The sequence below is a fragment of the Kocuria sp. CH-021 genome (assembly GCF_049716185.1).
In the GTDB taxonomy this organism is placed as follows: domain Bacteria; phylum Actinomycetota; class Actinomycetes; order Actinomycetales; family Micrococcaceae; genus Kocuria; species Kocuria cellulosilytica.
This window is the reverse complement of the sequence record NZ_JBNAFK010000007.1, coordinates 1-57,671: the sequence shown is the minus strand read 5'-3', so window position 1 is coordinate 57,671 and position 57,671 is coordinate 1. Positions and strand designations below refer to the sequence as shown.

At 74.7% G+C, this 57,671-nt stretch carries 44 protein-coding genes (1 of these 44 running past the window's edge); 24 read left to right on the top strand and 20 right to left on the bottom strand.

The window, feature by feature from the left end; translation table 11 throughout:
- Both ACPYN7_RS06965 and ACPYN7_RS06960 read left to right on the top strand, forming a co-directional pair.
- On the top strand, positions 1–294 hold the 3' portion of the coding sequence (locus ACPYN7_RS06965; RefSeq protein ID WP_424347149.1) for a TetR/AcrR family transcriptional regulator. The gene continues 480 nt to the left of window position 1, outside the view; 294 of the gene's 774 nt are visible here — the last part of the coding sequence; the start codon falls outside the window, past its left edge; its stop codon occupies positions 292–294.
- Between the two features lie 89 nt (positions 295–383).
- The gene (locus ACPYN7_RS06960; protein ID WP_424347148.1) at positions 384–2,765 is read left to right on the top strand and encodes an acyl-CoA dehydrogenase; all 2,382 of its coding nucleotides are present in this window, start codon (positions 384–386) and stop codon (positions 2,763–2,765) included.
- Positions 2,766–2,876: 111 nt separating this feature from the next.
- On the opposite strand, the gene ACPYN7_RS06955 is transcribed toward ACPYN7_RS06960, so the two are convergent.
- The 7 genes from ACPYN7_RS06955 to ACPYN7_RS06925 form a co-directional block, all read right to left on the bottom strand.
- On the bottom strand, positions 2,877–3,374 hold the full coding sequence (locus ACPYN7_RS06955) for an SRPBCC family protein (protein ID WP_058873444.1): 498 nt from the start codon (positions 3,372–3,374) through the stop codon (positions 2,877–2,879).
- Positions 3,375–3,388: 14 nt separating this feature from the next.
- Positions 3,389–3,751: an ArsR/SmtB family transcription factor gene (locus tag ACPYN7_RS06950; RefSeq protein ID WP_368827812.1), complete on the bottom strand. Its 363-nt coding sequence runs from the start codon at positions 3,749–3,751 to the stop codon at positions 3,389–3,391.
- A gap of 88 nt (positions 3,752–3,839) precedes the next feature.
- On the bottom strand, positions 3,840–4,814 hold the full coding sequence (locus ACPYN7_RS06945) for a hypothetical protein (RefSeq protein WP_424347147.1): 975 nt from the start codon (positions 4,812–4,814) through the stop codon (positions 3,840–3,842).
- 98 nt (positions 4,815–4,912) lie between these two features.
- Entirely contained in the window at positions 4,913–5,803 is an 891-nt protein-coding gene (locus ACPYN7_RS06940) for a PP2C family protein-serine/threonine phosphatase (protein WP_424347146.1), read from the bottom strand.
- The gene (locus ACPYN7_RS06935) at positions 5,800–6,957 is read right to left on the bottom strand and encodes an adenylate/guanylate cyclase domain-containing protein (RefSeq protein ID WP_058873440.1); all 1,158 of its coding nucleotides are present in this window, start codon (positions 6,955–6,957) and stop codon (positions 5,800–5,802) included. The genes ACPYN7_RS06940 and ACPYN7_RS06935 overlap by 4 nt, the downstream gene beginning before the upstream one ends.
- 3 nt (positions 6,958–6,960) lie before the next feature.
- Positions 6,961–7,617 carry a hypothetical protein gene (locus ACPYN7_RS06930; protein ID WP_058873439.1) on the bottom strand — a complete coding sequence of 219 codons (657 nt, stop codon included), beginning with the start codon at positions 7,615–7,617 and terminating at the stop codon, positions 6,961–6,963.
- Positions 7,618–7,619: 2 nt separating this feature from the next.
- Complete coding sequence (locus tag ACPYN7_RS06925) at positions 7,620–8,504, bottom strand: biotin--[acetyl-CoA-carboxylase] ligase (RefSeq protein ID WP_058873438.1); 885 nt, start codon at positions 8,502–8,504, stop codon at positions 7,620–7,622.
- 175 nt (positions 8,505–8,679) lie between these two features.
- Between ACPYN7_RS06925 and ACPYN7_RS06920 the strand changes: the two genes are divergently transcribed.
- From ACPYN7_RS06920 to ACPYN7_RS06910, 3 genes are all read left to right on the top strand, one after another.
- Complete coding sequence (locus ACPYN7_RS06920; protein WP_058873437.1) at positions 8,680–8,982, top strand: YciI family protein; 303 nt, start codon at positions 8,680–8,682, stop codon at positions 8,980–8,982.
- A gap of 158 nt (positions 8,983–9,140) precedes the next feature.
- Positions 9,141–10,724, top strand: coding sequence for an acyl-CoA carboxylase subunit beta (locus tag ACPYN7_RS06915; protein WP_058873436.1), 1,584 nt, complete (start codon positions 9,141–9,143; stop codon positions 10,722–10,724).
- Positions 10,721–10,951, top strand: a complete 231-nt coding sequence (locus ACPYN7_RS06910) for an acyl-CoA carboxylase subunit epsilon (RefSeq protein WP_058873435.1) — start codon at positions 10,721–10,723, stop codon at positions 10,949–10,951. The genes ACPYN7_RS06915 and ACPYN7_RS06910 overlap by 4 nt, the downstream gene beginning before the upstream one ends.
- 136 nt (positions 10,952–11,087) lie before the next feature.
- On the opposite strand, the gene ACPYN7_RS06905 is transcribed toward ACPYN7_RS06910, so the two are convergent.
- Positions 11,088–12,341, bottom strand: coding sequence for a CynX/NimT family MFS transporter (locus ACPYN7_RS06905; RefSeq protein ID WP_424347145.1), 1,254 nt, complete (start codon positions 12,339–12,341; stop codon positions 11,088–11,090).
- Positions 12,342–12,382: 41 nt separating this feature from the next.
- Here ACPYN7_RS06905 and ACPYN7_RS06900 point away from each other — a divergent pair, with 41 nt between their 5' ends.
- The 10 genes from ACPYN7_RS06900 (at position 12,383) to ACPYN7_RS06855 (ending at position 25,647) form a co-directional block, all read left to right on the top strand.
- Complete coding sequence (locus ACPYN7_RS06900; protein ID WP_424347144.1) at positions 12,383–14,125, top strand: DUF885 domain-containing protein; 1,743 nt, start codon at positions 12,383–12,385, stop codon at positions 14,123–14,125.
- Between the two features lie 73 nt (positions 14,126–14,198).
- Entirely contained in the window at positions 14,199–15,677 is a 1,479-nt protein-coding gene (locus ACPYN7_RS06895; RefSeq protein ID WP_424347143.1) for a dicarboxylate/amino acid:cation symporter, read from the top strand.
- Positions 15,678–15,844: 167 nt separating this feature from the next.
- Positions 15,845–17,053 (top strand): GAF domain-containing protein, encoded by a 1,209-nt coding sequence (locus tag ACPYN7_RS06890; RefSeq protein WP_058873434.1) that lies wholly within the window; start codon positions 15,845–15,847, stop codon positions 17,051–17,053.
- Between the two features lie 132 nt (positions 17,054–17,185).
- Complete coding sequence (gene exaC, locus ACPYN7_RS06885; RefSeq protein ID WP_368799296.1) at positions 17,186–18,733, top strand: acetaldehyde dehydrogenase ExaC; 1,548 nt, start codon at positions 17,186–17,188, stop codon at positions 18,731–18,733.
- Between the two features lie 74 nt (positions 18,734–18,807).
- On the top strand, positions 18,808–19,878 hold the full coding sequence (gene adhP / locus ACPYN7_RS06880) for an alcohol dehydrogenase AdhP (protein ID WP_424347142.1): 1,071 nt from the start codon (positions 18,808–18,810) through the stop codon (positions 19,876–19,878).
- Positions 19,879–19,975: 97 nt separating this feature from the next.
- Positions 19,976–20,611, top strand: coding sequence for a Maf family protein (locus tag ACPYN7_RS06875; RefSeq protein WP_424347141.1), 636 nt, complete (start codon positions 19,976–19,978; stop codon positions 20,609–20,611).
- Between the two features lie 160 nt (positions 20,612–20,771).
- Positions 20,772–22,565, top strand: a complete 1,794-nt coding sequence (locus ACPYN7_RS06870; RefSeq protein ID WP_424347140.1) for an acetyl/propionyl/methylcrotonyl-CoA carboxylase subunit alpha — start codon at positions 20,772–20,774, stop codon at positions 22,563–22,565.
- A 20-nt stretch (positions 22,566–22,585) separates the two neighbouring features.
- Complete coding sequence (locus ACPYN7_RS06865) at positions 22,586–23,419, top strand: thioesterase II family protein (RefSeq protein WP_424347139.1); 834 nt, start codon at positions 22,586–22,588, stop codon at positions 23,417–23,419.
- A gap of 24 nt (positions 23,420–23,443) precedes the next feature.
- A complete protein-coding gene (locus ACPYN7_RS06860) occupies positions 23,444–24,154 on the top strand; it encodes a 4'-phosphopantetheinyl transferase family protein (protein ID WP_424347138.1) in 711 nt (236 codons plus the stop codon).
- An 80-nt stretch (positions 24,155–24,234) separates the two neighbouring features.
- Positions 24,235–25,647: an MFS transporter gene (locus ACPYN7_RS06855; protein ID WP_424347137.1), complete on the top strand. Its 1,413-nt coding sequence runs from the start codon at positions 24,235–24,237 to the stop codon at positions 25,645–25,647.
- 67 nt (positions 25,648–25,714) lie between these two features.
- Here ACPYN7_RS06855 and ACPYN7_RS06850 read toward each other — a convergent pair whose 3' ends face one another.
- A complete protein-coding gene (locus ACPYN7_RS06850) occupies positions 25,715–27,139 on the bottom strand; it encodes an NAD(P)H-quinone dehydrogenase (protein WP_424347136.1) in 1,425 nt (474 codons plus the stop codon).
- Between the two features lie 87 nt (positions 27,140–27,226).
- Here ACPYN7_RS06850 and ACPYN7_RS06845 point away from each other — a divergent pair, with 87 nt between their 5' ends.
- Together ACPYN7_RS06845 and ACPYN7_RS06840 are read left to right on the top strand one after the other, a co-directional pair.
- Positions 27,227–28,048 (top strand): purine-nucleoside phosphorylase, encoded by an 822-nt coding sequence (locus ACPYN7_RS06845; RefSeq protein ID WP_424347135.1) that lies wholly within the window; start codon positions 27,227–27,229, stop codon positions 28,046–28,048.
- A 62-nt stretch (positions 28,049–28,110) separates the two neighbouring features.
- Positions 28,111–29,862: a phospho-sugar mutase gene (locus ACPYN7_RS06840; RefSeq protein ID WP_424347134.1), complete on the top strand. Its 1,752-nt coding sequence runs from the start codon at positions 28,111–28,113 to the stop codon at positions 29,860–29,862.
- Between the two features lie 73 nt (positions 29,863–29,935).
- Here ACPYN7_RS06840 and ACPYN7_RS06835 read toward each other — a convergent pair whose 3' ends face one another.
- The 3 genes from ACPYN7_RS06835 to nirD form a co-directional block, all read right to left on the bottom strand.
- Positions 29,936–31,231: a heparan-alpha-glucosaminide N-acetyltransferase domain-containing protein gene (locus ACPYN7_RS06835; protein WP_424347133.1), complete on the bottom strand. Its 1,296-nt coding sequence runs from the start codon at positions 31,229–31,231 to the stop codon at positions 29,936–29,938.
- 137 nt (positions 31,232–31,368) lie between these two features.
- On the bottom strand, positions 31,369–32,403 hold the full coding sequence (locus ACPYN7_RS06830) for a hypothetical protein (protein ID WP_424347132.1): 1,035 nt from the start codon (positions 32,401–32,403) through the stop codon (positions 31,369–31,371).
- Between the two features lie 48 nt (positions 32,404–32,451).
- On the bottom strand, positions 32,452–32,850 hold the full coding sequence (nirD, locus tag ACPYN7_RS06825) for a nitrite reductase small subunit NirD (protein ID WP_424347131.1): 399 nt from the start codon (positions 32,848–32,850) through the stop codon (positions 32,452–32,454).
- Between the two features lie 245 nt (positions 32,851–33,095).
- On the opposite strand from nirD, the gene nirB reads away from it, so the two are divergent.
- The 3 genes from nirB (at position 33,096) to ACPYN7_RS06810 (ending at position 38,123) form a co-directional block, all read left to right on the top strand.
- Positions 33,096–35,714 carry a nitrite reductase large subunit NirB gene (nirB, locus tag ACPYN7_RS06820; protein ID WP_424347130.1) on the top strand — a complete coding sequence of 873 codons (2,619 nt, stop codon included), beginning with the start codon at positions 33,096–33,098 and terminating at the stop codon, positions 35,712–35,714.
- A gap of 242 nt (positions 35,715–35,956) precedes the next feature.
- On the top strand, positions 35,957–36,895 hold the full coding sequence (gene gnd, locus ACPYN7_RS06815) for a phosphogluconate dehydrogenase (NAD(+)-dependent, decarboxylating) (RefSeq protein ID WP_424347129.1): 939 nt from the start codon (positions 35,957–35,959) through the stop codon (positions 36,893–36,895).
- 94 nt (positions 36,896–36,989) lie between these two features.
- On the top strand, positions 36,990–38,123 hold the full coding sequence (locus tag ACPYN7_RS06810) for a uroporphyrinogen-III synthase (protein WP_424347128.1): 1,134 nt from the start codon (positions 36,990–36,992) through the stop codon (positions 38,121–38,123).
- On the opposite strand, the gene ACPYN7_RS06805 is transcribed toward ACPYN7_RS06810, so the two are convergent.
- The 7 genes from ACPYN7_RS06805 to ACPYN7_RS06775 all read right to left on the bottom strand — a co-directional run bounded on the left by ACPYN7_RS06805 (position 38,105) and on the right by ACPYN7_RS06775 (position 51,898).
- The gene (locus ACPYN7_RS06805; RefSeq protein ID WP_424347127.1) at positions 38,105–39,328 is read right to left on the bottom strand and encodes a heparan-alpha-glucosaminide N-acetyltransferase domain-containing protein; all 1,224 of its coding nucleotides are present in this window, start codon (positions 39,326–39,328) and stop codon (positions 38,105–38,107) included. The genes ACPYN7_RS06810 and ACPYN7_RS06805 overlap by 19 nt on opposite strands.
- A gap of 250 nt (positions 39,329–39,578) precedes the next feature.
- A complete protein-coding gene (locus ACPYN7_RS06800) occupies positions 39,579–41,180 on the bottom strand; it encodes an FAD-dependent oxidoreductase (protein ID WP_424347126.1) in 1,602 nt (533 codons plus the stop codon).
- Positions 41,177–43,327 (bottom strand): molybdopterin oxidoreductase family protein, encoded by a 2,151-nt coding sequence (locus tag ACPYN7_RS06795; RefSeq protein ID WP_424347125.1) that lies wholly within the window; start codon positions 43,325–43,327, stop codon positions 41,177–41,179. The genes ACPYN7_RS06800 and ACPYN7_RS06795 overlap by 4 nt, the downstream gene beginning before the upstream one ends.
- A gap of 40 nt (positions 43,328–43,367) precedes the next feature.
- The gene (locus tag ACPYN7_RS06790) at positions 43,368–44,765 is read right to left on the bottom strand and encodes an MFS transporter (RefSeq protein ID WP_424347221.1); all 1,398 of its coding nucleotides are present in this window, start codon (positions 44,763–44,765) and stop codon (positions 43,368–43,370) included.
- A gap of 397 nt (positions 44,766–45,162) precedes the next feature.
- On the bottom strand, positions 45,163–46,383 hold the full coding sequence (locus tag ACPYN7_RS06785; protein ID WP_424347124.1) for a heparan-alpha-glucosaminide N-acetyltransferase domain-containing protein: 1,221 nt from the start codon (positions 46,381–46,383) through the stop codon (positions 45,163–45,165).
- Positions 46,373–50,383 carry a Pls/PosA family non-ribosomal peptide synthetase gene (locus tag ACPYN7_RS06780; RefSeq protein WP_424347220.1) on the bottom strand — a complete coding sequence of 1,337 codons (4,011 nt, stop codon included), beginning with the start codon at positions 50,381–50,383 and terminating at the stop codon, positions 46,373–46,375. The genes ACPYN7_RS06785 and ACPYN7_RS06780 overlap by 11 nt, the downstream gene beginning before the upstream one ends.
- Before the next feature lie 474 nt (positions 50,384–50,857).
- Positions 50,858–51,898: a hypothetical protein gene (locus ACPYN7_RS06775; RefSeq protein ID WP_424347123.1), complete on the bottom strand. Its 1,041-nt coding sequence runs from the start codon at positions 51,896–51,898 to the stop codon at positions 50,858–50,860.
- A gap of 200 nt (positions 51,899–52,098) precedes the next feature.
- Between ACPYN7_RS06775 and ACPYN7_RS06770 the strand changes: the two genes are divergently transcribed.
- Positions 52,099–53,553 carry an amino acid permease gene (locus ACPYN7_RS06770; protein WP_424347219.1) on the top strand — a complete coding sequence of 485 codons (1,455 nt, stop codon included), beginning with the start codon at positions 52,099–52,101 and terminating at the stop codon, positions 53,551–53,553.
- A gap of 246 nt (positions 53,554–53,799) precedes the next feature.
- Here ACPYN7_RS06770 and ACPYN7_RS06765 read toward each other — a convergent pair whose 3' ends face one another.
- A complete protein-coding gene (locus ACPYN7_RS06765; RefSeq protein ID WP_424347122.1) occupies positions 53,800–54,522 on the bottom strand; it encodes a sirohydrochlorin chelatase in 723 nt (240 codons plus the stop codon).
- 133 nt (positions 54,523–54,655) lie between these two features.
- Between ACPYN7_RS06765 and cobA the strand changes: the two genes are divergently transcribed.
- From cobA to deoC, 3 genes are all read left to right on the top strand, one after another.
- Complete coding sequence (gene cobA, locus ACPYN7_RS06760; protein ID WP_424347121.1) at positions 54,656–55,678, top strand: uroporphyrinogen-III C-methyltransferase; 1,023 nt, start codon at positions 54,656–54,658, stop codon at positions 55,676–55,678.
- Complete coding sequence (locus ACPYN7_RS06755; protein WP_424347120.1) at positions 55,668–56,516, top strand: uroporphyrinogen-III synthase; 849 nt, start codon at positions 55,668–55,670, stop codon at positions 56,514–56,516. The genes cobA and ACPYN7_RS06755 overlap by 11 nt, the downstream gene beginning before the upstream one ends.
- 434 nt (positions 56,517–56,950) lie before the next feature.
- Complete coding sequence (gene deoC / locus ACPYN7_RS06750) at positions 56,951–57,604, top strand: deoxyribose-phosphate aldolase (RefSeq protein WP_424347119.1); 654 nt, start codon at positions 56,951–56,953, stop codon at positions 57,602–57,604.
- Positions 57,605–57,671: the final 67 nt, after the last annotated feature.

Below are 57,671 nucleotides of genomic sequence, written 5' to 3'. Positions count from 1 at the left end.
CCGGACGGCGGCGAGCGCTGGCTGATCCAGGAGTTCACCGAGTCCGTCAGCGGGCTGCTCGCGGAGGCGCACGTGCGCCACACCCCCGCCGAGCGCCGGCTGGAGGAGCCGGTGCTCAGCTACTGGGCCGCGTCCACGATCGGCATGGTCCGCGGTGCCGGCGAGGCCTGGATGAACACCCCGGACGGCACCCGGCGCCCGTCCCGCGCGCGGATGACGGAGCTGATCGTGGGCTGGGCCGTCGACGGCCTGCGCCCGCCCGGCGCGCCCGTGCCGGACCAGCCGTCCACCTGACCACCACCCGGGCCGGCGCGGACCGCGGCCGGCCCCGACCACCCCGTGACCGCACCGGCCACCGCCGGTCACCCACGACAGGAGCGAACATGACCACCACCGTCGACCGACCGACCACCGCCCGGACCACCGGCGGATCCACCGCCGCGGACGACGCCGCGATCCCGGCGCCCGCCGTGGACGTCGCCGCCCTCGGCGAGGTGCTGCTCGGACGCTGGGCCGGGGTCCGGCGCGAGACCCGCCGGATGCTGCTCGACGAGCGGCTGCACCAGCAGCCGGAGCTCGGCCACCACGAGCACCGCGAGCGCGTGCTGGGCCAGCTGCACCTGCTGGTGGAGCACGGCGCGATGAGCCGGGGACTGCCCGGGGAGTACGGCGGGCACGACGACCCGGGCGGCAACGTCTCCGGGTTCGAGGAGCTGCTGCTCGGGGACCCGTCGATGCAGATCAAGGCCGGCGTGCAGTGGGGCCTGTTCGGCTCGGCCGTGCTCAACCTCGGCACCGAGGAGCACCACCGCCGCTGGCTCGCCGACATCCGGGACCTGCGGATCCCGGGCGTGTTCGCGATGACCGAGATCGGCCACGGCTCCGACGTCGCCTCGATCGGCACCACCGCGACCTACGACCCCGCCGCGGAGGAGTTCGAGATCCACACCCCCTTCAAGGCCGCGTGGAAGGACTACCTCGGCAACGCCGCCGTGCACGGGCGCGCGGCGGTGGTCTTCGCCCAGCTCGTCACCCTCGGCGTGAACCACGGGGTGCACGCCTTCTGGGTGGACCTGCGGGACGAGGACGGGAACTTCCTGCCCGGCGTGGGCGGGGAGGACGACGGCCACAAGGGCGGGCTCAACGGCATCGACAACGGGCGCCTGCACTTCACCCGGGTGCGGGTCCCGCGCACGCACCTGCTGGACAAGTACGGGTCCGTGGCCGCGGACGGCGCCTACAGCTCGCCCATCGCGAGCCCGGGCCGCCGCTTCTTCACGATGATCGGCACCCTGGTGCAGGGCCGGGTCTCCCTCGACGGCGCGGCCGTCCTGGCGAACAAGGCCGCCCTGACCATCGCGATCCGCTACGGCAGCGAGCGCCGCCAGTTCAACGCGTCCTCCGACATCCAGGAGGAGGTGCTGATGGACTACCAGCAGCACCAGCGGCGGCTGCTGCCCCGGCTGGCCGAGACCTACGCCATGCACTTCGCCCACCAGGAGCTGCTGCACAAGTACGACGACGTCTTCTCGGGCCGCGAGGACACCGACGAGAACCGGCAGGACCTCGAGACCCTCGCCGCCGCGCTCAAGGCGCTGTCCACCTGGAGCGCCCTCGACACGGTGCAGGAGTGCCGCGAGGCCTGCGGCGGCGCGGGCTTCCTGACGAAGAACCGGCTCACCTCCCTGCGCCACGACCTGGACATCTACGCGACCTTCGAGGGCGACAACACGGTGCTGCTGCAGCTCGTGGCCAAGCGGCTGCTGTCCGACTGGGCGGAGGAGTTCAAGCAGGTCGACATGGGGGTGATGGCCCGCTACGTGGCGGGCCGGGCCACCGAGGCCACGTACCACCGGTCCGGGCTGCGCAAGCTCGGCCAGGCGTTCCGGGACACCGGGGACGTGCGCCGCTCCGTCAACGCCCTGCGCGAGGAGTCCGCGCAGCGCTCGCTGCTCACGGACCGGGTGCAGACCATGGTCGCCGAGGTCGCGGAGAACCTGCGGCCCAGCGCCAAGCTCCCGCGCGCGGAGGCCGCCGCGCTGTTCAACGAGAACCAGCACAAGCTCATCGCGGCGGCCCGCGCCCACGCGGAGCTGCTGCAGTGGGAGGCCTTCACCCGGGGCCTGGAGCAGGTCGAGGACCCGGGGACCCGCAGGGTGCTCACCTGGCTGCGCGACGTGTTCGGGCTGCGGCTCATCGAGAAGAACCTCGCGTGGTACCTCTCCTACGGCCGGCTGTCGATGCGGCGCGGGCGCAGCCTCGACGAGTACATCGACCGGTTGCTCGCCCGCCTGCGCCCGCACGCGCTCGACCTCGTGGCCGCGTTCGAGCTCGAGCCGGAGCACCTGCGGGCCGAGATCGCCACGGGGATCGAGGCGCGGCGCCAGGAGGAGGCCGCCGAGCACTACCGGCGGCTGCGCGCCTCGGGCGGCGCCCCGGTCAAGGAGAAGGCCCCCCGCCGGGAGTCCGCCACCCGTGCCGCCGGCGCCCCGGGCGAGAAGGCCGCGGAGGAGAAGAAGGAGGAGAAGCGCAAGGAGCGCCGGGCCGAGAAGCAGGCGGAGCAGCGCACGGAGCGCCGGGCGGAGCGCAAGCACGAGCGCCGGCTCGAGCTCAAGCCGCGGAAGCTGGCGGCGCAGCGGGCCGCGGCGTCCGGGGAGCCGGCCGCGGACACCGCAGCGGAGCCGGCCGAGGGCGGTGCGGGGACCGCGGCCCGGCCGGCGGGCACCGGGCCCGGCACGGACACCGCCGTGCGCCAGGACGCCTGATCCGCGCACCCCGTCCGGACCGCACCGGCCGGGCGCACCGGCGACGCCGCCCCGGGAGTCCCGGGGCGGCGTCGTCGTCCGTCCCGCGTCCGCGGGCGGGAGCGGGCGCGGTCAGCGGGAGACGGCCCCGGCCAGGACGTCGTCGATTTGGCCCATGGCCTGGCGCATGCCCTCCTCCATGCCCATCGCGGACATCTGCTCGAGCTGCTCCGCGCTCTCGAAGGTCGAGACCGTGGTCATCCGCGTCCGGCCGTCGACGGCCTCGAAGGTGACCACGCCGTGGGTGGCGCCCAGGGCCGGGTCCGGCTCGCCGTCCTCCCCCGCGAAGCCGTCGTCGAACTCCAGCCGGTGCGGCGGGTCCACCGCGGTGACCGTCCACCAGCCCCGGGCCTTCTCCCCGTCCGGGCCGGTCATGTGGTAGCGGCACCGCCCGCCCTCGGCGAGCTCGTGCTCCTCGAAGGTGGCGGGCCAGCCGGGAGGGCCCCACCAGCGCTCGAGCTGGCGCGGGTCCGCCCAGACCTGCCAGACCCGTTCGACGTCCGCGGCGAACTCCGCGACGAACGTCAGGGTCAGCGCCTCCGTGTCCTTGTGCACGTCGATGACCGGCATGTCTCGCTCCCTTCCTACTGGTCCCCCCGGCCCCCGGGGGGCGTCTCCTCGGCGAGGAGGTCCTCGATGGCGCGGGCCCGCCCGCGCCAGATCTGCTCGTAGTCCGCCAGCAGCCCGGCCGCCCGGCGCAGCGTGGCCGCGTTGCCGTGCACCACCTGCTCCCGGCCGCGCCGCCGCTTGGTGACCAGCGCGGCCCGCTCGAGCACGGCCACGTGCTTCTGCACGGCCGCGAAGCTCATCCGGTAGTGCCCCGCCAGCGCGGAGACCGACTGCTCCTGCCGCAGCACCCGAGTCACGATGTCCCGTCGGGTCGTGTCCGCCAGGGCCCGGAAGATGCGGTCGACCTCGTCGTCCGTCAGCTCATTTTCTACAACCATTTGGTTGTATGTTAGGCCGTCCCGGCGCCCGGCACAAGAGGTCCGCGCCCCGGGGCCGCAGGGTGCGCCGGGGCCCCCGGCGAGCCGCTCAGTAGAGCCCGGCCGGGCCGGTCAGGTGGCGGTGCAGGCCGTGGGCCACGATCGTGTTGCCCAGGGCGTTGAGGTGCCGGCGGTCGCCGGCGACGACCGATCGCGGCGGCAGTCCCAGGCCCAGCCAGCGGCGGTCCGCGGCCGAGGCGCCGATCCGGTGGGGCCGCAGGCCCGGCAGGGACCACAGCCCGGGATCGCGCAGGTCGGCCATCGTGTCGTAGAACCGCTCGCCGTACTCCTGGCGGTGGACCGCGTTCACGCCGCGCACCTGCTCCCACCCCGCCGTGCCGCGCCGGTCGGCCACAGTGTGCCACTGGCCCATCACCACGGACGTGCCGGGCTCGACCTGCCAGGCCGCGCGGGTGTCGGCGACGACCCGGTCCGGGTCCTCGATGTTGTTCTTGCCCGTCCACAGCAGGTGCACGTGGCCACGGTGGCGCTCCTCCAGCGCGGTGCGCCACCGCGCCGCCGACGCGGGCGCCACGTCGACCTCGGCCCCGGGCACCTCGCGGCGCAGCACCACGGTGTCCCCGTCCCGCGCCACGGCCCGGATCGTGCACGGGACCCCCGAGACGGTGCCCGGGACCGGCACGAGCACGCTCGGCACCCGGCCGTCCACGGTGGGCACCACCAGCTCCCCGTGGGCGGGGAGCCGGCCGACCCCGTAGCCGGAGCCCAGCCGGGGCAGGTAGGGGTGGGCGCGGCTGCGCATCGCCAGGGTCTGCCAGGACCGGTCGCCGCTGACCGCGCGCGAGGCCCCCGGCGCCTCCAGCAGCTGCGACAGCAGGTCCTCGATCCGCACCGCGGGGAAGCCGCGCGGGCGGTCCCGGTGGAGCGCGCTGGCCGCCGAGGAGGAGCCCCACAGCACGAACGGGCGCCGGCCGCCGGACGGCTCCGGCAGGGTTCCGCCGAGGACCCCCGACACGGCGAGCACCAGGCCGGAGAGGACGAAGGAGCGGCGCGAGACGACCATGTTCTCAAAGGTAAACAGCGTCGCCGGGGGCGGTCCCGATGTGACGGCCGATGATGTCCCCCACTTCTGGGGACGCCGCGGCCCCGCGGGGCACGGGCTCAGAAGCCGGGGGCGTACTCCCCCGGCCGCACGGCGTCGGCCACGATCACGGTGACGTTGTCCCGCCCCCCGGTGCGCAGCGCGGCCTGCAGCAGCACGTCGGCCGCCTCCTTGGGGTGGGGCACCGAGGCGAGCACCCGGGCCATGTGGGCGGGGCTCAGCTCGTTGGTCAGCCCGTCCGAGCACAGCATCAGCCGGTCCCCGTGCCGGGCCGGGAGCACCCACACGTCCGGCTCCCAGACCTGGCCGGTGCCCAGGGCCCGGGTGATCACGTTGCGGCGCGGGTGCACGAGCGCCTGCGCCGAGGTGAGCTGCCCGATCGACACGAGGTACTGCACCTCGGAGTGGTCCACCGTCAGCTGCTCGATCACCGGCCCGCCGCCGTCCGTGCCCGCCCCGGCCTCGGGACCGGCCAGCCGGTAGGTCCGGGAGTCGCCCGTGTTGAACACGATCCACAGCATGCGCCCGTCGATCCGGTGCAGCCACACGCCCGTGACGGTGGTGCCCGCCCGGCCCTCGACGGCGTCCTGGATGTGCTGGTCCGCCTGCCACAGCACCGAGCGGACCCGGCGGACCGCCTCGATCGCGTCGTCGGGGATCTCCGGGTCCAGGCGCAGCTCGCGCTCCACGGTGGCGCGGAACCGGGCGATGTCCCGGGGCGGCTCCGGCTCGAGGACCTCGAAGGACCGGGAGTCCTCCAGCTGGAACAGGGGGGACGCCCCGAGCGTGCGCACGCACAGGGCGCTGGCCACCTCGCCGGCCTCGTGCCCGCCCATGCCGTCCGCCACGGCGCACATCGTGGCCGTGACCACCAGGGCGTCCTCGTTGGACTCCCGGCGCAGGCCGCGGTCCGTGGCCGCACCGGCGCGGATGACGAGGGGTGCGCTCATTCGAAGTCGACCTCCAGCCCGGGACCGGCGCCCTGGGAGAGCGCGACGGGCTGGACGTCGCCGAAGCCCCGCACGTTGCGGGTGGGCTGCGGCAGGAGGATGAAGCGGTCGTCGCCGGAGAGCACCGCCGCGGTCGAGGCGTCCACGAGCACGGAGCCCGGGTCGGTCAGCGACACGAGCCGGGAGGCGAGGTTCACCGTGGGCCCGTAGATGTCCCCGAGCCGCGGCAGCACCCGTCCCCACACGAAGGCCACGCGGGCCTGCGGGAGCTCGGGGTCGTCGCGGATCGCGCGGGCCAGGGCCAGGGAGATCTGCGCCCCGCCCTCGGGGGTCTCGGCGAGGAACATGACCTCGTCCCCGATGGTCTTGATGAGCCGGCCGCCGCCCACGGCGATCACCTCGGCGCAGCGGTTCTCGAAGCGCTGCACGAGGTTGGCCAGGGTCCGCTCGTTCATCTGCCGGGAGAGCGAGGTGTAGGAGACCAGGTCGGCGAAGCCCACCCCGCGCGCGAGCGGGAGGATGGAGGACGCCCCGTCGTCGGCCGTGGGGCCGGTGGCGGTCGAGCCGTCCGGGCGCTCCACGCGCATCGCCAGGCGCTGCACGGCGGCGTTCATCTGGCGCCGCCACGAGTAGACCAGGAGGTTCTCGATCGCGTCGATGAGGTCCGGCAGCAGGTGCAGCAGCTGCCGGCGCGCGGCGGCGTCGGTCATCCCCCGGTGGACGACCATGTCCTCGACGAGCGCCTCGACCTGCCACACCACCATGCGGTCGGTCATCTGCCCGATCGAGCGCACCAGGGACAGGGCCGCCTCCTCGGTGACCTTCTCCTCGAGGACCATCGTGGACAGCACCCGCAGGGCCTCGGAGTCCTGCTCGGTGAACCACAGGTCGTCGTCGGTGAGGTTCGGGAAGCCCAGGGCGCGCCAGACCTTGCGCGCGGACAGCAGGGACAGCCCGCCCCGGCGCGCGGCCTCCCGGCGGCGCAGGACGCGCTCCGAGCCCAGGAGGGTCTGCTCGAGGGCCTGCACGGCGGCCTTGGACTCGTCCGAGCGGTAGAGGTTCGCCTGGACGGGGTTGTGCAGGTTCAGGTTCAGCTGTGCCGTCTGGGGGCCGAGCGCGGGCTCGCCCTGGGTCTCCGAGTCCTCACTCGCCACACGTCACTCCTCTTCCTGGTGGACGGCCCGCCGGCTCCACGCTCGGCGCGGGGCGACGGACGGGCCCGGGCGTGGTGCCACGACCGCGTCGCGGTCCACTCTAGTGGTCGGGAGCCCCGGCGCACCCCCGCGGGAGCCGTCGTCCGCGGCCCACAGGTCCTCGGCGGCCCGGCGGATCAGCCCGGCCAGGCGCTGCGCCTCCGGGGCGTGCTCGAGCCGCAGCCCGCCGAGCGGCCCGAAGTCGGCCACCACGCGCCCGTCGCGCCGGCCGAGGGCGGGGCTGCGCCGGCGCTCCACGGAGACCCGGCGCAGCTGGTGCAGGGGAAGCGACACGGTCCGCCGGGCCCCGCCGGGGCGCAGCAGCACGAGGTGCCGGGTGGTGAGCACGTAGCGGGTGCGCCACCAGCGCAGGAGCGGGCGCAGGCAGCTGCGGAGCACCACCCAGCCGGCAGCCACGAGCAGGGTGAGCTCCACCCCGGCGTGCACCGTGGTCCACGGCTCCGCCACGGGGCGCCAGCGCAGCTCGAGGGCCCGCTGGGCGGTGGAGAGCGCGAACACCGTGAGCAGCAGCACCAGGAAGGGCCGGGTCAGCCGCGCGCCGTGCGCGCGGGTGGACACGAGCACGCGCTCCCCCGGCTGCAGGGCGGGACGGGCGGGCACGCTCAGTCCGTCCCGAGGGCGTCCGGGGCCGGGCGCAGGTGCACCACGTCGCCGGCCGTCACCTCGCGCAGGGCACCGCCGGCCTCGCGCACCAGCAGCCCCCCGTGCTCGCCGAGGCCCGTCGCGGTGCCTGTGACGGGGGCGGCGCCGCCGGGCAGCTCGGCGCGCACCGTGCGGCCGAGGGTCTCCATCCGCTCGCCGATCCGGGCGCGCAGCGGTCCACCGGGCCGCACGGCAGCGGCCGGGTCCGCGCAGAACTGCCGGTAGAGGGGGACGAACGCGCCCAGCACGGCCGGCAGGACGGCGGCGCGCCCGACCTCGCGGCCGGTGGCACGACGGACGGACGTGGCCGTGGCCACGGGCAGCTCCTCCTGGGCCACGTTGACGCCCGTGCCCAGCACCACCGCCGGCGGGCGCTGCTCGTCCAGGACGAGGCCCGCGAGCAGGCCGGCGACCTTGCGCCCGTCCACCAGGACGTCGTTGGGCCACTTGATCCGGGCGCCCGCCGCCGCGAGCTCCTCCAGGGCGTCCACGACCGCTGAGGCCATCAGCAGGGTCAGCCACGGGAAGTGCTGGGTGGGCAGCGGCCGGCCGCCGCCGTCGGCCGGGCGCAGCAGGACGCTGAACGTCAGGGCGGTGCCGGGCTCGGTGGTCCACACCCGGTCCAGCCGGCCGCGCCCCGCGCTCTGGTGCCCGGTGAGCACGAGGGACAGGTCGGTCCACGGACGGTCCGGGCGGGGCCCGCGCGCCTGCCGGGTGACGGCGGCCGTGAGGTGCTCGTTCGTGGAGCCGACCTCGTCGAGGACGTCGATCCGTCCCAGGCCGAGGTCCGCCAGGGCGGCGAGCACGGCGGGGGCGCGCAGGTCGGCGGCGCGGGGGTCGGGCACGGTTCTCCTCGGGGCGGTGGGCGGCGGCCGGTCGGCACGGCGCAGGCGTCGCGGTGCCGGGGGCCGTCCGCGTAGTCTTCGGACCACATCCACAGTAGTAGCCCGGTTCCCCGGGAACGGGCTGGACGGTCCCGTCCGGCCGCCGGGACCGCGGCTCGAGACCGAAGGAGCCATCGTGAGCGCAGCCGAGCACCCCACGACGTTCGCCGTCACCTACGTCTACGGGGGGCCCGCCGACGTCCTGGCCGCCCGCCGCCCCGAGCACCGGGAGTACCTCGGCGGCCTCGTGGCGCAGGGCCGCCTGCTCGCGTCCGGGCCGTTCGACGACGACGGCGCGCCGGGCGCGCTGCTGGTCTTCGCCGCCGAGGACGCCGCGGCGGTCGAGCGGCTCACCGACGAGGACCCGCTGGTGCGCCACGGGGTGGTCACCGAGCGGACCGTCCGGCCCTGGAAGGTGGTCCTCGGCCGCGTCGGCTGAGCGCCGTCCGGGCGCCCCCGGCCCCGGACCCGGAATTTGTAGGAGTTCTACAACGGAGGCCCCCACGGCCGCGGACTAGAGTGGGCAGGTCCCCAGACCACCCCGGACCGGACCGCTCGGCCCGCCGGGCCGGCCGCGTACCAGACCACGAGGTGCTTGTGACCCACGACCTGACGACCACCGCCGGCAAGATCGCCGACTTCCACGACCGCAGGGCCCGCTCCGAGGCGCCCGCGGGGCAGGCCGCGATCGAGAAGCAGCACGCCCGCGGGAAGAACACCGCCCGCGAGCGCGTGGAGATGCTCCTGGACGAGGACTCGTTCGTGGAGTTCGACGCGCTCGCGACCCACCGCTCGACCGCCTTCGGGATGGCCGCGAAGAAGCTGCCCGGCGACGGCGTGGTCAGCGGCTACGGCACGGTGGACGGGCGCCTGGTGGCGGTCTACTCCCAGGACTTCGCGGTGTTCGGCGGGTCCCTGTCCCAGGTCAACGGCGAGAAGATCGTCAAGGTGCAGAAGTTCGCCCTGCGCAACGGCTGCCCGGTGGTCGGGATCAACGACGGCGGCGGGGCGCGGATCCAGGAGGGCGTGGCCTCCCTGGCCATGTTCGCGGACATCTTCAACATGAACGTGCGCTCCTCCGGGGTGGTCCCGCAGATCTCGCTGATCATGGGCCCGTGCGCGGGCGGGGCGGCCTACTCCCCGGCCCTGACCGACTACATCGTGATGGTCGACAAGACCTCGCACATGTTCATCACCGGCCCCGACGTCATCAAGACGGTCACGGGCGAGTCGGTGGACATGGAGACCCTGGGCGGGGCGCGCCAGCACAACGCGACCACGGGCACGGCCACGTACCTCGCCGAGGACGAGCAGGACGCGTTCGACTTCGTGCACGAGCTGCTCGAGTTCCTCCCGGCCAACAACCTGCAGGAGGCGCCCCTGCTGGACCACGACCAGGAGGACGAGGTCACGGACGTGGACCTCGCCCTCGACACGCTGGTCCCGGACTCCGCCAACCAGCCCTACGACATGCGCGCGGTGGTCGAGGCGGTCGTCGACGACGGGCACTTCCTGGAGATGCAGGCCCTCTACGCCCCCAACGTGATGATCGGCTACGCCCGGGTCGAGGGGCACACCGTGGGCATCGTGGCGAACCAGCCCCTTCAGTTCGCCGGCACGCTGGACATCGCGGCCTCCGAGAAGGCGGCCCGGTTCGTGCGCCACTGCGACGCGTTCAACGTCCCGATCCTGACCCTCGTGGACGTGCCCGGGTTCCTGCCCGGCACCGACCAGGAGTTCAACGGCATCATCCGGCGCGGCGCCAAGCTGCTCTACGCCTACGCCGAGGCGACCGTCCCGCTGGTCACCCTGATCACCCGCAAGGCCTACGGCGGGGCCTACATCGTGATGGGCTCGAAGAAGCTCGGCGCGGACATCAACCTGGCCTGGCCCACCGCGCAGATCGGCGTGATGGGCGCCCAGGGCGCCGTGGAGATCCTCTACCGCCGGGACCTCAAGGCCGCCGCCGACAACGACGAGGACGTGGACGCGCTGCGCGCCGAGCTGGTGCGCAAGTACGAGGAGAGCCTGCTCAACCCGTACCAGGCCGCCGAGCTGGGCTACGTGGACGCGGTGATCTCCCCGTCCGAGACCCGGGTGCAGGTGCTCAAGGCCCTGCGGGCCCTGCGCGACAAGCGCGCCACGACGCCCGCCAAGAAGCACGGGAACATCCCGCTGTGACGGCCCGCGAGCCCGTCGAGGGCGTCCCGTCCCTGCGCTTCACGGCCGGCAGTCCCACGCCGGAGGAGATCGCCGCCGTCACCGCCGTCCTGCTCGCGCGCCCGGGCGGGGGCGACGCCGACGCGCAGGCCACCCCGGGGCGCCGCGACCAGTTCCGCAGGATGCGGCTGGGCCTGCGGCTGCGCCCGGGCCGCGGCGCGTGGCGGCGGAGCCGGCCGGAGGAGTGAGCCCACGGCGGTGAGCCCGCGGCGGTGGTCCGCGGGCTCGGCCCGCACGGACAGGCGCCACGGTCCGGTGCCGAGGGCCGGTGCCGGGGCGACCGGCGCGTGCCGGCCGGCCCGGGGCCGGCCGACGGGCCGGTGCTCACGGCCCCCGGGGGATCCAGCGGGACACGACGAGCGCCACCGCGATGCCCGTGAGCGCGAGCACCGCCGTCACGGCCCACGTCAGGTCCCAGGTGCCCGTGGCCTGGGCGACCGACGCGACCGCGGGCGGGCCGACGAACTGGCCCAGGGCGTTGAACTGCTGGCCCAGCCCCAGTGAGGTGGCCACCGTGGTGGGCGTGGGGGCCAGCCGCATGAGGCTCGCGATCGCGGTGGTCGGCACCACTCCCCCCACGGCGGAGAAGACCAGGACCGCGCCGTACCGGGCGCCGAAGCGCGCGCCCTCGTCCAGCAGCGGGGCGAGCCCGAACGCGACCACGGCGGCCAGTCCCAGCACGGTGAAGCCCGTGCACCACAGCACCACGGGGCGCACCCCGCGGTGCAGGGCCCGGCCGGCGCCGAGGTTGCCCAGCACGTTGACGCCCGCGGCGAGCGCACTGAGCCCCGCCGCGGCGCCCGCCGCGATCCCGGCCTCGGCGTACATGGAGGGCAGGAACTGTACCACCCCGTTCCACTGGGCGGTGTAGAGCCCGAAGATCGCGGCGACCAGCCACGGCCCGGGGGCGCGCAGGGTCAGTCCGAGGCGCTGCCGCACCCCGTGCACCACCACGTGGGCCGGGTCCGGCGGCAGCACGGCGAGCACGAGCAGACCCAGCAGGGCGGAGCCGGTCGCGGCGGCCGCCCACCAGGTGCGCCAGCCGAGGGACTCGCTGAGCAGTCCGCCGAGCAGCAGGGACAGCGCCGCGGCCACCGGGATGTGGCAGCCCCACAGGCCCACCAGCAGCGACACCCGGGCCGGGGCCACGGTGCGCCGGATCAGGGCCGGGGCGCAGATCGACACGAGCATGAACCCCACGCCCTCCAGCACGCGGGACCCCAGCAGCGGGGCGTACCCGGTGGAGAACAGCCCGGTCAGGGAGCCCGCGGTGAGCAGGCCCAGCCCGAGCAGCAGGCCCCGGCGCAGCCCGATCCGGTCCCCGAACAGGCCCACCACCACGCCGAGCAGCATTCCCGCCACCTGGACGGTGGAGAGCAGGAACCCGCCCTGCACCAGGCTCAGGCCGAGCTCGGCGGAGAGCACGGGCAGGGCCGGGGCGAGCTTCCAGACGTGCAGGGCGCCCACCACGCCCGCGAGCACCACGAGCAGGGCGGGCCCGGTCCCGGCGGTGCCCGAGGGCCCGTCCGGAACGGTGGCGGGAGGCGCGGAGCTCGCGCGCGGCGCAGGGGCTGGCATGCTCCGCATTCTAGGGAGCGCCCGGCGCTAGGGTGACGTGCATGACCGATGAACGGCCCGACCATCCGTCCACCGCCGGTCCCGGGCCGGCGCCCCTCGGCACCGGGCGGCGCGAGTCCACGGCCGTCGACGCCGTGGCCGAGCGCTGGTTCGAGCGCACCCTGGAGCTGGACCCGGCCCAGGCGACCGTGCACGGCTTCCCCGGGCACGAGGGCGAGTACCGCGACTTCGGGCCGGAGGGCCTGGAGGCGCGGGCCGAGGCCGCCCGCCGGACGCTCGCCGAGCTCGGGCGCGCGGCCCCGGCCGACGACGTCGACCGGATCACCGGCCACGCCCTGCGCGAGCGCCTCGGCCTGGAGCTGCTCCTGCACGAGGAGGGGCTGCGGGGCTGGGAGGTCAACAACATCTCCTCCCCGGTGCAGGAGATCCGGGAGGTCTTCGACCACCTGCCGCGGCGCACCGCCGAGGACTGGGCGCACCTCGCCGGGCAGCTGCGCGCCGTGCCCGCCGCCGTGGACTCCTGGGTCCTGGGCCTGCGGCACGCCCGCTCCCTGGGCCGCTCCGCCTCGGCGGCGCAGCTGCGCAACGCGGCCCGCCAGTGCACCGGCTACGCGGCACGGCACGGTTTCTTCGACCGGCTGGCGCGCAGCCCGCACGTCCCGGACGGGCTGCGGCAGGAGGTCGCGGAGGCGGCCGGGACGGCGCGGCGCGCCTACCGGGGCCTCGCCGCCGTGCTGGGCCAGGAGCTCGCCGCGGACGCGCCCCGCCGGGACGCGGTGGGCCCGGACGTGTATCCGCTGCGCCTGCAGGAGTTCCTGGGCGCCGTCCTGGACCCGGCCACGGTCTACGCCTGGGGCGTGGAGCAGCTGCGCACGATCGTGGCGGAGCAGGAGCAGCTCGCCCACCGCATCGCCCCCGGCGCCACGGTCGCCCAGGCCATGGCGGCCCTGGACGCGGACCCGGCGCGGCAGCTGCACGGCACCGACGCGCTGCAGGCGTGGATGCAGGACCTCTCCGACGCCGCCGTGGACGCCCTGGCGGACACGCACTTCGAGCTGACGGAGCCCATGCGCCGGCTCGAGTGCCGCATCGCCCCGACCCACGACGGCGGGATCTGGTACTCGATGCCCAGCGCCGACTTCTCCCGCCCCGGGCGGATGTGGTGGTCCGTGCCCGAGGGCACCGCGACCTTCACCACCTGGGAGGAGACCACCACCGTGTACCACGAGGGCGTTCCCGGCCACCACCTGCAGTTCTCCACGGCGCTCGCCAACTCGGGCGAGCTCAACCGGTGGCGGCGGATGGGCGTGTGGGTCTCGGGCCATGGGGAGGGCTGGGCGCTGTACGCCGAGCGGCTCATGGACGAGCTGGGCCACCTGCAGGACCCCGGGGACCGGATGGGGATGCTGGACTCGCAGCGGCTGCGGGCAGCACGGGTGGTCTTCGACGTCGGCTTCCACTGCGGCTACCGCATCCCGGCGGAGCTCGGGGACGCCCTGGGCGGGGCCCGCCCCGGCGAGGTCTGGACGCCCGAGGACGGGTGGCGGTTCCTGCGCTCGAACATCGTGATGTCGGACCCGATGCTGCGCTTCGAGTGGATGCGCTACATGGGCTGGCCCGGGCAGGCTCCCTCCTACAAGGTGGGCCAGCAGCTGTGGGAGCAGGCGCGGGAGGCCGCCCGCGCCGCGGCGGGCCCGGACTTCCTGCTCAGGGACTTCCACACGCGCGCGCTGCGCCTGGGCTCGGTGGGCCTGGACACCCTGAAGTACGCACTGGCCCTGTGATCTGCGTCATCCAGACGTCACATTTCGTCACCGTCATTCGGTGATGTATATTTCCGCGCCCTATCGTGGGCACATGATTTCCGCAGAAAGCAACCGACGTCTGCCCCGGTGGATGACCTCCTTCGGTCCGCAGATCGTGCTCGCCCTCCTCCTGGGCGTGGCCCTGGGCACCGTCGCCGACACCCTCGGCGGCGACCCCGACACGGACCCCAACTGGCTGATGACGGCGCTGGACACCATCGGCACCAGCTACGTCAGCCTGCTCAAGGCCGCCGTGGTCCCGCTCGTCGTGACCGCGGTGATCTCCTCGATCGCCAACCTGCGGGAGGTCTCCGACGCGGCCCGGCTGGCGTGGAAGACGCTGCTGTGGTTCGGGATCACCGCGCTGATCGCGGTGACCGTCGGGCTCGTGCTCGGGCTGGTCGTCCAGCCCGGGGCGGGCAGCGGCGCCGCCGCGCCCGCCGAGGCGTACACCGGCACGCAGGGCTCGTGGCTGGGCTTCCTCACCGGCATCGTCCCCGCCAACTTCCTGGGCCTGCAGGTCTCCTCCTCGGTGGTGGACCCGGAGACCGTGCAGACCTCCCTCGGCTTCAACGTGCTGCAGGTGCTCGTGGTCTCGGCCGCCGTCGGCATCGCGGCGCTCAAGGTCGGCGCCCCCGCCGAACCCTTCCTGGCCGTGGTGCGCTCCGCGCTGGCCGTGGTGCAGAAGGTCGTCTGGTGGATCATCCGGCTCGCCCCGCTGGGCACGCTCGGGCTCATCGGCCGGGCCGTGTTCGAGTACGGCTGGACCTCGATGGGCGGGCTCGTGGCGTTCGTCGCGACCGTCTACGCCGGCCTGCTGGTCGTGGCCCTCGTGGTCTACCCGGTGCTCGTGAAGGCGCACGGGCTCTCCGTCAAACAGTACTTCTCCGGGGTGTGGCCGGCCGTGCAGCTGGGCTTCGTCTCCCGGTCCTCGGTGGGCACCATGCCCCTGACCCAGCGCGTCGCCGAGCGCAGCCTGGGCGTGCCCCGCGCCTACGCGTCCTTCGCCGTGCCGCTCGGCGCGACCACCAAGATGGACGGCTGCGCCGCGGTCTACCCCGCGGTCGCCGCCCTGTTCGTCGCGCAGTTCTACGGGATCGACCTGGACGTCACCCACTACGTGCTCATCGCGCTCGTGTCCGTGCTGGGCTCCGCGGCGACCGCCGGCACCACCGGCGCCACCGTGATGCTCACCCTGACGCTGTCCACGCTGGGCCTGCCGCTCGACGGCGTGGGGCTCCTGCTGGCCGTGGACCCGATCATCGACATGGGCCGCACCGCGCTCAACGTGGCCGGCCAGGCCCTGGTGCCCACCATCGTCGCCCACCGCGAGGGACTGCTGGACCGCGGGCTCTACGACGCCCCGCGCTCCGGCGACCCGTTCGTGCCCGAGGACGCCGAGCCCCGGGACGCCGGCGCCCAGCATGGCGGGCCCGCGCAGCCCGGCCCCGGCAGCACCGCGGCCGGCACCGCCCCCGCGGCGGGGGCCACGGAGCCGCGTCCCGAGGAGGCCCCGGCCGCCGCCCGCTGACGCCCGGCACCGCAGGCGTCCCCACGGCGCGGGGCGGGGAACCCGAGGAGTGCCCGACGCATTCCGGCGGTTCCCCGCCCCGCGCCGTTCCCGGGCGCGTCCCGGGCTATCCTGAGGAGCGGCGTGAGAGCTGCGTCACAGGAGCGAGCAGGGGAGGGCGCGAGGGCGTGACGACGGACGGACCGACGACGGCGGACCCGCAGCTGCGCCTGTCCTGGGCCCGCTCGCTGAGCCATCTCGCGGCGCCCGAGCGCTGCACCCCGCAGGTGGTGCTGGACCGCACCGACGTCCGGGAGGCCCGGGCCCCGCTGCGGATGCTGATGCCCGTGCTCGACGAGCTGCTCACCCCCCTGGCCGAGGACACCGGGCTGGTCGTGGCCGTGACGGACCCCCGGGGGGTGCTCCTGCAGGTCCGCGGCAGCGCCGCGACACGGCGGCGCGCCGAGGCGATGGGCTTCGTCGAGGGCGCCGACTGGTCCGAGCCGGCGGTGGGCACCAACGCCCCCGGCACGGCCCTGGTCCTGCGCCGGCCGGTGACCGTGCACCGCGACCAGCACTTCTACCCCGAGGCCCGGCCGTGGTCCTGCACGGCGGCCCCGCTGCTGCACCCCGGGACAGGGGCGCTGCTCGGGGCGGTGGACCTCACCGGCGGGGACGCCGCCGCGGACCCGGCCACGCGGGCGCTGGTCGGCGCGGCGGTGCGCGCCGCCCGGGCCGAGCTGGCCCTGGCCCTGCGCTCCGCAGCCCCGGACCGGGGGCCGTCCCCCGCGGCGGGCCGCGCCGCCGCCCCGGCCGCCGGAGCGTTCCTGCGCGTGCTGGGCGACGCCCCGCCCGCGCTGCTCCTGGACGGGCGGGCCCTGGAGCTGACCGAGCGCCACGCCGAGATCCTCCTCGCGCTCTCCTGTGCCGCGGCCGGGCTGAGCACCGCGGAGCTGTCGGTGCAGCTGTGGGCCGGCCGGGCGCAGGAGACCACGGTCCGGGCCGAGGTGCTGCGGCTGCGCCGCCTGCTGGAGCCCCGGGGCGGCCCGGCGATCGCCTCGCGGCCCTACCGGCTCGAGTCGCCGCTGGTCTCGGACGCGGGCCGGGTGCTCGAGCTGCTGGCCCGGGGCTCCCACCGGCGGGCGCTGCGGGAGTACACCGGGGCGCTGCTGCCGCGCTCCGAGGCGCCGTCCGTCGTGGCGCTGCGCCACCGCGTCACCGGGCTGCTGCGCGAGGCCGTCCTGGCCGACGGCTCGGCCGAGGCCGTGCGCGAGTACCTGACGCTGCCGGAGGCCGCCGACGACGCCGAGGCGTGGGCGCTGCTGCTGCGCCTCCTGCCGGCCCGCTCCCCCGCCCGCGCCCGGGCGGTGCTCGAGCTGGAGCGGCTGCGCCGCTGACCTGCCCCGGTACCCGATGCAACGTGCGTGCAACGTGGCCCTGCGTAGCGTGAGCTGCATCACAGGCCGGTCCGGACCCGAGGGGTCCGCGCCCGTGCCGGCAGCACCGTCCCGCACAAGGAGCAGGTCACCATGAGCGTCGAAACCCAGTCCCTCACCACCGTCTACGCCCAGCCCGGCACCGAGGGCTCCAAGGTCAGCTTCAAGCCCCGCTACGAGCACTGGATCGGCGGGCAGTGGGTGCCGCCCGTGCAGGGCCGGTACTTCGAGAACATCTCCCCGGTCAACGGCAAGCCCTTCACCGAGGTGGCCCGGGGCACCGCCGAGGACATCGACGCCGCGCTGGACGCCGCGTGGGCCGCCGCCCCGGCCTGGGGCAAGACCCCCGTGGCGGAGCGGGCGCTCGTGCTGCACCGGATCGCGGACCGGATGGAGCAGAACCTCGAGATGCTCGCCGTGGCCGAGACCTGGGACAACGGCAAGCCCGTGCGCGAGACCATCAACGCGGACATCGCCCTGGCCATCGACCACTTCCGCTACTTCGCCGGGGCCATCCGCGCCCAGGAGGGCACCCTCTCCCAGCTCGACGACAACACGACGTCCTACCACTTCCACGAGCCCCTGGGCGTGGTCGGCCAGATCATTCCCTGGAACTTCCCGATCCTCATGGGCGTGTGGAAGCTGGCCCCGGCCCTCGCCGCGGGCAACGCCGTCGTCCTCAAGCCGGCCGAGCAGACCCCGGCCTCGATCATGGTGCTCATGGAGCTGCTCGCGGACATCCTGCCGCCGGGCGTGGTCAACGTGGTCAACGGCTTCGGCGTGGAGGCCGGCAAGCCGCTGGCCTCGAGCCCGCGGATCCGCAAGATCGCCTTCACCGGCGAGACCACCACCGGCCGGCTCATCATGCAGTACGCCTCGCAGAACATCATCCCGGTGACCCTGGAGCTGGGCGGGAAGTCCCCGAACATCTTCTTCGAGGACGTCGCCGCCGCGCAGGACTCCTTCTACGACAAGGCGCTGGAGGGCTTCGCGTTCTTCGCCCTCAACCAGGGCGAGGTCTGCACCTGCCCCTCGCGCGCCCTGATCCAGGGCTCGATCTACGACCGGCTGCTCGCCGACGGCGTGGAGCGCGTCAAGGGCATGGTCCAGGGCAACCCGCTGGACCTCGACACCCAGGTCGGCGCGCAGGCCTCCAACGACCAGCTGCAGAAGATCCTGTCCTACATCGACATCGGCCGGCAGGAGGGCGCGAAGGTGCTCGTGGGCGGGGAGCGCAACGTCCTGGACGGGGACCTCGCCGAGGGCTTCTACGTCTCCCCCACCGTGTTCGAGGGCGAGAACTCGATGCGCATCTTCCAGGAGGAGATCTTCGGGCCCGTCCTGTCGGTGACCCGCTTCACCGACTATGCCGATGCCATGGCCACCGCCAACGACACCCTCTACGGGCTCGGCGCCGGGGTGTGGGCGCGCAACGGCAACCTGGCCTACCGCGCCGGCCGGGACATCCAGGCCGGGCGGGTGTGGGTGAACCAGTACCACAACTACCCCGCCCACTCGGCCTTCGGCGGCTACAAGTCCTCCGGGATCGGGCGCGAGAACCACCTGATGATGCTGGACCACTACCAGCAGACCAAGAACCTGCTGGTCTCCTACTCCGAGGACGCCCAGGGCTTCTTCTAGGCCGCCGCGGCCCCGCACCGGCCTCCGCCCGGAGACCGCCCACCGACCGTCCGCCCCGTTCCAGGAGGAGCATCATGAACGCTCAGCAGGCCCCTACCGTCCGAGAATCCACCACCACCGTCCCCGGCACGATGACCGCCGCCGTCGTCACCGCCTTCGGGGCACCCCTCGAGGTCAAGGAGATCCCCGTCCCCGAGCCCGGCCCCGGCCAGGTCCTCGTCGAGCTCATCTCGACCGGCGTGTGCCACACCGACCTGCACGCCGCCCACGGGGACTGGCCGGTCCAGCCCACCCCGCCGTTCGTCCCGGGCCACGAGGGCGTCGGCACGGTCGTGGCCCTCGGCCCCGGCGTCACCGAGCTGCAGGAGGGGGACCTCGTGGGCAACGCCTGGCTGGCCTCGGCGTGCGGCCACTGCCGCAACTGCCGGACCGGCTGGGAGACGCTGTGCGAGGAGCAGGTCAACGGCGGCTACAGCATCGACGGGTCCTTCGGCCAGTACATGGTGGTGGACGCCCGGTTCGCCGCTCACATCCCGGAGGGCTCCGACCCCTACGAGGTGGCGCCGGTGCTGTGCGCCGGGGTCACGGTCTACAAGGGCCTGAAGATGACCGAGGCACGGCCCGGGGAGTGGGTGGTGATCTCCGGCATCGGGGGCCTGGGCCACCTGGCCGTGCAGTACGCGGTGGCCATGGGCCTGCGCGTCGCGGCGGTCGACGTCGCCGACGACAAGCTCGCGCTCGCCCGCAAGCACGGCGCGGAGATCACCGTCAACGCGTTCGCCGAGGACCCGGCGGAGGCCGTGCTCGCGCAGATCCCGGGCGGCGCGGACGCCGTGTTGGTGACGGCGGTGCACCCGGCCGCGTTCGGCCAGGCGATCGGCATGGTCCGCCGCGGCGGGACGATCGTGTTCAACGGCCTGCCGCCCGGGGACTTCCCGGCGCCGATCTTCGACATCGTGCTCAAGGGCCTGACCATCCGCGGGTCGATCGTGGGCACGCGCCAGGACATGGTCGAGGCCCTGGACTTCTACGCGCGCGGTCTCATCCACCCGACCTACAGCACCCGTCCGCTCGAGGACGTCAATGCCGTCCTCGACGAGATGGAGAAGGGCAAGATCGAGGGCCGCGTGGTCGTCGAGTACTGAGCCCGGGCACGCGCGAGGGGCCGTGTCCTGCCGGTGGGGTGATCTCCCGTCGGCAGGACGCGGCCCCTCGCGCGTGCCGCCTGCGTATCCTGGGACGGTGACTCCCCGCCTTGTCCTCGCCTCCCGCTCCCCCGCCCGCGCCAAGCTCCTGACCGACGCCGGGATCGGCCACGACCGGCTCGTCTCGGACGTGGACGAGGACGCCGTGGTCCGCGAGCGCGGGGTGACCGGCGCCGAGGAGACCGCGATGGTCCTGGCCCGCGCCAAGGCGGAGGCCGTGGCCGCGCTGCCCGAGGCGGCCGGCGCCCTCGTGGTGGGCTGCGACTCGGTCTTCGAGCTCGACGGCGAGGTGCACGGCAAGCCCCGGGACGCCGCGACGGCCACCGCCCGGATCCGGGCCATGCGCGGGCGCTCGGGGGTGCTCCACACGGGCCACTGGCTCGTGGACACCCGCAGCCCGGCGGACGGCGGCACCGGCTGGAGCGGCGGCGCCCCCGCGAGCGCCGAGGTGTTCTTCGCGCAGATGTCCGACGCCGAGGTCGCCGCCTACGTGGCCACCGGCGAGCCCCTGGAGGTGGCCGGGTCCTTCACCATCGACTCCCTCGGCGCGGCGTTCGTGGAGCGGGTCGAGGGGGACGTGCACGCCGTCGTCGGCCTGAGCCTGAGCACCCTGCGGACGCTGCTCGCCCGGGCGGGCGTGGGCGTGCCCCAGCTGTGGACGGCCCACCGCTGAGGGCCGCGCGCCGCCGGGACCGCCCGGGGCCCGAGACCCCGGACGGAGTTGTAGGACTCCTACAGAAACGGCGTCGCATTTCCGGTCCGCCGCCGGGTGGTTGGGCGATTGCTCGCGGCGGGGAATACAGTGCATCGGAGGATTCGACAAGGAGTGAGACGTGACCGGTAAGAACCCCGCGGACGGCGCCATCCGCCCCATCACCAAGGTGCTCGTCGCCAACCGCGGAGAGATCGCGGTGCGGGTGATCCGCGCCGCCCGCGACGAGGGCATCACCTCCGTGGCCGTGTACGCCGACCCGGACCGGGACGCCCTGCACGCGCGCATGGCGGACGAGGCGTACGGGCTCGGCGGGTCCACCGCCGCGGACTCGTACCTGGTGGCCGAGAAGATCCTCGACGTCGCCGCCCGCTCGGGCGCCGACGCCGTGCACCCCGGCTACGGCTTCCTGTCCGAGAACGCGGAGTTCGCGCTGGCCGTGCTCGAGGCCGGCCTGACCTGGATCGGGCCCCCGCCCGCGGCCATCGCGAAGCTCGGCGACAAGGTGGCCGCCCGGCACATCGCGGAGAAGGTCGACGCCCCGCAGGTGCCCGGCACCACCGACCCCGTCGGCTCCGCCGAGGAGGTCCTGGCGTTCGCCGACGAGCACGGGCTGCCCCTGGCCATCAAGGCCGCGTTCGGCGGCGGCGGCCGCGGCATCAAGGTGGTCCGCGACCGCGAGGACATCCCGGAGCTCTACGAGTCCGCGGTCCGCGAGGCCACCGCGGCCTTCGGCCGCGGCGAGTGCTTCGTGGAGCGCTTCCTGGACGCCCCGCGGCACGTCGAGACCCAGTGCCTGGCCGACGCCCACGGCAACGTGGTGGTCGTCTCCACCCGCGACTGCTCCCTGCAGCGGCGCAACCAGAAGCTCGTGGAGGAGGCGCCGGCGCCGTTCCTGTCCGAGGCGCAGAACCGGCTGCTCTACGCGTCCTCGAAGGCGATCCTGCGGGAGGCCGGCTACCAGGGCGCCGGCACGTGCGAGTTCCTGGTGGGCCAGGACGGCACCATCACGTTCCTCGAGGTCAACACCCGGCTGCAGGTCGAGCACCCCGTCTCCGAGGAGGTCACGGGCATCGACCTGGTGCGCGAGCAGTTCCGGCTGGCCCGCGGCGAGGTCCTCGGCTACGACGACCCGGAGGTCCGCGGCCACTCGATCGAGTTCCGGATCAACGGCGAGGACCCCGGACGGCACTTCATGCCCTCCCCCGGCACCATCTCCGCCCTCGAGCTGCCCGCCGGGCCCGGCGTGCGCGTGGACTCCGGCGTGCAGGCCGGCGAGACCGTGGGAGGGAACTTCGACTCCATGCTCGCGAAGCTGATCGTCACCGGGGCCACCCGGCAGCAGGCGCTCGAGCGCTCCCGCCGGGCCCTGGACGAGCTGCGCATCGAGGGCATGCCCACCGTGGTCCCCTTCCACCGCGCGGTGGTCGCCGACCCCGCGTTCGCCCCCGCCGACGGCGCCCCGTTCGCGGTGCACACGCGGTGGATCGAGACCGGGTTCGACAACACCATCCCGCCCTTCGACGGGTTCCCGCAGGCCGCGCCGGAGGCCGAGGAGCGCCAGTCGATCGTCGTCGAGGTCTCCGGCAAGCGTCTCGAGGTCGTGCTCCCCGCCCTGCCCGGGGCGGCCAAGCCCAACGGGACCGCGGCCAAGCCCCGCAAGTCCCGCGCGGCGCGCGGCGGCGGCGCCGCGGCGGCGAGCGGCGACAGCCTGAGCTCCCCGATGCAGGGGACCATCGTGAAGATCGCGGTGGACAACGGCGACGAGGTGGCCGAGGGCGACCTCGTGCTGGTGCTGGAGGCCATGAAGATGGAGCAGCCGCTCACGGCCCACAAGTCCGGCACGGTCTCGGGGCTGTCCGTGAGCCCCGGGGACACCGTTTCCGCCGGCGCCGTCCTGGCCACCATCTCCTGACGCGCCCGAGCCCGGCCCCGATGAGCACCCGACCGACCGGCTCCCCCGCGCGCTGCCTCGTGGACCTCTCCGCGCAGGACCGGCTGCGCAGCGGCGCCCCCGTCCGGGCCCCCCGGCTGCGGGTGCTCTGCTGCCCACCCTCCGGCGCGGCCGCCGGCTACTGGCGCTTCCTGGTCCGCGAGGACGTGCACGTGCTGGGCGTCCAGTACCCCGGCCGGGAGAACCGCTTCCGGGAGCCGCCGGCCAGCTCGGTGGCCGGCCTCGCCGCGGAGGCGGCCGAGGCCGTGGCCGCCGCCCCCTGGGCCTCCACGGCGGCGTCCCCGGACGTCCCGCTCGTGGTGCTGGGCCACAGCATGGGTGCTTCCGTGGCGGTCGAGCTCGCCTCGCGGCTCGAGCACCGGGAGGGCGTCCGGGTGGCGCTGCTCGCGCTGTCCGCCAAGACCGCCCCCGGTGCCGTGGACGTCGAGGACGAGGACCTGCGGGCCGGGCTCGACCCCGGCGACCCGGGCGCGGACGACGCGCTCGCCCGGTGGCTGCGGCGGCTGGGCGGCACTCCCGAGGCGGTGCTGGCGAACCCCGAGCTGCTGGCCCTGCAGCTGCCGGCCCTGCGCGCGGACCTGCGGCTCTCGACGGCTCACGACCGGCTCCCCGCCCCGGTCCGGGCGCCCCTGCTGCTGCTGCGCGGCACGGAGGACGACACCGTGGACGCGGCCGGCATGGACGCCTGGCTGCCGGTCACCACCGGGCCCGTGCAGCGGCGGGCGTACCCCGGGGGCCACCACCCGCTCGCGGGAAACCGGGACCGGCTGCTCGCGGACCTCGAGGCGTGCGCCGCGCCCGGCCGGTCCCGGTGAGGACCGGCCCGTGAGCGCCCTGCCGTGACGGCTCCCCCGGGACCGCCCTGGGTGCCGGTCCCCGCGCCACGCCGGGCGGGCGACGTGGTCCTGGTCCGGGCGAGCGTGCCCGACCTCGTGCCGTGGGCGCGCACCGTGCAGGCCTCCTGGCTGGATCCGGCGGAGCGGGCCCGCCGGGACGGGTACCTGCGCGAGGAGGACCGCGAGGCGTTCCTCGCCCGGCGCTGCCTGCTGCGGGCCGTGCTGGCCGAGCGGCTCGGGACCGCCCCGGCCGCGGTGCCCCTGGGGCCCGCGCCCGGGGCCGCCGGGCGCAACGGCAAGCCCGCCGTGCCCGGACTGCACTTCTCCCTGTCCTCCAGCGGCGGGCACGTGCTGCTGGCCACGGGCCCGCGGGAGCTCGGGGTGGACGTGGAGCGCGTCCCCGACCCCGCCGGGGCCGAGCAGATGTCCCTGGTGCTGCACCCGGCCGAGCGGCGCCGCCTCGCCTGGACCCGGCGGCGGCGCCGGCCCGCCGCCGTCGCGCGGGTGTGGGCCCGCAAGGAGTCCCTGCTCAAGGCCCTGGGCGCCGGTCTCTCCCGCGACCCCTCCGTGGACCGGGTGGGTGCCGGCCGGTTCCCCGGCCACCCGCTGCCGGGCTGGCGGATCCTCGACCTCCCGCTCGCGCCCGGCGGCGAGGAGGCCCGGGCGGCCCTCACCGTGCGGGAGCCGTGGACCGACCGGCGTTCCAGGATGTGAGACGGAGTCTCCGACATGCGGACGCCCCCGCGTACCATCGTGGTCTTGTCCCCGCCCACCGCTACGACCGAGGTTTCCCCATGTCCTCTTCGGTGACCGGGCAGGACGCCACCGGCGCGTCCGCCCCCTCGCTCCCCCTGTCCGACCGCGTGCCCCGCAGCCGGGTGATCCTGGCGTCCCTCGTGGGCACGACGATCGAGTTCTACGACTTCTACGTCTACGCCACCGCGGCCGTGGCCGTGTTCCCCGCCCTGTTCTTCGCGGGCGAGGACGAGACGGCCAAGCTGCTCGCCTCCATGGCCACCTTCGCCGCGGCCTTCGTCGCCCGCCCGATCGGCTCCGTGATCTTCGGGCACTTCGGCGACCGGATCGGCCGCAAGGCCACCCTGATCGGCGCCCTGCTCACCATGGGCGTGGCGACCTTCCTCATCGGCCTCCTGCCCACCTACTACTCGATCGGCATCTGGGCCCCGCTCATCCTGACGATCCTGCGCTTCTGCCAGGGCCTGGGCCTGGGCGGCGAGTGGTCCGGTGCGGCCCTGCTGGCCACCGAGTACGCCGAGGAGGGCAAGCGGGCGCGCGCCGCCATGTGGCCGCAGCTCGGCGCCCCGTTCGGCTTCATCCTGGCCAACGGCTTCTTCCTGGTGCTGACCCTCGTGATGGGCTTCGTCTCGGTCGCCGACCAGGGCACGGACCACCCGTTCCTCACCTGGGGCTGGCGCATCCCGTTCCTGGCCTCCGTGGTCATGGTGGTGCTCGGCCTGTGGGTGCGGTTCAAGCTCGAGGAGACCCCGGTCTTCCAGAAGGCCCTGGACCAGGGCGAGAAGGTGCAGGCCCCGATCGTCGAGGCCTTCCGCAGCTCCTGGCTGCAGATCGTGCAGGGCACGTTCATCATGCTCGCCACCTACATGCTCTTCTACCTGATGACCGCCTGGATCCTCTCCTACGGCATCGGCAGCCCCGACAACGGCGGCCTGGGCATCCCCTACCGGGACTTCCTCGTGCTGCAGCTGCTCTCCGTGCTCCTGTTCGCCGCGATGGTGCCCGTCTCCGGGTGGGTGGCCGACCGCTTCGGCCGGCGCAGCTCGCAGCTGGTCATCACCTCGGCGATCCTGCTCTTCGGGCTCAGCTTCGGGATGCTCATGAACCCGGCCGTGGTCGGCACCGGCGAGGACGTCAGCATGCTCCGCGTGCTGTTCTTCCTCACGGTCGGCATGACCCTGATGGGCCTGACCTTCGGCTCGATGTCCGCGATCCTGCCCGAGCTGTTCCCCACGAACGTGCGCTACACCGGATCCGGCGTCGCGTACAACGTGGCCTCCATCCTCGGTGCGGCCATCACCCCGTACGTCGCCGTCTCGCTCAACGCCGGCTACGGCGTGGGCTCCGTCGGCCTCTACCTCGCGTTCGGCGCCGTGCTGACCCTCGTGGCGCTCTGGTTCTCCCCCGAGACCAAGGACGTCGACATGGCGCACGTCGTCACCCGCCGCTGACCCGCGGGCCGCACGAGAACGGCCGCATCCCCGTCGGGGATGCGGCCGTTCTCGTGCGGCGCCGGACTCAGACGTGCACGTGCAGGCGCCGGGCGGCCTCCGAGATCGAGCCCGTGAGGGACGGGTAGATCGTGAAGGTGTCGGCGAGGTCGTCGACGTGCAGCTTGTGGGTGACGGCCAGCGAGATCGGGAAGATCAGCTCGGAGGCGCGGGGTCCCACCACCACGCCGCCGATCACCGTGCCGGAGCCCTTGCGGGAGAAGATCTTCACGAATCCGTCCTCGACCGCCATCATCTTGGCGCGGGGATTGGTGGACAGCTTCAGCATGATGGTGTCCGCCTGGTAGGTGCCGTCCTCGATGGACTTCTCGCTCACGCCCACGGAGGCGATCTCGGGCGAGGTGAAGATGTTGGAGGCCACCAGGTGGGTGCGCAGCGGCTTCACGGCGTCGCCCATGAGGTGCGCCACGGCGATCCGGCCCTGCATGGCCGCCACGGAGGCGAGCGGGAGCACGCCCGTGCAGTCGCCCACGGCGTAGACGCCCGGCACGGTGGTGCGGGAGACGCCGTCCACCTTGATGTGCCCGGAGTCGGCGCGGGCCACGCCGACCTCCTCGAGGCCGAGGTCGTCGGTCGCGGGGATCGCGCCGACCGCGAGCAGGCAGTGCGAGCCGGCGATCTTGCGCCCGTCGGAGAGGGTCGCGACCACCCCGTTCTCGGTGCGCTCCACGGAGTCGGCGCGGGTGCGGCTGAGCACGTTCATGCCGCGGCGCTCGAACACGTTCTCGAGCACGGCCGCCGCGTCCTGGTCCTCCCCGGGCAGCACCTGGTCCCGGGAGGACACGAGGGTGACCTCGGCCCCGAGGCCCCGGTAGGCCGAGGCGAACTCCGCGCCGGTCACGCCGGAGCCGACCACGATCATGTGCTCGGGGACCTCGGTGAGGTGGTAGACCTGCTTCCAGTTGAAGATCCGCTCCCCGTCCGGCTTCGCCGAGGGCAGCTCGCGCGGCAGGGACCCGACGGCCAGCAGCACGGCCTGCGCGTCGAGGGCGTACTCCAGCCCGTCCTCGGTGGTGACCTGCACGCTGGTGGGGCTGAGCAGCCGGCCGGTGCCCGAGATCACCTTCACCCCCACCCGCTCGAGCCCGCGCTTGATGTCCCGGGACTGGGACGCCGCCAGGCGCAGCAGGCGGGTGTTGACCTTCTCCAGGTCCACGCCGAGGTGGTTGATCTCGTCGCCGTCCATGCTGCCGCCGCGCACGTGCACCCCCAGGTCCGCGGCCTCGGCGAAGCGGGTCATCGCGTCGGCGGAGGCGATGAGCGTCTTGGAGGGCACCACGTCCGTCAGCACCGCGGAGCCGCCCAGGCCCTGCTGCTCGACGATGGTCACGTCCGCGCCGAGGCTGGCCGCGACGAGAGCGGCCTCGTAGCCGCCGGGACCGCCTCCGATGATGACGAGCTTCTGGATGGAGAATTCGCTGTGTGCAGTCACCCGGCCATTCTTGCAGGTGCTGCTCTCCCGCGGGAACCGGCCCCGCCGGGCCTCGGCGGCCCGCGACCATGCGGTAGTTTGGGCCGCGTGGACACCAAGCACAGCGCCGACCCGGCCGACCCCTTCGAGCTCGCCCAGGAGGCCGCGGAGGCTCTCCGCCGGGCCACCGGGGTCGGCACCCACGAGATCGCCCTGACCCTCGGCTCCGGCTGGGGGCAGGCCGCCGAGCTGATCGGCGAGACCGTCGCCGAGGTCCCGGCCGCAGAGATCCCCGGGTTCACCCCGCCCGCCCTCGAGGGCCACGTGGGCACGCTGCGCTCCGTGCGCACCGCGGCCGGCCGGCACGCGCTGGTGATCGGCGCCCGCACCCACTTCTACGAGGGCCGGGGCGTGCGCCCGGTGGTCCACGGCGTGCGCACCGCGGCCGCCGCCGGGGCGCGCACCATGATCCTGACCAACGGCTGCGGCGGGCTGAACCCGTCCTGGGGCCCCGGCACCCCGGTGCTCATCAGCGACCACCTCAACCTCACCGGCCGGTCCCCGCTCGAGGGCGCCACGTTCGTGGACCTCACCGACCTGTACTCCCCGCGGCTGCGGGACCTGGCCCGCGGGGTCGACCCCACCCTCGACGAAGGGGTCTACGCACAGTTCCCCGGCCCGCACTACGAGACCCCGGCCGAGGTCCGGATGGCCGGGGTGCTGGGCGCCGACCTCGTCGGGATGTCCACCGCCCTGGAGGCCATCGCCGCCCGGCACGCCGGGATGGAGGTCTTCGGCATCTCCCTGGTGACCAACCAGGCCGCCGGGATCTCCGCGTCCCCGCTCTCCCACGAGGAGGTCCTCGAGGCCGGACGGGCCGCGGGCGCCCGGATCTCCGGGCTGCTCGCCCGCATCGTCGCCCAGCTCTGAACCGGCCCGGGCCGGGACGGGATCCCGGTCCGGCGCACCGGACGTCCCCAGGAGGCCGCGCCATGACCACCGATCTCCGCCCCGAGCCGCAGCTCCTCGACGCCGCGCGCGCGTGGGCCGCCGCCGACCCGGACCCCGTCACCCGCGCCGAGCTGGCGGGCCTCGTCGAGGCCGCCGCGAGCGGTGACGCCGCGGCGCGGGCGGAGCTCGCGGACCGCTTCTCGGGCACCCTCCAGTTCGGCACCGCGGGCCTGCGGGCGGCCATGGGCGCCGGGCCGATGCGGATGAACCGGGTGGTGGTGCTGCGCGCCGCCGCGGGGCTGGCCGCCCATGTGCTGGCTGCGGACGCCGCGGCGGGCTCCGCCCGGCGCCCCCGCGCGGTGGTCGGCTACGACGCCCGGCACTCCTCCGACGTCTTCGCCCGGGACACCGCCGCGGTGTTCACGGCCGCCGGGATCGAGACGCTGCTGATGCCCTCGGCGCTGCCCACCCCCGTGCTCGCGTGGGCGGTGCGGGCCCTCGAGGCCGAGGTCGGCGTGATGGTCACGGCCAGCCACAACCCGCCGGCCGACAACGGCTACAAGGTCTACCTCGGCGGCCGGGCCGTGGAGCCCGAGGCGCGCGGCTGCCAGATCGTGGCCCCGCACGACCGGATGATCGCCCAGCGGATCGAGTCCGTGGGCCCCGTCGAGGGAATCGCCCGGGCGCAGGACGGCTGGACCGTCCTGCCGGACGCCGTCGAGCGGGACTACCTCGACGCCGTGCTCCCCGCCGTCGTCCCCTCCGCCGTCCCCGGGGACCCGGGCGCCGGGCGGCCGCTGCGGATCGTCCTGACCCCGATGCACGGGGTGGGCGGGCGCACGACGACGGAGGCCCTGCGGCGGGCCGGTCTCGCCGACGTCCACCTGGTCCCCGAGCAGGCGGAGCCGGACCCGGACTTCCCCACCGTCGCCTTCCCCAACCCCGAGGAGCCCGGCGCCCTCGACCTGGCCCTGGCCACCGCCCGTTCCGTGGGGGCGGACCTAGTGCTCGCCAACGACCCCGACGCGGACCGGGTGGCCGTGGCCGTCCCGGTGCCCGGCGACCCGGGGCAGGACTGGCGGATGCTGCGCGGCGACGAGGTCGGCGTGCTGCTCGGCCAGGCCGCCGCGGCGCGGTGCGCGGACCGCGCCGGCGCCGTGCTCGCCAACTCGATCGTGTCCTCCCGGCTGCTGGGCCGGATCGCGGCGGCGGCCGGGATCGAGCACCGGGAGACGCTCACCGGGTTCAAGTGGATCGCCCGCGTCCCGGGGCTGGTGTACGGCTACGAGGAGGCGCTCGGCTACTGCGTGGCCCCTGAGGTGGTCCGGGACAAGGACGGGATCAGCGCGGCCGTGGCCGTGGCGGTGCTCGCCGACGAGCTGCGCGGGCAGGGCCGGACCCTGCTGGACGTGCTGGACGACCTCGCCCTGGCCCACGGGGTGCACGCGACCGACCAGCTGAGCATCCGGGTCGCGGACCTGGCCCGCATCCCGGCCATGACGGCCGCCCTGCGGGACGCCCCGCCGGCCGCACTGGGCGGCTCCGACGTCGTGGAGGTCGTGGACCTCGCCTCCCCGGGCACCGGGCTGCCGCCCACCGAGGGGCTGCGCCTGCTCACCGCGGACGGCGCCCGGGTCGTCGTGCGCCCGTCCGGGACGGAGCCCAAGCTCAAGTGCTACCTCGAGGTGGTCTCCCCCGTGGTCGGCCGGTCCGGGCTGCCCGCGGCCCGGGCGGAGGCGCAGGAGCGGCTCGGCCGGATCCGCGGCGAGCTCGAGGCCGCGCTGGGGCTCTGACCGCGCGGCCGCCCCGACCGTGCCGCCCTCCGCACGTATCCCGGCGGCGCGCGGCCTCCGGCGTCGTCGGCCTCTAGGACCGGTCCGGCCCTCCGGTCGCGGACCAGGGAGCCGGGGTCCGTGCCCCGTCCTCCCCGCGGGCCATGACCCGGCGCGAGATGGCGCGGGTGGACCGGGTGACCACCTTCTCCAGCGGCCCCTGGCCCAGGGCCCGCTTCCACAGCAGCGCGAACACCGTGAACGCCACCAGCTGCCCCCAGGTCCACACGGTGGGCGCGAGGTCGTAGTACTCGGGCCAGAGGATCAGCAGGTGGGCCGTGTAGAGCGTGAACGTCATCGCCCCCGCGGCGGCGATCGGCGCGAGGATCCTGCCGGCCACCCGTTCCAGGAGCAGGCAGGCCCCGAGGACGGACAGCGCCAGGCCCACGTTGAGCACCAGGAAGACCGGCGTGTTCGAGTGCGGGGTCGGGATCAGCAGCCACCACAGGGTGTCGGTGGGCAGCGAGGGGTCCCCGCCGAACACCATCACCTCGTCGATCTCCGACTCGTCCATCCAGGGCGTGCCCCGGACGATCGCCTCGTAGCCGCCGAGCACCCGCAGCGCGAGGACGGAGGCGGACCACACGAGCAGGGCCACGACCGCACCGACGGCGGCGAGCAGCGTCTGCACCCTCCGGCTCGTGAGGTCGGTGCGGCCCACGGCCAGGCCGGCCAGCAGGAACGCCATCCAGGGCAGCGCCGGGTAGACGCCGGTCAGCAGCAGCTGGGACAGGACCGTGCCCGGGTCGGAGACCAGGTCCACGAGGCTCGGGTTCTCGTACTCGAGAACCGGCAGCACGTCGACGGACCACTGCATGAGGAACGGGGCGACGAGCGCGAAGAGCGCGGCGCACAGCAGGAGGGACCGGGTCCGCAGGCGCAGGAAGGGCACGGCCAGCAGGAAGAGCATCCCGTAGTAGATGAGGATGTTGCTCACCGGCAGCTCGAGGAAGCCCAGGAGGAAGCCGACCAGCGCGATCACCCCCGCTCGGCCTGCCAGCGCCCACCGGGAGGCGGTCATCCGCCGGCCCGTCCGAGGCGTGCGCCCGCCCGAGGTGAAGGCCAGGCTCACGCCGGCGAGCGTGGCGAACAGCGCGGCCGAGTGGCCGGCGAACAGGGTCCAGGACAGCTGCGCCTCGCCGGTCTGCTCGTCCCACGAGGGGAGAGTGTGCACCGCGACCATGCCGAACAGGGCGAGACCGCGGGCGGCGTCCACGCCGAGGAGGCGCCGGGTCGGCGGGGGCGCTCCGGCGACGTCCTGCCCGGGCCCGCCGGTCAGGACCCCGGTGGCGGCGGCCGCCCCGGACGGCGGCGTGCGTTCTGCGGACATGTCGGTTCCCCCGTGGATCGATCGGTCCGTGCCCCCCGGCACGGCGCCCGGTGCCCGTCCGGGCGTCATGATCGACGGCTCGCGGTGCACAGGTGCACCGCCCAGCTTACTAGAGCAAACGCCGGGTGGGACGCGTCCTAGGAACCGCCCTGGGCCTCCGCACGCTCCTCGGCGGCACTGAGCATGCGCTCGAGGATGCGGGCGTACGGCAGGCCGAAGTGGTCCACGCCCTCCCGGGTCCGGATCCGGACGTGCTCGAAGCCCTGGTCCTCGTACCAGTGGTGCCCGTCCCACGCCGCGGACAGGGCGTCGAACCGGGCCTGCGGATCGGTGCCGTCGTCCTCCGTGCCCACGTCCCAGCGCAGGCGCAGCTCCTCGAGCTGCTCGCGGGTGGGCTCCGCGGAGGGCCAGTCCGGGGCCTGCCCGCCGCCCATCATGATCGCGCCGCCGCCGGGCACGAGGTCGACGTGGTCCGCCAGCAGCTCCTGGCTGATGAACTGGGCCCCGCCGGAGTACCCGGTCAGCCAGGTCCGGGAGCGGTCGATGTCGTACTCCGGCTCGATGCGCTCCTCGACGAGCGCCCGGAACCACTGCCCGTTGTGGTCCCGCTCCTCCCACCAGGTGGTGTCCCCCGAGCGGTCCGGGGTGCGCGGGACCACCAGCAGCATGTTGTGCTCCCGGGCGACCTCGGCCAGGCAGGAGGAGGTGTACTCGGGGCTCTCGTACTCGAAGGCCCCGTCCCCGTGGAAGTGGTACACGACGCCCACCGGCCGGTCCCAGTCCAGGCCCTCGGCGAAGACGTGGTAGGAGCTCGTGATGCCCTCGTGCTCGAACTCGAGCTGGAAGCGGTCCTGCCGCTCCTGACCGGGGCCGAACACGCGGGCGTCCAGCACGGCACCGTCCGTGGGTCCGCCGGGCCCGCGGGCCGTCACCCGGACGCCGTCGAGGCCGTAGCGGGCGCACGAGACGGTCTCGGGGGCCTCGGCCTCCGGGGACTCCTCGGCACCGCGGTCGACCAGGAGGGCCACTGTCGCGACGAGCAGGACCACCAGTGCCAGGGCGCCCGCCGCGAGCAGGCGCAGCCGGCGCCGGGCACGCCGGGACCGCTCGCCGCGGTGGCGGTGCTGGTGCCGCGGCCACCGGAGGCCGCGCCAGGGGTGTTGTCGTGTCACCCGGTCATCTTAGGGAGGAGCGCCTGGGAGAACGCCGACGACGTGCCGTCAGCCGGGCAGGCCGATGTGCACCCGGCCGTCCCGCACCTCGACCGGGTGCACCGGCAGGGCGGGGCCGTCGCCGGAGAGGCACCGGCCCGTCGCGAGGTCGTAGACCTCCTTGTGCAGCGGCGAGGCGACCGTGACGGCCGGACCGCGGGAGCCGAGGATCCCACGGGCCATCACGCAGGCCCCGGTGCGCGGATCGCGGTGGTCGGCCGCGAGCACCGTCGCGGCGTCCAGCCGGTACAGGGCCACCTGGCGGCCCGCCACCCGGGCGGCCTCCCCCCACAGGGGTTCGAGGTCGTCCAGGGCGCACACGTCGTGCCACACGGTCCCGGCGGTCCGGGCGGGCGCCTCGAGCAGGGCCGGAGTCCGGGCCTGGTCCGGGATCAGGGTCGTGGTCATGGGGGCCTCCTGCGGCTCGGCGGATCGTCTGCGGCTCGGTGGGTCGTCGTGCTCGACGCTAGGCGCGGCGGATGACGCGCACGCGCCGGGACCGTTTCACTCCGGTCAAAGCCCGCTCACACGGGGCGGGCGCACCGGTGAGGAAGCCGTAAGGCGACCGGAACGGCGGGGCAACGGCAGGGCAATCCCCCGCTCCTAGGGTCGACACCGACGCCCCAGCAGCTCACCGATCCCCGGAGGTCCCCGTGCCGCGCTCCCCCTTCTCACCGCAGTCTCCGCAGCACGTCGTCGTGGTCGGCGGCGGGCCCGCCGCCCACCGCTTCGCGGAGGCGGTGCTCTCCGCGCAGGACCACCACGTGCGCCTGACCGTGTTCGCCGACGAGCCGTGGACCCCCTACGACCGCGTCCAGCTGTCCAGGGCGCTGACCGGCCCCGACGGCGCGGTGGACCTGACCCTAGGCGGCGGCACCGTGTGGCAGGACCCGCGGGTGGACCTCCGCCAGGGCGTGGAGGCCCGCGAGATCGACCCCGCGGCACGCACGGTCACCGCGGCCGACGGCACCGTGACGGGCTACGACGAGCTCGTCCTGGCCACCGGCTCCGACGCCGCCCGGCTGGACGTCCCCGGCGCGCACCATGCGTTCGTCTTCCGCACGCTCGACGACGTCGCGGCGATCCGCGCCGAGGTCGAACGGCTGCGCGCCCGGTACGGGCGCACCCCGCGCGGCGTGGTGATCGGCGGGGGCCTGCTGGGCCTCGAGGCCGCGGGCGGGCTGCAGGAGCTCGGCGCGGAGGCCACGGTGGTGCACTCCCGCAGGTGGCTGATGAACGCGCAGCTCGACGAGGGCGCCGGCCGATCCCTCAACGCTCTCATCTCCGCGCGCGGCGTGCGCCTGCACCTCGGCGAGCGGCCCTCCGGCGTGGGGCTGCGCAAGTCCGACGGCGAGGTGTGCGCCGTGGAGTTCCGGGACTCCCCCGCCCTCGAGGCGGACCTCGTGATCGTGGCCACCGGCATCCGGGCCCGGGACCGGCTGGCGTTCAACGCGGGCCTGGAGACCGCTCCGCGCGGCGGCGTGGTGATCGACGAGGCGTGCCGCACCTCCGCGGAGCACGTGTGGGCGATCGGCGAGGTCGCCTCCTGGAACGGCGAGTGCCTCGGGCTCGTGGCCCCCGCGAACACCATGGCCGAGATCGTCGCGGACCGGCTCGCGGGCGGGCGCTCCGGCTTCGACGGCTTCGACACCGCGACGAAGCTCAAGCTCTCCGGCGTGGACGTCGCCTCCTTCGGCGACGCCTACGGCGAGACCGAGGACTGCCTCGAGGTCGTCTACGCGGACCCCGCCCGCGGGATGTACCAGAAGATCGTGACCACCCAGGACGCGCGGACCCTGCTGGGCGGGGTGTTCGTGGGCGACGCCGAGCCGTACAACGCCCTGCGCCCGCTGCTGGGCCGGGAGCTGCCCGGCGAGCCCGGCGCCTACCTGTCCGCCTCCGGCGGGGAGGCCCCGGCCGGGGAGCTGCCCGACGACGCCGTCCTGTGCTCCTGCAACAGCGTGACGACCGGGGCGGTGCGGGAGCAGATCTCCTGCGGGGTGCACGAGATCGGCGAGCTCAAGACCTGCTCGCGGGCCGGCACGCAGTGCGGGTCCTGCCTGCCGATGCTCAAGAAGACCCTGGACCGGGAGCTGGCCAAGGCCGGCGTGGAGGTCTCGAAGGCGCTGTGCGAGCACTTCGCGCTCTCCCGCGCCGAGCTCTTCGAGGCCGTGCGCGCCCTCGACCTGGGCTCCTGGGACGAGGTCGTCGCCCGCTTCGGCACCGGCCTGGGCTGCGACATCTGCAAGCCCGTGGTCGCCTCCGTGCTCGCCTCCCAGCGCGACGAGTACGTGCTCGACGCCGGGCGCGGCGCCCTGCAGGACACCAACGACCGGGCGCTGGCCAACATGCAGAAGGACGGCACCTACTCCGTGGTCCCCCGCGTGCCGGCCGGGGAGATCACCCCGGAGAAGCTCATCGTGCTCGGCGAGGTCGCCCGCAGGTACGGGCTCTACACGAAGATCACCGGGGCCCTGCGGGTGGACATGTTCGGGGCCCGGCTCGAGCAGCTGCCCGAGATCTGGCAGGAGCTCGTGGACGCCGGCTTCGAGTCCGGGCAGGCCTACGGCAAGGCCCTGCGCAACGTGAAGTCCTGCGTGGGCTCCACCTGGTGCCGCTACGGGGTGCAGGACTCCGTGGGCATGGCCGTGCGGCTGGAGCTGCGCTACCGGGGGCTGCGCTCCCCGCACAAGTTCAAGATGGGCGTCTCCGGCTGCGCCCGCGAGTGCGCCGAGGCCCGCGGCAAGGACGTGGGCGTCATCTCCACGACCGACGGCTGGAACCTCTACACCGGCGGCAACGGCGGGGCGAACCCCGCCCACGCCCAGCTGCTGGCCCAGGGACTGGACGACGAGACCCTGGTCCGGTACGTGGACCGGTACCTCATGTACTACATCCGCACCGCGGACCGGATGCAGCGCACGGCCCGGTGGCAGGAGGAGCTCGACGGCGGGATCGAGCACGTGCGCGCCGTCGTCGTCGAGGACTCCCTGGGCATCGGCGGGGAGCTCGAGGCCGCGATGGCCCAGCACGTGGACCGCTACGAGGACGAGTGGGCCGCCACGCTGAAGGACCCCGAGCGGCTGCGCCGCTTCCGCTCCTTCGTCAACGACGCCGCCCCGGACGACTCCCAGGACTACGTGCTCGAGCGCGGCCAGCGCCGGCCCGCGACCGACGCCGAGCGCGCCGCCGCCGAGGCCGGCGAGGGCCCCGTGCTGCTGACCGGCCCGCGCATCCCCGTGCGCGAGGGCGCCGCGACCGCCGGCGCCTGAGCCCGCGCGCTCCGTCGAGAGCCGCTCGGGCGCGGACGGGTTCCCCGGCCGCGCAGGGCACCGTGCCGGCCCCGCACCGTCCGTCCACGGTCCGCCCAGCGTGTCCGCCGCCGCTCCCCCATTGCCGTGACCCGCCGTCGTCGGGCACGATGACGACCCCGGCGGGTCACGGCCGGCACTCCCGGGACCGGTGCCGCCGTGCCGCGGCGGACGGCAGCATTCGATCGACGAGGGAGCGGATCATGCAGATGGGACTGGTAGGGCTGGGCAAGATGGGCGGCAACATGCGCGAGCGGCTGCGCGAGGCCGGGCACACCGTTGTCGGCTACGACACCGACCCGGAGCTCTCCGACACCGAGAGCCTCGGGGCGATGGTGGAGCGGATCGACCATGAGCCGCAGGTCGTGTGGGTCATGGTCCCGGACCGGGTGGTGGACCCGGTGATCGACGAGCTGTCCGGGCTGCTCGGCGAGGGGGACGTGATCATCGACGGCGGGAACTCCCGGTGGACCCACGACGCCCCCCGGGCGCGGAAGCTGGCCGAGAAGGGCATCGAGTACCTGGACTGCGGGGTCTCCGGCGGCGTCTGGGGCATCACCCAGGGCTATGCCCTCATGGTCGGCGGGGACGAGAGCACCGTGGCCAAGGCGCAGCCGATCTTCGACTCGCTCAAGCCCGCGGGCGAGTTCGGCTTCGTGCACGCCGGTGAGCACGGTGCGGGCCACTTCGCGAAGATGGTCCACAACGGCATCGAATACGCGATCATGCAGGCCTACGCCGAGGGCTGGGAGCTGCTCGAGGCCGCCGGCCACGTCCGCTCGGTGCGGGAGACGTTCAACTCCTGGCGCGAGGGATCGGTGATCAAGTCCTGGCTGCTGGACCTGGCGGTGAACGCGCTGAACGAGGACGAGCACCTGGACCGGCTCGCCGGCTACGCCGAGGACTCCGGCGAGGGCCGCTGGACGGTGGAGGCCGCCCTGGACCTCGCGGTGCCGGTGCCCAACATCTCCAACGCCCTCTTCGCCCGCTTCACCTCCCGGCAGGACGAGTCGCCGGCGATGAGGATGATCGCGGCGATGCGCAACCAGTTCGGCGGCCACACCGTCCGGGACGTGGCCGCGGGTCCCGAGCACGTCGAGGCCGCACCCGGCGAGGAGCCGGCCCACCCCGGGGAGCAGTGAGCGCCCCTCCCTCCGTCCCGTGTGCGGAACGGGTGGTGCGGAACCGGAAACCTGGCGAAACACCCCGGTCACAGGACCGACCTACGCTCGGGGCATGACCGCTGCCCCCTCCTGCCCCGCGACCGGTGAGCCCGGCGCGCTCGGCGAGCTGACCGGCTTCCGCGTCGGCGTGACGGCCCACCGGCGCGCCACGGACTTCATCGCCGCCCTGGAGCGCCGCGGCGCGCAGGTGGTGCACGCGCCCGCCCTGCGGATCTCCCCCGTGGCCGAGGACACCCGGGTGGTCGAGGACACCCGCGCCCTGCTCGCCCACCGGCCGGAGATCGTCGTGGTGACCACGGCCTACGGGCTGCGCCGGTGGTTCGAGGCCGCCGACGCCGCGGGCCTCGGCGAGGACCTGCGGGACGCCTTCCGGGCCGCCCGGGTCCTCACCCGCGGGGCGAAGGCCCGGGGCCAGGTGCTCGCCCTCGAGCTCGAGGACGCGGAGGTCTCCGAGGACGAGCGGACCTCCTCGGTGGTCGACCGGCTCCTGGCCGACGGCGTGGCCGGCGCCCGCGTGGCCGTCCAGCTGCACGGGATGGCCGACGAGCTCCAGCTGGAGCGGCTCGTGGCCGCCGGGGCGCAGGTGGACACGGTGGCCCCGTACCGGTGGCTCTCCGCCGACGACGGCGAGCGTCTGCCCGCCCTGATCCGCGACGTGTGCGAGCGGCGCCTGGACGTGCTGACCTTCACGGCCGCCCCCGCGGTGGGCTCCCTGTTCAGCACCGCCCAGGAGCTGGGCCGCTGGGCGGACCTCGTGGACGCCCTGCGCACCGACGTCACGGCCGCCGCGGTGGGGCCCGTGTGCGCCGGGCCGCTGCGCGAGGCCGGGGTGGAGCCGCTCGTGCCGGAGCGCTACCGGCTGGGAGCCCTGGTCCGGGCGGTGTGCACCCACGCGGTCGAGGAGCGCACCCTGGTGGTGCCCACCCGGCACGGGACGCTGCGGCTGATGAGCACGGGCGCCGCCCTGGAGGACGTGTTCGTCCCGCTCTCCGACGCCCAGGTCGCGGTGCTGCGCGCGCTCGCGGCGCACCCCGGGGCGGTCGTCCCGCGGGGGCTGCTGCTGTCCGCGGTGCCGGGCCTGGAGACCGAGCACGCCCTGGAGATGGTGATCTCCCGGCTGCGGAAGGTCCTGCCCGCGCCCCTGGTCGGGACCGTGATCAAGCGCGGCTACCGGCTGGACCGCTGAGCCACGGCCCTCCGGACCGGCCGGACCGCGGCGCTCATCGCCCGCTCGACCGGGCCCGCCCCGAAGGCCCGCTGCCAGGCGAGGGCGAACAGCACGGAGAGCACCAGGCTCGCGATCAGCCAGAGCACGGGAGCGGTGTAGAACAGCTCGAAGGACAGGAAGACGAGGTGCGCCGTGTACAGGGTGAGCGTCATCGCCCCGAGGGCGGCCACCGGCTGCAGCCACGCCCCGTGCCGGCGGACGAGCAACAGGCACGTCCCGACGACCGCCAGGCTCACCCCGAGGCTCCAGGCCACGGAGAACGGCGTGTTGACGTCCGGGGTGGTGAGCACGAGCCACCACGGCGTGCTGGTCGGCAGCGTCCCCGTGGGGCCGTAGACGAGCAGGCTCTCGAGCTGCACCGCGGTGAGGTCCGGGTCGCTGAAGAGCAGGCGCGTGTAGACGTCCCCGGCGTAGAGCAGCTGCCGTGAGACGAGCTTCGCGGTCACCGCGAGCGCCGCGCCCACCACGAGCAGCCGGACCTGGACGTCGCGCCGGCGCAGGTTGAGCCGTCCGATGGCCATCCCCGTCAGCACGTAGGCCAGGTACGGCAGCGCCGGGTAGGTGCCCGTCAGGAGCAGCTGCCCGAGCACCGCGAGCGGTTCGGCGGCCAGGGTGGCGAAGGTCGGGTTGTAGGAGGACCACTCCGGCAGCACGTCGGCCAGGAGGTGCAGCAGCAGCGGACCGGTCACCAGGAAGACCGCCGCACCGATGAACAGGGCCCGCGGCCCGAGCCCCAGGAAGGGCAGGGCCAGCAGGAAGTAGGCGGCGAAGTAGATCAGGATGTTGTAGGCCGGGGGCTCCGGCGGCATGAGCAGGCCGATGAGCAGCCCGAGGAGCAGGAGCAGCAGCGCGCGCACCACGATGCCCGCCCGGGCGGCCGTCATCTCGCGGCCCCGGTAGGGCCGGCGGCCGCCGGAGGTGAACGCCAGCCCCGTGCCGGCCAGGAGGGCGAACAGGGCCGGGGAGTCGCCGGGGAACAGGATCCAGCTGACGGTGGGCCGGCCCGTGGCGGCGTAGGACATGGGCAGGATGTGCACGCACATGATGGCGATCAGCGCCAGCCCGCGGGCGGCGTCGATGCCCACCGAGCGCCTGGTCCTCCGCCGCGCGGCACCGCCGGTGCCGGTCGCCGCGGGCAGGTTCTCGGTGGGGCGCTCCCTCATGGATGGTCGTCCTGTTCGTCGGGTCCGGCCCGCGGGATCGGGCGGTGCGGTCGGGCGGTGCGGTGCAGTGGGGCGGTGCCGTCGGGCAACGCCGTCACGCTCTGCAGCCGGACGGTGCGGTCGGGCCACGGGCGCGACCATCTTCGCACCCCGTGCCGTGCGGGCCAACCGGAACGGGCCGGCACCGTGTCCACCCTTCTGCGCGAGCACGCCGGCGGCGCGCGCGCCGGCCCCGGCGGCACCGGGCCCGTCACACGGCGGCGGCGTGCTCCTCGACGAGCCGGCGCACGGCGTCCCCGCAGCCCCCGCACCCGGTCGCGGCACGGGTGGCGCAGCGGACCTCCTCGAGGGTGGCGGCACCCTGCTCCACGGCCTCGGCGATCCGGCCCCGCGTGACGCCGGCGCAGTGGCAGACCGTGGTCCCCGGCGTCGGCCGGGCCTCCTGCTGCGACCCGGCGTCCGGGCCGTCGGGGCGCAGCAGGACGCTCGGGTCCTCGGGCACGGGCTCGCCGCGGTCGTGGAGCAGCCCGATCCCGGCGGCGGAGCGGGGCAGGCCGAGCACGACGTAGCCGGCCAGGGTGCGGTCGGGCCGCAGCACGAGCTGGGCGTAGCTGCCGGCGGCGCCGTCCGCCCACTGCACCACGCTCCCGCCGTCCGGGCGGGGCTCCCAGGGCGGCCCCCCGACCTCGCCCGCGCAGGCGAGCTCCACCTGACGGGCCTTGAGCCGCACCGAGCCTGCGGGGCCGGTGGTCAGGGGCGCGAGCACCGCGGTCCCGCCCTCGGCCACGGCGGCCAGCTCCGCGCGGAAGCGGGCGGCCAGCCACTCCGCCTGCCGCCAGCCCGGACCCACGAGCCCGGACGGGCCCGCGTCCGCCCGGCCGGGGCACTCCCGGCAGGACGGGTCCTGGCACAGCACCTCGGCGCAGTCCCCGATCGCGAACACCCGCTGCTCCACGTCCGCCCCGAGCTCGTGGTCGACCACGATGCCCCGGGCCGTGCGCAGCCCGGCGCCCTCGGCGAGCTCCGTGCGCGCCGTGACCCCGATCGAGAGCATCAGCAGCTCGCCGGGCACGGTCCGGCCGCCCTCGAGGACGAGCCCGCGGAAGGCCCGGTCCCCGTCCAGGAGGACCTCGCGCGCCGGGGTCCCGGAGCGCACCTCCACGCCGGCGTCGGCCAGGGCCCGGCCCAGCAGCGCCCCGCCGGGGGCGTCGAGGGAGCGGGTCAGCACCCAGGGGGCATGGTGCACCACGGTCACCGGGCAGCCGGCCTCGCTCGCCGCGAGGGCGGCCTCGAGCCCGAGCACGCCGCCGCCCAGCACCACCACGCGGCCGCGGCGCTCGACGACGGCGCGCACCGTCCGGGCGTCGCGCAGGTCCCGCAGCGCCGTGACCCCGGCGGGCAGGTGCTCGTAGGCGCCCGGGTCCGGGTTGATCCCGCGCAGCACGGGCAGGTTGGGGCGGGCCCCGGTGGCGAGGACCACGCGGTCGTAGCCGAGCTCGCGGACGGCACCGCTCCGCCCGTCCGTGAGGCGCAGGACGCGGCGGGAGCGGTCGATCCGGGTCACCCGGGTGCCCAGCAGCACGTCGACGCCCGCCCGGGCGAGGGCCTCCGGGTCGGCCAGGGCCATCGTGGCGAGCTCGGCGCGGCCCACCGCGTGCTCGCCCACGAGCACCCGGTTGTAGGCCGGGTCCTGCTCCCCGCCGATCACGGTGAGGCGGATCGTGCCCTCGGCGGCGAGGTCGGTGACGTCGTCGACGAAGCGCGCGGCGACGGGACCGAAGCCGATCACCACCACGTGCTCGCCGGGCCGCATCGGGGCGGCGGCCGAGCGGGAGGAGCGGTGCGGGGTCATCGGACGGCCTCCTCGGGGGCGAGCGCCCGGACGGTGACGGCGGCCGCCTTGAACTCGGGCATGGCCGAGACCGGGTCCACGGCCGCGGCGGACACGAGCCGGTTGGCGGTCTGCTCCCCGGCGTAGTGGAAGGGCAGGAACACCGTGTCGGGGCGGATGTCGCCGCTGAGCGCGGCGCGGGCCACGGCGCGGCCGCGGTCGCTGGTCAGCTCCACCGCGGCGCCGTCGCCGATGCCGAGGGCGGCCGCGGTGGCGGGGTGGATCTGCAGCAGCGCCCCGGGCCGGGCCGCCTGCAGCGAGGGCACGCGGCGGGTCTGGTTCCCGGACTGGTAGTGCTCCAGATAACGCCCGGTGACCAGGGTCAGGGTCCCGGGCCGGTGCAGCGGCTCCCGGCGGTGGGCCGGCGGGCTCGGGTCCACGGCCCGGCCGGCGGCGCGCGTGCGCACCGGCACGAGCACGGCGCGCCCGTCCGGGTGGCCGAAGCGGTCGAGGAAGACCCGGGGCGTGCCCGTGGAGCCGGCGGGCTGCGGCCACCAGCAGGCCTCGCCGGCGTCCAGGGCGGCCCAGCCGATCCCCGAGTAGTCGGCCCTGCCCCCGGCCGAGGCCCGGCGCAGCTCCTCGAAGACCTCCTCCGGCTCGGGGCTGAACGTCCCCGGGGCACCGAGCCGGCGGGCCAGCTCGGCCATGATCCACAGCTCGTCCCGGGCCCCGGGCGGCGGGTCGAGCGCACGGCGGCGGCGCAGCACCCGGCCCTCGAGGTTCGTCATGGTGCCCTCCTCCTCTGCCCACTGCAGCACCGGCAGCACGAGGTCGGCGAGCTCCGCGGTCTCGGAGAAGAAGAAGTCGCAGACCACCAGGAAGTCCAGGGCCTGCAGCCCGCGGACCACGGCGGCCGTGTCCGGGGCGCCGATCACCACGTTGGAGCCGTTGACCCACAGGCAGCGGACACCGCCCTCGGTGCCGAGGGTGGTCAGCAGCTCCACGGCCGGGATCCCGGGGCCGGGCAGGTCGGCCGGGTCCACGCCCCACACCCCGGCCACGTGGGCGCGGGCGGCGGGGTCCGTGATGCTGCGGTAGCCGGGCAGCTGGTCGGCCTTCTGGCCGTGCTCGCGCCCGCCCTGCCCGTTGCCCTGCCCGGTCAGGGTGCCCCAGCCGGAGCCCGGCCGGCCGGGCAGCCCGAGGAGCAGGGCGAGGTTGATCGCGGCGGTCGCGGTGTCCGTGCCGTCCACGTGCTGCTCCACCCCGCGCCCGGTCAGCACGTAGGTCCCCTTCCGCTCGCGGGACAGCAGGTGGGCGGCCGCCCGGAGCCGCTGCGCCGGGACCCCGGTGACCTGCTCGACCCGCTCGGGCCACCACGCGCTCACGCTCGGCAGGAAGGCCTCGAGCCCGGTGGTGCGCCGCCGCAGGTACTCCCGGTCGGCCAGGCCCTCGTGCAGCACCACGTGGGCCAGGCCCAGCAGCAGCACGAGGTCGGAGCCGGGGGTGGGCTGCAGGTGCACTCCGCCGTCGTCGTCCGTCATCCGGGCCGTGGCCGAACGGCGGGGGTCGACGACGACGAGGCCGCCGTGCTCCCGCGCGTGCCGCAGGTGCTGGACGAACGGGGGCATGGTCTCGGCGGGGTTCGAGCCCAGCAGCAGCACGGTGTGGGCGTCGTCGAGGTCCGTCACGGGGAACGGCAGGCCCCGGTCCATTCCCAGGGAGCGGTTGGCCGCGGCCGCGGCGGAGGACATGCAGAACCGGCCGTTGTAGTCGATCCGCGAGGTCCCCAGGGCCACCCGCGCGAACTTCCCCAGCTGGTAGGCCTTCTCGTTGGTCAGTGAGCCGCCGCCGAACACGCCGGCGCCGTCGGGGCCGTACCGCTCCCGGGCGGCGCGGAACTCCTCGGCCGTCCGGTCCAGCGCGGCGTCCCAGGACACCTGCCGGAACACCCCGTCCGCCCCGCGCAGCAGCGGCGCGGTGAGCCGCGCCGGGTCGGCGAGCAGCTCCGCCGACGTCCACCCCTTCCGGCACATCCCGCCCCGGTTGGTGGGGAACTGCCGGGCGGCGACCTCGGGGAAGCCCTGCTCCGCGGCAGTCTTCGACCCCGGGTCCAGGGCCATGGCGCACTGCAGGGCGCAGTACGGGCAGTGGGTGGCCGTGGTGCTCATGCGGGGGCTCCTGGTGTCGTCCGGGCGGGTCGGTGCGGGCTCAGACGTGGCTGTCGCCCATCTCGGTGCCCGGGCGCAGGTAGCAGAACCAGGTCACCACGAGGGCCACCAGGTAGAACGCCACGAAGCCGTAGAACGCCGCGCTGTAGGCGCCCGTGGTGGTGTTGGAGAGGTTCAGGGCCTGCGGGATCAGGAAGCCGCCGTACGCGCCGACCGCCCCGATCAGGCCCAGCGCCGCCGAGGCCTTGCGCTCGGTGGACACCGCGGCGTCCTGCTGCTGCCGCCGCCCCAGCACCCGGTAGATCGAGGGGATCATCCGGTACGTGGAGCCGTTGCCCATGCCGGCCGCGGTGAACAGCAGCAGGAACAGGCCGAGGAACAGCCAGAAGCCGGCCAGGGGCAGGGTGACCACCACGGCGAGCGCGAGCAGCGCCATCACGGCGAACACCGCGACCGTCATCGGGGCGCCGCCGAAGCGGTCCGCGAGCCGCCCGCCCCACGGGCGGGAGACCGAGCCCACCAGCGGGCCGAGGAACGCCAGGGACAGCGACGCGGCGCCCACGCCGAGGGACGAGAACTCCGGGAACGTGTCCGCGATGAGCTTGGGGAACACGCTGGAGAAGCCGATGAAGGACCCGAACGTGCCCACGTAGAGGAAGGACATGACCCAGAAGTGCGGCTCCCGCACCGTGGCCAGGGACCCGGTGACGTCCCCCTTGGCGTGGGAGAGGCTGTGCATGTGCTTCCGTGCGCCCCACGCGGCGAGCAGGATGAACGGCACCCAGATCCACCCGGCGAGCGGGAGGTCCAGGGCCCCGGCGGCGAGCACGGTCACGGCGATCGGGACGAGCAGCTGGGCCACGGCCGTGCCGAGGTTGCCGCCGGCCGCGTTGAGCCCGAGCGCATACCCCTTCTCCCGCACGGGGTAGAAGTAGGTGATGTTGGCCATCGAGGAGGCGAAGTTGCCGCCGCCGAAGCCGGCGGTGGCCGCCAGCAGCAGCATGACCGCGAACGGGGTGCCCGGGTCGGCGACCGCCAGGGCCAGGCCCACCGTGGGGATCAGCAGCAGCAGGGCGGAGGCGACGGTCCAGTTCCGGCCGCCGAACCGTCCCACCATGAACGTGTAGGGGATGCGCAGCGTGGCGCCCACGAGGGACGGGATGGAGATCAGCCAGAAGATCTGCGAGTCGCTGAAGGCGAAGCCCGCCGCCGGCAGGTAGATCACGGTGATGGCCCACAGCTGCCAGACGGCGAAGCCCAGGAACTCCGCGACGATCGACCACGTGAGGTTGGTGCGCGCGATGGGGCGGCCGGTGGACTCCCAGAACGCGGGGTCCTCGGGGCGGTAGCCGTCCAGCCAGCGGCCGGGCCGCTCGCGCAGGGCCAGTGGTGCCGGGACCGGTATGTGGGCCGCGGTGGTGGCCGGGTCGGGGTGCAGTTCTGAGCTCACGGGGGACCTCCTGGGCGAGCGGGGCGGAGCACGGCGACTGCGGCGTGCGGTGCTCCCACGCTAGGAACCCCGTGTTTCCGTCCCCGACGGACGGGGTAACGCCCCGGTGCACTTCCCCTCACGCCCCCGCGCGGCGGACGTGAGCCCGCCGCGCCCCACTCCCCCAGCCGCGCGCCGAGTCCCCCGTCCCCGGTGTCCTCGTGCGCCGAGTCCCCCATCAGCCGCGCCCCCGCGCGCCGAATCCCCAACCACCTGCGGCCCCGCGCGGCGAGTCCCCAAGCCGGTGGCAATCCCCCACGAATCCGCGTGGGGAAACGCCACCAGGTTGGGGACTCGGCGGCAAGGGGCAGGCAGGGGCAGGACAGGCCAGGCCCCTGTCAGGGCGTCAGCGCTCGGCCACCTTCCGGGCGACGGCCTTCGAGGTGCGGGCCACCAGCTTCTCGAGCGGGCCCTGGCCCACGGCGCGCTGCCAGGCCACGGCGATCAGCCCGAACGCCGCCACCTGCATCCAGAACCAGAAGCCCGGGTGGAGCTCGTGGACCATCGTGGCGAGGAACAGCAGGTGCAGGGTGTAGAGCGTGAACGTCATGGACCCGGCGGCCGCCAGCGGGGTGAGCGCCTTGCCGATCAACCGGGCCAGGAGCAGGAACGCCCCCAGCGCGAACGCGGCCATGCCGAGGCTCAGCAGCAGCGCCACGGGCGTGTTGCTGTGCGGGGCGGGCACCATGAGCCACCACAGCGTGGTGGTCGGCAGGGACGGGTCCGGGCCGAAGACGAGGATCTCGTCGATCTGCTCCTCGGACAGCCACGGGGTGGCCGCCCAGATCCGGTCGTAGACCCCGAAGGCCAGCAGCGCCGCCATGGACACCGTCCAGGAGAGCAGGGCCAGGGCCGCGCCGGCGCCCACGAGCCACAGCTGCACCCGCCGGCTCGTGAGGTTCATCCGTCCCAGGGCGATGCCCGCGCACAGGTAGGCCATGTACGGCAGGGCCGGGTAGGTGCCGGTCAGCAGCAGCTGGGAGAGCACGGTGACCGGCTCCGTGACGAGGTTCCACAGGGTGGGGTTGTCGTGCACGTGAGCGGGCAGGACGTCCAGGGACCACTGCATCAGGAACGGGGCCAGCACGGTGAACGCCGCCGCGCTGATCAGCAGGTGCCGGATGCGCAGGCCCAGGAACGGGATGGCGAGCAGGAAGAACATCCCGTAGTAGATGAGGATGTTGTTCACCGGCGGGGCCACGAAGCCCACGAGGAACCCGACGAGGGCGATCACCGCGGCGCGGCCCACCAGCCCCGCCCGGTCCCCGGCCAGGCGCCGGCCCGTGTGCGGGGTGCGGCCGCCGGAGAGGAACGCGAGGCTCACCCCGGCGAGGGTCGCGAAGAGAGCGGCCGAGTGCCCCGCGAACAGGGACCAGCTCAGGGAGGCGCGCTCGTTCTCCGCGTCCCAGTAGGGCAGGGTGTGCACGGCGACCATCCCGAGCAGGGCGAAGCCCCGGGCGGCGTCCACGCCGACCAGACGACGCCGGGTGCGCTTGCCGGAGGCGCCGGGAACGTTGAGCACCGCGGTGCCCCCGCCACGCGTGGCGGCCGCGTGCTCAGCGCTCACGGGTCGTCCCTCCGGCGGACTCGGTCCCGACGTCGGACGCGAGCCCCGCGGCGGACGCGGTCCCGGTCGCGGGTGCGGTCCCGGCGCCGGGAGTGGTGCCGGCGGCGTCGGTGTGCAGCGGGCGGATCGGGTTGCCGCCCCAGGTGCTGCCGGCAGGCACGGTCTCCTGGGCCATGACCAGGGAGCCGGGGCCCACCGTGGCGCCGGCCTCCACGGTGCTGCCGGGCAGGACGAAGCTGTTGGGCCCCAGGGTGGAGCCCGCCTCCATCGACACGGGCTGCAGCCGCATGATCCGGTCGTGGAACAGGTGGGTCTGGAGCACGGTCCCGCGGTTGACGGACACGCCCCGGCCCAGGTGCACGAGGTCGAACTCGGGCAGCCACCAGGTCTCGCACCACACGCCGCGCTCGATCTTCGCGCCCATGAGCCGGGCCCAGGCGTTGAACACCGGGGAGCCGACGGCCAGCCGGATCAGGCCGGGCACGGCCAGGGACTCCGCGAAGGTGTCGGCGAGCTCGTTGCGCCACACGAAGGAGCTGAACAGCGGGCGCTCGCCCTCGCGGAAGCGGCCCATCAGGGCCCACTTGACCAGCACGGGGACCAGCGCGGCCAGCACGCCGGCGGCGAGCACCACGGGCGTGGCCCACAGCAGCGCCGCGACGATCCCGTCGAGGCCTCCCCCGGCCCCCATGTAGATGGTGGTGAGGACGAAGACGATCGCGAGGTCCAGCCACGCGGTGACCATGAACGGCACGGCGCGCAGCGACTCGACGAGCGTGCGGGCCACGACCAGCCGGCGGCGCGGCCGGTAGGTGACGGCCTCGTCGGCGGCGTCGGTGACCCGGCTGATCGGCTCGGGCATCCGGCCCAGCCAGGAGGTGCCGCGCCCGGCGTCGGCCGGGGCGGAGGAGAGCACGGCGACCAGGGAGTCCTCGGGGACGTCCCGATCCGGTCCCACGATCGCGGAGTTGCCCACGAAGGAGCGCTCCCCCACGGTCGAGGGGCCCACGTGGATCCAGCCGAAGCCGACCCGGGCGGAGCTGACCATCGAGTGGTCGGCCATGAAGGAGCCGGACTCGAAGGTGGTCAGGTGCGGGAGGGTCTCCACGGTGGAGATCTCCACCTGGTCGCCCACGCGGGCGCCGAGCAGCCGCAGGAAGAACGGCGTGGCGATGGAGGCGTAGACCGGGTAGGTGGAGACGAGGCTCTTCTGCAGCAGCACGCCGGTGAGCCACACGGCCCAGCCCACGGTCCCGTCGGCGGGGTGGTGGCCCGGACGGATCAGCAGGGCGAGCGCGCGCACGATCAGCACGAGCAGGGCCAGGTAGACGAGGACGGTGAGCACGGCGAAGACGGGCACCCACAGGGCCATGACGGGGAAGACGAGCTCGTAGAGCTCGATCCCCCGGACCTGGGTGTAGACGATCAGCGCGCCGGGGACCACGGCCAGCACGGGCAGGATCCCCACCGTGCCGAGGCCCAGCGCGTACAGCAGCCCGGTCAGGAAGCGGTTGCCGCGGACCGGGGCCCACTCGAGCCAGGACTCCCCGGCGGGGCCGAGGTCCACGAGCGGGGAGCCGCCCTGCAGCCGGCCGGCGGGGACGGTGCCGGTGACGTGGGAGCCGGGGTCGACCTCCGCGCTGGCCCCGATCACCGCACCCGGGCTCAGGAGCGTGCGGGTGCCGATCCGGGCGTTCTCGCCGACGGTCACGCCGCCGAGGTGGAGGACGTCGCCCTCGAGCCAGTAGCCGGAGAGGTCCACCTCGTGCTCCACGGCCGCGCCGTCGCCGATGCGGGCCATGCCGCTCACGGGAGGCATCGTGTCGAGGTGGGTGTGGCGCCCGACCCGGTTGCCGAGCAGCCGGAAGAACAGCACCATCACGGGGGTGCCCATGAGGGGCTCGAACTTGTTGAAGATCAGGACCCGCTCGGCCATCCAGACCCGCAGGTGGGTCCAGGAGCCGCGGGCGTGCGCGCCGGGGCGCAACCGGAAGGTCAGCAGCCGGATGAACAGCGCGGTGAGCACGAGCCGCCCGGGCAGGGCGAAGAGCACGAGCCAGCCGGCCACCAGCGGCAGCAGCGGCGGGTTCGGGACCCAGGCCGCGCCCAGCAGGTTGGCGAGCAACCAGACGACGATCGCCGCGCCCACCACGTAGCGCAGCCCGGAGACGGCGTAGAGGGCCGTGAGGAAGGGGATCTGCACCAGGCCGTTCCAGCGCGGGACGTCGGTCACCGTGCGGGCGCGCGCGGCGTCCTGGGCGACGACGTCGACGCGGGCCAGCGTGGTCAGGTACTCGTGCATCCCGGCGAGCGTGGGGTTGCGGTAGATCTCGGCGATCTCGGCGTCCGGGTAGCTGCGCCGGAGCTCGGAGACCAGCTTGGCCACCGCCACGGACGTGCCGCCGAGGACGAAGAAGTCGCTGTCCTCGTCGATGGGCAGGGGGCCGAGCTGGTCCGCCCACAGGGCGGCGAGCCACTCGAGCTCGGCGTCGACCCGCGAGGCCTCCGCGGCGGCGCCGGCGGAGGGCAGCGGCCAGGGCAGGGCCTTGCGGTCCACCTTGCCGGAGGTCTTCAGGGGCAGCTCGTCCATCAGCGTCAGCGCGGGCACCATCTGGCCCGGCAGGCGGTCGGCGAGCAGCCGGCGGGCCTCGGCGAGGTCCACGGAGCCCGGGGCCTCGGCCACGAGGTATCCCACGAGGACCTGGTTGCCGGCCGGGGTGCTGTGCACGGCGGCGGCGCCGGCCTGCACGCCGGGCAGCCGGGTCATCTGCTCGTCGATCTCGCCCATCTCCACGCGCCGGCCGGAGATCTTGACCTGGTCGTCGGCGCGGCCCACGAAGACGATGCCCTCGGGGTCGGCGCGCACGAGGTCCCCGGAGCGGTAGGCCCGCTCCCAGCCGAGGGAGTCCATCGGCGCGAACTTCTCGGCGTCCTTGGCGGGGTCCAGGTAGCGGCCCAGTCCCACGCCGCCGATGATCAGCTCGCCCTCCTCGCCCCAGCGCACGGGGTTGCCGGCGGTGTCGACGATCGCCAGCTCCCACCCGGGCAGCGGCAGGCCGATGCGCACGGGCGGCTCGCCGGTGAGCACGGCCCCGGTCGCGATGACCGTGGCCTCGGTGGGGCCGTAGGTGTTCCAGACCTCGCGGCCGGGGTGCACCAGGCGGGCGGCGAGCTCGTTGGGGCACGCCTCCCCGCCGAAGATGAGCAGGCGGATGCGGCTCAGCGCCTCGGCCGGCCACATCGACGCGAGCGTCGGCACCGTGGAGACGGCGGTGATGTCCCGCTCGACGAGCCACGGGCCGAGGTCGGTGCCCGAGCGCACGACCGCGCGCGGGGCGGGGACCAGGGCGGCGCCGGAGCGCCAGGCCAGCCACATCTCCTCGCACGAGGCGTCGAAGGCCACCGAGAGCCCCGCCATCACGCGGTCGCCGGGGCCCAGCGGGCGCCGGGGCAGGTAGAGCTCGGCCTCGGCGTCCACGAGGGCGGCCGCCGAGCGGTGGCTGATGGCCACGCCCTTGGGCTTGCCGGTGGACCCGGAGGTGAAGATGATCCAGGCGTCGTCGCCCGTGCCCGGCTGCCGGCAGTCCGCGCCGACGCGGACCTCGGCGCGCGGCCGGAGGGCCAGGCCCGCGCCGAAGACGGCGCACACCCCGGCCTCCTCCCAGACCGTGCTCGCACGCTCGTCGGGGTCGTCGTAGTCGACGGGGACGTAGGCGGCGCCGGCGAAGATGGTGCCGAGGACGGCCACGTAGAGGTCCACGGTCCCGGAGGGCACGCGGATGCCCACGCGGTCCCCGCGGCCGATGTCGAGGTCCCACAGGCGCTGGGCCTGGGCCTCGACGCGCTCGAGGAACTCGGCGTAGCTGAGCACGGTGGTCCCGTCGTCGACGGCCACGGCGTCCGGGTGGCGCGAGACGGTGTCCATGACGATGTCCACGAGCGTGCGCGGCGCCGGCGCGGAGGAGACGGGGAAGACGGCGCGGCCCGGGACCTGCGGCATGGGCTGCGTGTGCAGGGCGCGGTCGAGGACGTCACCGTCCTCCGGCCGGTCCTGCTCCGGGTACCGGTCCTCGAGCAGGTGCCGCCCGCCTCCCTGGCGGGTCGAGCCGCTGCGCGTGCTTGGGCGCACTGTCATTGAATCCCCCATCGACTTCGCTGCCGCTGCGGATCTGCACAGCGGCCGGTGCCGACAGGAAGGACGAGCCCAGGGACCGGACGGACCGGACGGAAGGCACCCCGGGGGCACGCGCGCCGGATCAGCGCGGTGCCGAGAGTGAGTGTTCGGCCGTGATGCCCCCGCATCGGCCTTCCCCCTGAGCCGGCTCCCCTGCCGACTTCTTTACTGCACCGTACGGCCGGTTATGTGCGTTCGCAAGCTGAAACGGGTGTGGCGGGCCGGTTCCGGGCCCGCGCCTCCCCCGCTGTTCCCCGTCGTTCCGCGGATCGGGCGCTGACCAGGGACGACGACGAGAGATCAGTCACGTCCGCGTGCCGCGGCCCTCTTCCGGGGCTCTGCGGAGGGGTCGGGCGAGAGCACCGCCGAGCGCTCTCCCGGGGACTCCCCGGCGGTCATCGCGGCGTCCAGCACCCGGGCCTCGGGCAGCTCGAAGTGGTCCACGCCCTCCCGGTAGCGCACGCTGGTGCGCTCGTAGCCGGCGTCCTCGTACCAGGCGTGCCCGGCGGCCGCCGCGGAGAGCGCGTCGAACGGCGCCCACGGGTCGGTGCCGTCGTCCTCGAGGCCCACGTCCCAGTGCAGGACCAGCTGCTCGAGCTGCTCCTCCGTCGGCTCCGAGTCCCCGGAGGACGGCGCCCCGCCGCCGCCGGAGAGCACCGCGCCGCCGCCCCGCAGGAAGTCCGCGCGGTCGGCCAGCAGCTCGTAGCTGATGAACTCGGCGCCCCCGGAGTAGCCGTGCAGCCACGTGCGGGAGCGGTCGAGGTCGTACTCGGCGAAGATCTCCTGCTCGGCCAGGGCCAGGAACCACTCGGCGTTGCCGTCGAGGTCCTCCCACCAGGTGGGCTCGCCCTGCCGGTCCGGGGTGCGGGGCGCCACGAGCACCGCGTTGTGCGAGCGCGCGACCTCCGCGAGGCAGGAGACCTTGTGCTGGGGGTGGTGGAACTCGTAGGCCCCGTCCCCGTGCAGCCGGAAGACCACCCCGACCGGCTCGCTCCAGTCGATGCCGTCGGCGAAGACGTGGTAGCTGCTGGTCGTGCCGTCGTGCTCGAAGGCGACGTCCATCCGGTCCGAGGGGGCCTCGCGCCAGCGCAGGCCGCCGGAGCGCACCGGGCCGTCGTTCAGGGGGGCGATCCCGCCGCGCGGGGCGACGCGCACGTCCTCGAGGCCGTAGGGGGCGCAGGAGACCCGGTCCTCGGGCGCCGGGGCGGGCTGCCACGCCCAGCGGCCGGCGAGCGTCGCGGCGACCAGGAGCACCAGGGCACCGGTGAGAATGGCCACATCGACGGCCCGGCCGGAACCGCGGCGCGGTGCGGCCCCGCCCGGTCCCGTCCGTGTTTTCACCCGTCCATCCTAGGGCGCGCGCCCGGAGGCGTCCCCCGCCCGATTTTTGGGTTCGCAACGTCTCCCCCATAATCGGCCAGGACCGTTCGGGGGGACGGCGCCCCCCACTTCCTCCTTCCGTGGTCCGTCCACCACACCAGAGGAGAAGATTCCGCGTGAGCATCACCGCACGCCCTCGGGCCGAGCAGAGCGCACCTGAGATCCAGGAGCAGCCGCCGGCCCAGGACAGGCTGCGCCGCAGCCTCAAGCCCCGCCACCTGACCATGATCGCGATGGGCGGGGCCATCGGCACCGGCCTGTTCGTGGCCTCGGGCAACACCATCGCCACCGCCGGCCCCGGCGGGGCGCTGCTGGCCTACGTGGCCATCGGCTTCATGGTCTTCCTGCTCATGCAGTCCCTGGGCGAGATGGCCACCTACCTGCCCGTCTCCGGCGCCTTCGAGGAGTACTCCACCCGCTTCGTCAGCCCCTCCTTCGGCTTCGCCATCGGCTGGAACTACTGGTACAACTGGGCGATCACCGTGGCCGCCGAGCTCGTCGCCGCCGCCCTGATCATGCGCTACTGGTTCCCGGACGTGCCCTCGTGGATCTGGTCCGGGTCCTTCCTGGCGATCCTGTTCGCGCTCAACGCGCTGAGCGCCCGCGCCTACGGCGAGAGCGAGTTCTGGTTCTCCCTCGTGAAGGTCGTCACGGTGGTGCTGTTCCTGGGTCTCGGCATCCTGATGATCGTCGGGATCCTGGGCGGGGAGTCGCCCGGCTTCGAGAACTGGACCACCGGGGAGGCGCCCTTCGTGGGCGGCGGCCTCGGCATCCTCGCCATCTTCATGGTGGCGGGCTTCTCCTTCCAGGGCACCGAGCTTGTCGGCGTGGCCGCCGGTGAGGCGGAGGACCCCGAGAAGAACGTGCCCAGGGCCATCCGCACCGTGTTCGTGCGGATCCTGCTCTTCTACGTGGGTGCCATCACCGTGATCGGCTTCCTCATCCCCTACACCAGCCCGAACCTGCTCACGAGCGGGGTCGAGGACATCTCCATCTCCCCCTTCACCCTGGTGTTCCAGAACGCCGGGGTGCTGGCGGCGGCCTCGGTGATGAACGCCGTGATCCTCACCGCGATCCTCTCCGCCGGCAACTCGGGGCTCTACGCCTCCACCCGCATGCTCTGGGCGCTGGCCGAGGGCGGCAAGGCCCCGAGGTTCCTGGCGAAGGTCAACCGCCGCGGCGTGCCCATGAACGCGCTGATCGCCACCACCCTGGTGGGCGGGGCGTCCTTCCTCACCACCTTCATCGGGGACGGGGACGCCTACGTGTGGCTGGTCAGCGCCTCGGGGCTGGCGGGGTTCATCGTGTGGATGGGCATCGCCTGGAGCCACTACCGCTTCCGCAAGGCCTACACCGCCCAGGGCAAGGACCTCGCCGACCTCCCCTACCGGGCGCGGTTCTTCCCGCTCGGCCCGGTGGTGGCGCTCGTGCTGTGCGCCGTGGTGATCCTCGGGCAGAACTACCAGGCGTTCATCGGCGACATGGACCTGATGGCCGCGCTGACCGCCTACATCGGCCTGCCGCTGTTCCTGGCCCTGTGGCTGGGCCACCGCCTGGTGACGGGCTCGAGGATGGTCCGCTACGAGGACGCCGACCTCACCCGCGTCCGAGACTGACGCCCCCGCGCCGAGCCCCCAGGCTCCGGGCCGGCACTCCCGCCGAGTCCCCAGCGACCGGACGACCCTTTCGTCGAGTCCCCAGTCGTGTCGCGTTTCCCCATGATCAAACCTGGGAATACGCGACAGGACTGGGGACTCGCCGCACCGGGCGAGTGGAACGTGGGGGTTCGGCGGAGAAATGACAGAGGGCGAGCGCGAGAGAGGACCCAGGAAGCACGGCGCGGGCCTGGGCGCGGGAAGCTCTCAGGCCACCGAGCGGTAGCGGGTGACCACCACGTCCACGAGCTCGGGCGGGACCTCACCCTCGGGCACGGCCAGCGGCTCGGTGTCCACGTCCGCGCCGGCCGTCCGCGAGAGGTCCAGGAAGTAGCCGGGGGCCAGCAGGTAGTTGGCGACGACGACGCGGCCCTCCTCCGCCAGGCCGGCCCGGGCGTCGGCCACCGCCTCGGCCACGCGGGGGCGCGCGGCGGCCAGGTAGGACACGGTCACGGTCCGGGACAGCTCCTCGGCCAGCTGCTCCGCCACTGTGGCGCAGTCGGCCACCGCGCGGCGGTCCGAGGACCCGGCGGTGGCCAGCACCACGGCGTCGCGCTCCCCCAGCGGCGCCCCGGCGGCCGCGCACGCCTCGTGCACCCGCCGGGCGAGCAGCCGGGCGAGCGCCCGGTCCGGGCCGAGGGCGGCCGAGACGCGGTGCAGGTCGTCCGCGGCGACCGCCTCGGCCACGTCCACGTAGACGTGGTAGCCGGCGGAGAGCAGCAGCGGGACCACCACGGCCGGGCGCCCGGCGTGCTGCTCGGTGCGCTCGGCGAGGTCCGGGGTCTGCACGTCCACCCACGTGGGCACCACCCGGACGTCCGGCAGCTCGGCGGCCACGGCGTCCACGAGCCGCTGCACGGCGGTGCGCCCGGCCGGAGAGCGGGTGCCGTGGGCGCAGGCGAGCAGGACGGGGTGCTCGGTTCTCGTCATGGCTCCCAGCCTACGAGCGGGGCCCGAGGAAGGGCGTCCACGTCATGCGGCGTCACGGGGGCAACCGTGCTGTAACACGCGTGCCGCATCCTGGTAGGGACGCACGACCCCCGCTCGCCCCCTGGAGGACCGCATGCTGCTGACCGCCGACCTCACCGACGTCCCGGTGCTCGTCCTCGGCGACCCGCACGACGCCCGGCGCGCCCGGCACCGCTACGAGGCGGCCGGCGCGGCCGTCCGCTCCGTGGCCGAGCCCGCGCTGCTCGGCCCGGCGGACCTGGCGGGCGTCGCGCTCGCCGTGGTCGTCGGCCCGGCGGCCCAGCGCTGGCGCGAGGCGCTGCACGCCGCCGGCGCCCGGGTGCCCGTGGTGCAGGAGCCCGCGGCCCGCACCGGGGGCCGCGTGACCTTGGTCGGCGGCGGCCCGGGCGCGGACGATCTGCTCACCGTGCGCGCCGTGGCGGCCCTGCAGGACGCCGACGTGGTCTTCGTCGACCGGCTCGCGCCCTCGGGTGCGGTGGCCGCCGCGGCCCCCGGCGCCGAGATCGTCCCGGTGGGCAAGACCCCCGGCCACCACCCGGTCCCCCAGTCGCGGATCCAGGACCTCATCGTGGAGCACGCCCTGGCCGGCCGCTCGGTGGTCCGGCTCAAGGGCGGGGACCCCTACGTCTTCGGCCGCGGCGCCGAGGAGCTCGCCGCGTGCGCCGCCCACGGCATCCCGGTGGACGTGGTCCCGGGGATCACCAGCGCGGTCTCGGTACCGGGCGCGGCCGGGATCCCGGTGACGTTCCGCGAGGTGTCCCGGATGTTCACGGTCGCCTCCGGGCACGTGCCGTTCTCCGAGGCGGAGCTCGCCCACTTCGCGGGTCTCGGTGCGGGCGGGGGCACGCTCGTGGTGCTCATGGGCGTGGCCACCCTCCCCCACCTCGTGGCCGGGCTGGTCCGCAACGGTGCCGATCCTCGCACCCCGCTGGCCGTGGTGGAGCGCGGCTTCACCGACCGGCAGCGCTCCACGATCACCACCCTCACGAACGCGGTCGCGGACACCGCGGCGGCCGGCTGCGGCTCGCCCGCCGTCGTCGTCGTGGGCCCCGTGGTCCGCCTGGCGACCGCCGAGCGGGACGCGTTCCTCGCGGAGGTCACCGCCCATGGCTGCTGAGGACCTGCCCCTGGCCGGACGGGTGGTGGGCGTGACCGCGCACCGCCGCTCCGAGGACCAGATCGCGGCGCTCGAGCGCCGCGGTGCCCGCGTGCTGCACGCCCCGGCCCTGCGCGTGGAGCCGGTCGGCGAGGACGCCGGGCTCGCGGCCGCGTCCCGGGCGATGTTCGACGCCCGCCCGGACCTGGTGCTGCTCACCACGGGCTACGGGCTGCGGCGCTGGCACGACGCCGCCGTGGCCCAAGGCTTCGACGCCGACCTGCTGCTGTGCCTGCGCGAGGCCGCCGTCTACGTGCGCGGGCCCAAGGGCCGCGGCGCGGTGCGCGCCCTGGGCCTCGAGGACGCCGGGATGTCCGCGGACGAGACCACCGCCGGGCTCGTGGATCTGGTGCTGGCCGAGCACGGCGGCGACCTGACCGGGCGCACCGTCGGCCTGCAGCTGCACGGGATCGCGGACGCGGTCCAGCGCCGCCGGCTCACCGACGCCGGGGCCCGGGTGCTCACCGTGACCCCCTACCGGTGGGCCCCCGCCGACGACGCCGGGCAGGTGCCGGTGCTCGTGCGCGAGGCCGCCGCCGGGCGGGTGGACGCCGTGACGTTCACCGCCGCCCCGGCCGTGGACGCCCTGTTCAGCACGGCGGAGGAGCTGGGGCTGCACGAGGAGCTGCTGGCCGCGTTCCGCGGCGGGATGCTCGCCGCGACCGTGGGGCCCGTGACGGCGGCGCCGCTGCTCGAGCTCGGGATCGAGCCGCTCGTGCCCGAGCGGTTCCGGATGGGCGCGATGCTCAAGCAGCTCACGGAGGCTCTGGCCGGCACGGACGCCGACGAGGCACAGTAGGCACCCCGACTGCGGCTGCTGGACGCGGCGAGTGCCCGGTGCTGGAGACGCCACGACTGCCCTGGAGGCATGCACGGCGATCGTGGCACGGAGCTCGTGCCGCGGGCACGCGGTCGGGCGCCGGCTCGCCACGGGTCAGGACGATTGCGGGGGCGCGCCGGGGCGGGGGTCAGGGGAACCGGGGGTACCCCGACGCACCCCTGCGACCGCTCGGCCACGGCCAACGTCGCAGGTCAGGCCAACATTGGTTCGCCGTGGAATGAATGTAGCACTCCTCGCCGGATTAGCGAACACTTTCCTGATGTAATGGTGACGGAACGGTCACGGTCCGCGGACCGAGCGCGCCACCGGCCCTCGGGCGAGCGCTCCCCCGGGTCCGGCCGAGGCGGCCGGTAGGCTGGGCGCGACCCGCCCGACCCGTCGAAAGGCCGCCCGTGACCACCCCCCAGCTCGCCTCGTACGTCGACCACACGCTGCTCAAGCCGGAGGCGTCCCGCGAGCAGATCGCCGCCCTGTGCGCGGAGGCCAAGCAGTACGGCTTCGCCTCGGTGTGCACCAACCCGGTGTGGACCTCCTTCGTGCGGGAGCAGCTGGCGGGCAGCGACGTGCTGACCTGCGCGGTGGTCGGCTTCCCGCTGGGCGCCTCCGCCACGAAGGTCAAGGCGTTCGAGACCGCCACGGCCGTGGCCGCCGGGGCGGACGAGATCGACATGGTCATCGACATCGCCGCCGCCCGCGCCGGCGAGCGCGAGCGGGTCGAGGCGGACGTCCGCGCCGTCGCCGAGGCCGCCCACCGGGGCGGGGCCCGGCTCAAGGTGATCATCGAGACGTGCCTGCTCAGCGACGAGCAGAAGGTCCTCGCCTGCGAGGCCGCCGTGGCCGCCGGGGCGGACTTCGTGAAGACCTCCACCGGCTTCTCGACCGCCGGGGCAACCGTGGAGGACGTCCGGCTGATGCGCGCCACCGTGGGTCCGGGCATCGGCGTCAAGGCCTCGGGCGGCATCCGCACCCGCGAGGACGCCCTGGCGATGATCGAGGCCGGCGCCTCCCGGATCGGCGCCAGCAGCGGTCCCGCGCTGCTGGGCTGATATGGGGTTCCTGCTTGTCAAGAGGGCAGGGTGAAGCGGGGCACTCATTGATCGGTGAGTGCCCCGC

Bases quoted from the DNA above. Each gene is read 5' to 3' on its own strand.
- ACPYN7_RS06805 (WP_424347127.1), bottom strand. From the start codon at position 39,328: ATGAGGGAGCGCCCCACCGAGAACCTGCCCGCGGCGACCGGCACCGGC.
- nirD (WP_424347131.1), bottom strand. From the start codon at position 32,850: ATGACCACGACCCTGATCCCGGACCAGGCCCGGACTCCGGCCCTGCTC.
- ACPYN7_RS06960 (WP_424347148.1), top strand. From the start codon at position 384: ATGACCACCACCGTCGACCGACCGACCACCGCCCGGACCACCGGCGGA.
- ACPYN7_RS06945 (WP_424347147.1), bottom strand. From the start codon at position 4,814: ATGGTCGTCTCGCGCCGCTCCTTCGTCCTCTCCGGCCTGGTGCTCGCC.
- exaC (WP_368799296.1), top strand. From the start codon at position 17,186: ATGAGCGTCGAAACCCAGTCCCTCACCACCGTCTACGCCCAGCCCGGC.
- ACPYN7_RS06955 (WP_058873444.1), bottom strand. From the start codon at position 3,374: ATGCCGGTCATCGACGTGCACAAGGACACGGAGGCGCTGACCCTGACG.
- ACPYN7_RS06940 (WP_424347146.1), bottom strand. From the start codon at position 5,803: ATGAGCGCACCCCTCGTCATCCGCGCCGGTGCGGCCACGGACCGCGGC.
- gnd (WP_424347129.1), top strand. From the start codon at position 35,957: ATGCAGATGGGACTGGTAGGGCTGGGCAAGATGGGCGGCAACATGCGC.
- ACPYN7_RS06895 (WP_424347143.1), top strand. From the start codon at position 14,199: ATGATTTCCGCAGAAAGCAACCGACGTCTGCCCCGGTGGATGACCTCC.
- adhP (WP_424347142.1), top strand. From the start codon at position 18,808: ATGAACGCTCAGCAGGCCCCTACCGTCCGAGAATCCACCACCACCGTC.
- ACPYN7_RS06810 (WP_424347128.1), top strand. From the start codon at position 36,990: ATGACCGCTGCCCCCTCCTGCCCCGCGACCGGTGAGCCCGGCGCGCTC.
- cobA (WP_424347121.1), top strand. From the start codon at position 54,656: ATGCTGCTGACCGCCGACCTCACCGACGTCCCGGTGCTCGTCCTCGGC.
- ACPYN7_RS06755 (WP_424347120.1), top strand. From the start codon at position 55,668: ATGGCTGCTGAGGACCTGCCCCTGGCCGGACGGGTGGTGGGCGTGACC.
- ACPYN7_RS06800 (WP_424347126.1), bottom strand. From the start codon at position 41,180: ATGACCCCGCACCGCTCCTCCCGCTCGGCCGCCGCCCCGATGCGGCCC.
- ACPYN7_RS06835 (WP_424347133.1), bottom strand. From the start codon at position 31,231: ATGTCCGCAGAACGCACGCCGCCGTCCGGGGCGGCCGCCGCCACCGGG.
- ACPYN7_RS06765 (WP_424347122.1), bottom strand. From the start codon at position 54,522: ATGACGAGAACCGAGCACCCCGTCCTGCTCGCCTGCGCCCACGGCACC.
- ACPYN7_RS06900 (WP_424347144.1), top strand. From the start codon at position 12,383: ATGACCGATGAACGGCCCGACCATCCGTCCACCGCCGGTCCCGGGCCG.
- ACPYN7_RS06840 (WP_424347134.1), top strand. From the start codon at position 28,111: ATGACCACCGATCTCCGCCCCGAGCCGCAGCTCCTCGACGCCGCGCGC.
- ACPYN7_RS06795 (WP_424347125.1), bottom strand. From the start codon at position 43,327: ATGAGCACCACGGCCACCCACTGCCCGTACTGCGCCCTGCAGTGCGCC.
- ACPYN7_RS06780 (WP_424347220.1), bottom strand. From the start codon at position 50,383: ATGCCGCAGGTCCCGGGCCGCGCCGTCTTCCCCGTCTCCTCCGCGCCG.
- ACPYN7_RS06950 (WP_368827812.1), bottom strand. From the start codon at position 3,751: ATGGTTGTAGAAAATGAGCTGACGGACGACGAGGTCGACCGCATCTTC.
- ACPYN7_RS06905 (WP_424347145.1), bottom strand. From the start codon at position 12,341: ATGCCAGCCCCTGCGCCGCGCGCGAGCTCCGCGCCTCCCGCCACCGTT.
- ACPYN7_RS06855 (WP_424347137.1), top strand. From the start codon at position 24,235: ATGTCCTCTTCGGTGACCGGGCAGGACGCCACCGGCGCGTCCGCCCCC.
- ACPYN7_RS06865 (WP_424347139.1), top strand. From the start codon at position 22,586: ATGAGCACCCGACCGACCGGCTCCCCCGCGCGCTGCCTCGTGGACCTC.